Source organism: Microbacterium sp. SLBN-111, assembly GCF_049739645.1.
In the GTDB taxonomy this organism is placed as follows: domain Bacteria; phylum Actinomycetota; class Actinomycetes; order Actinomycetales; family Microbacteriaceae; genus Microbacterium.
This window is the reverse complement of record NZ_JBMGQH010000001.1, coordinates 680,321-737,991: the sequence shown is the minus strand read 5'-3', so window position 1 is coordinate 737,991 and position 57,671 is coordinate 680,321. Positions and strand designations below refer to the sequence as shown.

42 protein-coding genes (1 of these 42 cut by a window edge) are annotated in these 57,671 nt (G+C 69.0%); 23 read left to right on the top strand and 19 right to left on the bottom strand.

Annotated features, from left to right (window positions below):
* The 12 genes from RKD05_RS03505 to RKD05_RS03450 form a co-directional block, all read left to right on the top strand.
* Window positions 1–5,888 carry the 3' portion of an Ig-like domain-containing protein gene (locus tag RKD05_RS03505; RefSeq protein WP_424708039.1) on the top strand. 82 nt of this gene lie to the left of the window's left edge, so 5,888 of the gene's 5,970 nt are visible here — the last part of the coding sequence; the start codon falls outside the window, past its left edge; its stop codon occupies window positions 5,886–5,888.
* Between the two features lie 35 nt (window positions 5,889–5,923).
* Entirely contained in the window at window positions 5,924–6,889 is a 966-nt protein-coding gene (locus RKD05_RS03500) for an AAA family ATPase (RefSeq protein WP_424708038.1), read from the top strand.
* Between the two features lie 44 nt (window positions 6,890–6,933).
* Window positions 6,934–8,310, top strand: coding sequence for a DUF58 domain-containing protein (locus tag RKD05_RS03495; RefSeq protein ID WP_424708036.1), 1,377 nt, complete (start codon window positions 6,934–6,936; stop codon window positions 8,308–8,310).
* The gene (locus RKD05_RS03490; protein ID WP_424708034.1) at window positions 8,307–9,635 is read left to right on the top strand and encodes a DUF3488 domain-containing protein; all 1,329 of its coding nucleotides are present in this window, start codon (window positions 8,307–8,309) and stop codon (window positions 9,633–9,635) included. The genes RKD05_RS03495 and RKD05_RS03490 overlap by 4 nt, the downstream gene beginning before the upstream one ends.
* Window positions 9,532–10,812 (top strand): transglutaminase domain-containing protein, encoded by a 1,281-nt coding sequence (locus RKD05_RS03485; protein WP_424708032.1) that lies wholly within the window; start codon window positions 9,532–9,534, stop codon window positions 10,810–10,812. The genes RKD05_RS03490 and RKD05_RS03485 overlap by 104 nt, the downstream gene beginning before the upstream one ends.
* Window positions 10,809–12,302: a DUF5684 domain-containing protein gene (locus tag RKD05_RS03480; RefSeq protein ID WP_424708031.1), complete on the top strand. Its 1,494-nt coding sequence runs from the start codon at window positions 10,809–10,811 to the stop codon at window positions 12,300–12,302. Before RKD05_RS03485 ends, RKD05_RS03480 begins: the two co-directional genes overlap by 4 nt.
* On the top strand, window positions 12,299–13,090 hold the full coding sequence (locus RKD05_RS03475; protein ID WP_424708030.1) for a hypothetical protein: 792 nt from the start codon (window positions 12,299–12,301) through the stop codon (window positions 13,088–13,090). Before RKD05_RS03480 ends, RKD05_RS03475 begins: the two co-directional genes overlap by 4 nt.
* A gap of 294 nt (window positions 13,091–13,384) precedes the next feature.
* Entirely contained in the window at window positions 13,385–13,753 is a 369-nt protein-coding gene (gene rpsL, locus RKD05_RS03470; RefSeq protein WP_013584051.1) for a 30S ribosomal protein S12, read from the top strand.
* Window positions 13,754–13,758: 5 nt separating this feature from the next.
* Window positions 13,759–14,229, top strand: coding sequence for a 30S ribosomal protein S7 (rpsG, locus tag RKD05_RS03465; RefSeq protein WP_022878284.1), 471 nt, complete (start codon window positions 13,759–13,761; stop codon window positions 14,227–14,229).
* A gap of 87 nt (window positions 14,230–14,316) precedes the next feature.
* A complete protein-coding gene (gene fusA, locus RKD05_RS03460) occupies window positions 14,317–16,431 on the top strand; it encodes an elongation factor G (RefSeq protein ID WP_022878283.1) in 2,115 nt (704 codons plus the stop codon).
* Window positions 16,432–16,590: 159 nt separating this feature from the next.
* Window positions 16,591–17,784 carry an elongation factor Tu gene (tuf, locus tag RKD05_RS03455; RefSeq protein WP_022878282.1) on the top strand — a complete coding sequence of 398 codons (1,194 nt, stop codon included), beginning with the start codon at window positions 16,591–16,593 and terminating at the stop codon, window positions 17,782–17,784.
* Between the two features lie 133 nt (window positions 17,785–17,917).
* The gene (locus RKD05_RS03450) at window positions 17,918–18,769 is read left to right on the top strand and encodes a hypothetical protein (RefSeq protein WP_424708028.1); all 852 of its coding nucleotides are present in this window, start codon (window positions 17,918–17,920) and stop codon (window positions 18,767–18,769) included.
* Between the two features lie 39 nt (window positions 18,770–18,808).
* Here the strand turns inward: RKD05_RS03450 and RKD05_RS03445 are convergent, their stop codons facing one another.
* Genes RKD05_RS03445 through RKD05_RS03425 form a run of 5 tightly spaced genes read right to left on the bottom strand, consistent with a single transcriptional unit; the run spans window position 18,809 to window position 24,356 of the window.
* Window positions 18,809–20,038: a hypothetical protein gene (locus RKD05_RS03445; RefSeq protein WP_424708027.1), complete on the bottom strand. Its 1,230-nt coding sequence runs from the start codon at window positions 20,036–20,038 to the stop codon at window positions 18,809–18,811.
* Window positions 20,019–21,404 carry an O-antigen ligase family protein gene (locus tag RKD05_RS03440; protein WP_424708026.1) on the bottom strand — a complete coding sequence of 462 codons (1,386 nt, stop codon included), beginning with the start codon at window positions 21,402–21,404 and terminating at the stop codon, window positions 20,019–20,021. Before RKD05_RS03440 ends, RKD05_RS03445 begins: the two co-directional genes overlap by 20 nt.
* Window positions 21,401–22,495: a glycosyltransferase family 4 protein gene (locus RKD05_RS03435; RefSeq protein ID WP_424708024.1), complete on the bottom strand. Its 1,095-nt coding sequence runs from the start codon at window positions 22,493–22,495 to the stop codon at window positions 21,401–21,403. Before RKD05_RS03435 ends, RKD05_RS03440 begins: the two co-directional genes overlap by 4 nt.
* Window positions 22,492–23,193: an acyltransferase gene (locus RKD05_RS03430; RefSeq protein ID WP_424708023.1), complete on the bottom strand. Its 702-nt coding sequence runs from the start codon at window positions 23,191–23,193 to the stop codon at window positions 22,492–22,494. Before RKD05_RS03430 ends, RKD05_RS03435 begins: the two co-directional genes overlap by 4 nt.
* A 2-nt stretch (window positions 23,194–23,195) precedes the next feature.
* A complete protein-coding gene (locus RKD05_RS03425) occupies window positions 23,196–24,356 on the bottom strand; it encodes a glycosyltransferase (RefSeq protein WP_424708021.1) in 1,161 nt (386 codons plus the stop codon).
* A gap of 169 nt (window positions 24,357–24,525) precedes the next feature.
* On the opposite strand from RKD05_RS03425, the gene RKD05_RS03420 reads away from it, so the two are divergent.
* A complete protein-coding gene (locus tag RKD05_RS03420; RefSeq protein WP_424708019.1) occupies window positions 24,526–26,289 on the top strand; it encodes a DUF4012 domain-containing protein in 1,764 nt (587 codons plus the stop codon).
* A gap of 12 nt (window positions 26,290–26,301) precedes the next feature.
* Here the strand turns inward: RKD05_RS03420 and RKD05_RS03415 are convergent, their stop codons facing one another.
* Window positions 26,302–26,586: a hypothetical protein gene (locus RKD05_RS03415; RefSeq protein ID WP_424708018.1), complete on the bottom strand. Its 285-nt coding sequence runs from the start codon at window positions 26,584–26,586 to the stop codon at window positions 26,302–26,304.
* Complete coding sequence (locus RKD05_RS03410) at window positions 26,583–27,056, bottom strand: GtrA family protein (protein WP_424708017.1); 474 nt, start codon at window positions 27,054–27,056, stop codon at window positions 26,583–26,585. The genes RKD05_RS03415 and RKD05_RS03410 overlap by 4 nt, the downstream gene beginning before the upstream one ends.
* Before the next feature lie 67 nt (window positions 27,057–27,123).
* Here RKD05_RS03410 and RKD05_RS03405 point away from each other — a divergent pair, with 67 nt between their 5' ends.
* The 3 genes from RKD05_RS03405 to RKD05_RS03395 all read left to right on the top strand — a co-directional run bounded on the left by RKD05_RS03405 (window position 27,124) and on the right by RKD05_RS03395 (window position 31,469).
* Complete coding sequence (locus RKD05_RS03405) at window positions 27,124–27,918, top strand: glycosyltransferase (RefSeq protein ID WP_424708016.1); 795 nt, start codon at window positions 27,124–27,126, stop codon at window positions 27,916–27,918.
* A gap of 493 nt (window positions 27,919–28,411) precedes the next feature.
* A complete protein-coding gene (locus RKD05_RS03400; protein WP_424708014.1) occupies window positions 28,412–29,476 on the top strand; it encodes a hypothetical protein in 1,065 nt (354 codons plus the stop codon).
* A 112-nt stretch (window positions 29,477–29,588) separates the two neighbouring features.
* Complete coding sequence (locus RKD05_RS03395; RefSeq protein WP_424708013.1) at window positions 29,589–31,469, top strand: DUF4012 domain-containing protein; 1,881 nt, start codon at window positions 29,589–29,591, stop codon at window positions 31,467–31,469.
* A 109-nt stretch (window positions 31,470–31,578) separates the two neighbouring features.
* Here RKD05_RS03395 and lepB read toward each other — a convergent pair whose 3' ends face one another.
* Both lepB and RKD05_RS03385 read right to left on the bottom strand, forming a co-directional pair.
* On the bottom strand, window positions 31,579–32,298 hold the full coding sequence (lepB, locus tag RKD05_RS03390; protein WP_424708012.1) for a signal peptidase I: 720 nt from the start codon (window positions 32,296–32,298) through the stop codon (window positions 31,579–31,581).
* The gene (locus RKD05_RS03385; RefSeq protein WP_424708010.1) at window positions 32,295–33,377 is read right to left on the bottom strand and encodes a hypothetical protein; all 1,083 of its coding nucleotides are present in this window, start codon (window positions 33,375–33,377) and stop codon (window positions 32,295–32,297) included. The genes lepB and RKD05_RS03385 overlap by 4 nt, the downstream gene beginning before the upstream one ends.
* 354 nt (window positions 33,378–33,731) lie before the next feature.
* Between RKD05_RS03385 and RKD05_RS03380 the strand changes: the two genes are divergently transcribed.
* Complete coding sequence (locus tag RKD05_RS03380; protein ID WP_424708009.1) at window positions 33,732–35,261, top strand: polysaccharide biosynthesis tyrosine autokinase; 1,530 nt, start codon at window positions 33,732–33,734, stop codon at window positions 35,259–35,261.
* Window positions 35,262–35,269: 8 nt separating this feature from the next.
* Here the strand turns inward: RKD05_RS03380 and RKD05_RS03375 are convergent, their stop codons facing one another.
* Together RKD05_RS03375 and RKD05_RS03370 are read right to left on the bottom strand one after the other, a co-directional pair.
* Window positions 35,270–35,560 carry a PqqD family protein gene (locus RKD05_RS03375; protein WP_424708007.1) on the bottom strand — a complete coding sequence of 97 codons (291 nt, stop codon included), beginning with the start codon at window positions 35,558–35,560 and terminating at the stop codon, window positions 35,270–35,272.
* On the bottom strand, window positions 35,557–36,522 hold the full coding sequence (locus tag RKD05_RS03370; protein WP_424708006.1) for a nucleotidyltransferase family protein: 966 nt from the start codon (window positions 36,520–36,522) through the stop codon (window positions 35,557–35,559). Before RKD05_RS03370 ends, RKD05_RS03375 begins: the two co-directional genes overlap by 4 nt.
* Before the next feature lie 206 nt (window positions 36,523–36,728).
* On the opposite strand from RKD05_RS03370, the gene RKD05_RS03365 reads away from it, so the two are divergent.
* The 6 genes from RKD05_RS03365 (at window position 36,729) to RKD05_RS03340 (ending at window position 47,876) form a co-directional block, all read left to right on the top strand.
* Window positions 36,729–38,099, top strand: coding sequence for a hypothetical protein (locus RKD05_RS03365; RefSeq protein ID WP_424708005.1), 1,371 nt, complete (start codon window positions 36,729–36,731; stop codon window positions 38,097–38,099).
* A gap of 42 nt (window positions 38,100–38,141) precedes the next feature.
* On the top strand, window positions 38,142–39,587 hold the full coding sequence (locus tag RKD05_RS03360) for a lipopolysaccharide biosynthesis protein (protein ID WP_424708004.1): 1,446 nt from the start codon (window positions 38,142–38,144) through the stop codon (window positions 39,585–39,587).
* Window positions 39,584–40,411: a polysaccharide pyruvyl transferase family protein gene (locus RKD05_RS03355; RefSeq protein ID WP_424708003.1), complete on the top strand. Its 828-nt coding sequence runs from the start codon at window positions 39,584–39,586 to the stop codon at window positions 40,409–40,411. Before RKD05_RS03360 ends, RKD05_RS03355 begins: the two co-directional genes overlap by 4 nt.
* Complete coding sequence (locus RKD05_RS03350; RefSeq protein WP_424708002.1) at window positions 40,408–41,412, top strand: glycosyltransferase; 1,005 nt, start codon at window positions 40,408–40,410, stop codon at window positions 41,410–41,412. Before RKD05_RS03355 ends, RKD05_RS03350 begins: the two co-directional genes overlap by 4 nt.
* Before the next feature lie 342 nt (window positions 41,413–41,754).
* Window positions 41,755–42,894 carry an acyltransferase family protein gene (locus tag RKD05_RS03345; protein WP_424708001.1) on the top strand — a complete coding sequence of 380 codons (1,140 nt, stop codon included), beginning with the start codon at window positions 41,755–41,757 and terminating at the stop codon, window positions 42,892–42,894.
* A gap of 392 nt (window positions 42,895–43,286) precedes the next feature.
* A complete protein-coding gene (locus RKD05_RS03340; protein ID WP_424707999.1) occupies window positions 43,287–47,876 on the top strand; it encodes a DUF7594 domain-containing protein in 4,590 nt (1,529 codons plus the stop codon).
* Between the two features lie 150 nt (window positions 47,877–48,026).
* Here RKD05_RS03340 and RKD05_RS03335 read toward each other — a convergent pair whose 3' ends face one another.
* From RKD05_RS03335 to RKD05_RS03300, 8 genes are all read right to left on the bottom strand, one after another.
* Window positions 48,027–49,967: an acyltransferase family protein gene (locus tag RKD05_RS03335; protein ID WP_424707997.1), complete on the bottom strand. Its 1,941-nt coding sequence runs from the start codon at window positions 49,965–49,967 to the stop codon at window positions 48,027–48,029.
* Between the two features lie 175 nt (window positions 49,968–50,142).
* The gene (locus RKD05_RS03330; protein WP_424707996.1) at window positions 50,143–51,216 is read right to left on the bottom strand and encodes a glycosyltransferase family 4 protein; all 1,074 of its coding nucleotides are present in this window, start codon (window positions 51,214–51,216) and stop codon (window positions 50,143–50,145) included.
* Window positions 51,213–52,385, bottom strand: a complete 1,173-nt coding sequence (locus tag RKD05_RS03325; RefSeq protein WP_424707995.1) for a glycosyltransferase family 4 protein — start codon at window positions 52,383–52,385, stop codon at window positions 51,213–51,215. Before RKD05_RS03325 ends, RKD05_RS03330 begins: the two co-directional genes overlap by 4 nt.
* Window positions 52,382–53,539 (bottom strand): glycosyltransferase, encoded by a 1,158-nt coding sequence (locus tag RKD05_RS03320; RefSeq protein WP_424707994.1) that lies wholly within the window; start codon window positions 53,537–53,539, stop codon window positions 52,382–52,384. Before RKD05_RS03320 ends, RKD05_RS03325 begins: the two co-directional genes overlap by 4 nt.
* 2 nt (window positions 53,540–53,541) lie before the next feature.
* Window positions 53,542–54,498, bottom strand: coding sequence for an NAD-dependent epimerase/dehydratase family protein (locus RKD05_RS03315; RefSeq protein WP_424707993.1), 957 nt, complete (start codon window positions 54,496–54,498; stop codon window positions 53,542–53,544).
* Window positions 54,495–55,499 (bottom strand): GDP-mannose 4,6-dehydratase, encoded by a 1,005-nt coding sequence (locus tag RKD05_RS03310; protein WP_424707992.1) that lies wholly within the window; start codon window positions 55,497–55,499, stop codon window positions 54,495–54,497. The genes RKD05_RS03315 and RKD05_RS03310 overlap by 4 nt, the downstream gene beginning before the upstream one ends.
* A 162-nt stretch (window positions 55,500–55,661) precedes the next feature.
* Window positions 55,662–56,249 (bottom strand): low molecular weight phosphatase family protein, encoded by a 588-nt coding sequence (locus RKD05_RS03305; RefSeq protein ID WP_424707991.1) that lies wholly within the window; start codon window positions 56,247–56,249, stop codon window positions 55,662–55,664.
* Complete coding sequence (locus RKD05_RS03300) at window positions 56,246–57,667, bottom strand: polysaccharide biosynthesis tyrosine autokinase (protein WP_424707990.1); 1,422 nt, start codon at window positions 57,665–57,667, stop codon at window positions 56,246–56,248. The genes RKD05_RS03305 and RKD05_RS03300 overlap by 4 nt, the downstream gene beginning before the upstream one ends.
* Between the last annotated feature and the right edge of the window lie 4 nt (window positions 57,668–57,671).

The window sequence follows — 57,671 nt, the reverse complement described above, 5'->3', positions numbered from 1 at the left end:
GTCTCGACGCGCAGGAGACTCCGGAGGTCGACACGTCGGTGTGGGCGCTGCAGACGGGCGAGGGCCAGCGCTACGCGCGTGTCAACACCACCGTCGGCGAACTCGACACCGTGCGCACGGCCGGGAACCCGAGCCAGGTCGCGCAGAGCCCCGACGGGGCGTACCTCTTCACCGACGGCTACAGCAAGCTCACCCGGATCGACGAGGCGCAGCCCGTCGACCTGCAGGAGGATCAGCTGCAGGCCTCGCCCGAGACGCCGCCCGGTACGACCTCCGTCGTCACCGCGGGCGACTACGTCGTGTACCGCACCGACACCGGTGCCCTGTTCGCCGGGCACCTGAGCCGCGCCGGGCAGTCGGTCACCCAACTCGACCCGTTCGACACCGCGGGCGACGAGAACGCCCGGACGTACACCGCGGACGCCGTGGCCGTCGACGACCGGGGGATGATCTTCGCGTACTCGTCGGCGGACGGATCGGTCATCCGGTACGACATCGATGCGGACGAGCTCAAGGGACGCGACGCGCTGCAGGCCGACGTCGCGTCGCCCGTGATCACGGCGGCGGGCGACCAGTGGGCGCTCGTGGACGCCGAGGCCGGACGCGTGTGGGTGCGCGGCAAGGACCCGGTCGACCTCGGCACGACCGAGCAGCTCGTGGTCGGCGACCCCGACGCCCGCGGCCGGGTCGTGTACCTCGCCGACGACCAGTCCCTGTGGAGCGTTCCCGTTGACGGCGGCGAGCCGCGGCGCGAGGTCGGCGCGGGCGGGAACGTGCTGGGACAGCCCGCCAAGCCGCTCGAGCACGACGGCGTCGCGTACGCGGCCTGGCTGCTCCCCGGCGACGCACGCGGCACGCTGTGGCGATCGGATGCCGGCGAGACCGACCTCTCGTACGGCGGGGCGACGATGCCCGACCAGCGGCGGCCGGTGTTCGTCGCGACCGACCATGCCGTCATCCTGAACGAGACCCGCACCGGCTGGGTATGGACCGTGCCGGACGGGGCGCTCGTCGCGTCGAGCCAGAGCTGGACGCTCGACGACCGGACCGAGCAGGCCGCGGTCCAGAGCGACCAGCAGCTCGACGTGGTGCTCGACCCGAAGCCGCCGATCGCGGAGCCCGACGCCTTCGGCGTCCGCGCGGGCCGCCTGGTGACGCTCCCGGTCTTGCTGAACGACCACGACCCCAACAAGGACGTGCTGAGCATCGTCCCCGAGAGCGTGACCGGCCTCGATCCCGGGTTCGGCAGCCTCTCGATCACCGACCACGGGCAGCAGCTCGCGGTCCGCGTCGCACCGGGTGCGACGGGCTCGGCGACCTTCTCGTACGCCGTGACCGACGGCACCACCGCCGACGGCCTCACGTCGTCGCCGACGACCGTGACGCTGACGGTGTCTCCGTCGGGGACCAACGCCGCGCCCGTCTGGTGCGGCGTGGAGAAGTGCCTGCAGCCGTGGCCGACGCCCGAGGTCGCGCGCGGTGGCACCATCACGGTGCCGGTGCTCACCGGATGGGTCGACCCGGACGGCGATCCGCTGCTGCTGCTGTCGGTGGACAATCCGAGCGGCGTGGGGAGCGTGGCATCCACTCCCGCCGGTGAGGTCGTGTACCAGCATTCCGACGACGGTTCCGGCGGCGAGCAGACGATCCAGCTCGACGTGACGGTCGCCGACACCTCGGGAGCAACGGCGACGAAGCCGCTGGTCATCCGCGTCACGCCCGATCCGGCGCTCGCGGTGCAGTCCTTCGCCGTCGTCGACACCGCCGGATCCGCGCTGACCGTCGACGTCGGACCGCACGTGACCGGCACGGCGGGCGACGTCACGATCGGCTCGGTGCGCATCCTCGATGACGCGGCCGCGACCGCCACGGCGGTCGGGGGCACGACGACGTTCGACTTCACGGCCACTCAGCCGGGTGTGTACCGCGTCGACTTCACGGTCACGGGAGCGGGGCGGGATGCCACGGGCACCGCGCGCATCACGCTGCTGCCGGCCGACGCGCCGGCGCAGCTGTCGACCGCGCCCGTGGTCGCCTTCGTCCGGCCGCAGGAAGACGCGACGCTCGACGTCTTCGCCGCGGTGTCCAACCCCACGGGACGCGTGCTGCTGCTGAGCGACGTGGCCGCGAGCGCGGAGGACGGAGCATCGCTCACGGTCGACACCGTCGGGCAGAACGACCTGCGCGTCTCCGGCAGCACCGCGGAGGGCGGCGCGGGCCTGCTCGGCACGGTCACCTACACGGTGAGCGACGGCACCGAGGACGAGGGATCGCGCGTCGCCGGTGAGGCGACGGTGTACCTCCTGCCGCCCGCTCCCGAGATCGCACCCATCGCGGTCGACGACACCGTCACGGTGCGCGCGGGAGCGCAGGCCGACATCCCGGTGCTCGACAACGACGTGTCCCCGGCCGGCGGACTTCCGACGCTCGATCCGGCATCCATCCAGTCCACGCCCGCGAGCGACGGTCTCGCCTTCGCCTCCGGCGGGGTGCTGCGCTACCTCGCCCCGACGACGCCGGGGACGTATGAGGTGCGTTACCGCGTCTACACGACCGGGACGCCGTCGCTGTGGGACGAGGCGACCGTCCGGATCACGGTGCTGGGGCCGGAGGCCAACCGCGCCCCGATCCCGGACACGCTCCAGGGGCGCGTCCTGAGCGGCGGCACGACGACGATCCCGTTCCATGGCTTCGGCGTGGACCCCGACGGCGATGCCGTCGCGCTGGACCGCATCGTGAACCAGCCCGACCGGGGCACGGCCTCGATCTCGGCCGACGGGTCGTCGATCGTGTACTCCTCGGTGCCGGGCGACCGCGGCCAGGTGTCGTTCCGCTACCGCGTCGTGGACCCCTCCGGCGCGACGGGGGAGGGCACGGTGCGCATCGGAGTCCTGGATGCCGAGGCCAACCCGAGCCCCATCACGTTCACCGACTACGTGCAGGTGCAGGCCGGTCCGGACAGCCGCATCCGCGTGAGCCCGCTGGCCAACGACATCGATCCGACTCAGGGTCGCCTGAAGCTCACGGGCGTGCGTCCCGACCTCCCGAAGACGCTCGTCGACGGCAGCGACAACCCCGAGTACGCGCGCCTCGACGCGCTGGTGGAGAGCGTGTCCGACACGGGCGTCGTGATCCGCGCGGGCGAGGCCCCGGCGACCATGTCGTTCCTCTACGACGTCGAGTCGGACTCCGGCAACACCGGCCGCGGGCTCGTCGTCGTCAAGGTCGTGCGCGAGAGCGTGCCCGACTATCCCGTGGTCTCCGACACCGTCCTCACCGTCGAGGACCGGGACCAGTTCGTCTCGGGCGTCGACGTGCTCGAGGGTCGCGCGACGTGGTCGGGCGGCGACGTGGGCGATCTGCGCGTGTCGCTGTGGGGCGAACCCACCGGCGTCCGCGTCGACGGCCGACGCATCTCGGGGGAGCTGCCCGCCACGCGCCGCATCATCCCCTTCGCCGTGACCGGCACCGTCGGCGACCAGGAGGTCACGACGTACGGCTTCCTCCGGGTGCCCGGCGACGACGACCTCACTCTCGCGCTGCGGCCGAACTCGGCGCAGAAGGTCGACGAACTGGCATCCGTCGACTTCGACATGGCCTCCCTCGTCGCCGTGCCGCGCCGGTCGACGCTCGAGGTCGGACCCGACGTCTCGACGACCGGCGTGCGCTCGGAGGGGCGGTGCTCGGTGACCGGCACCGTCGTCCGCTACGACGCGGGCACCGGGTCTCCGTGGACCGACGCCTGTCAGGTGCCCGTCCGGCTCGCCGGCACCGAGGACTGGACGGTGCTGTCGGTGCCCATCGGCATCGTCGCGCGGGAACCCCAGCCCGAGCTGCGCCCCGCGTCGCTCACCGTCGGTCCGGGCGAGACGGCGACCTTCGACCTGCAGAAGATGACGTCGTGGCAGCTCGGCCGCGAGGACTGGGCCGGCATCCGCTACGCGCTGGAGTACTCGGGCTCGGCGTTCTCGTCCGTGACGCTGGACGGATCGACCGTGACCGTGACCGGCGCCGACCGCGCCGTGCCCGGCACCGAGAACGCCGCGATCATCTCGGTGACCAGCCACAAGGCCGTCGCCCCCGCGCGCCTGCTGCTGCGCGTCGGTTCCGCGCCCTCGACGCTGCCCCAGGGCGGCACGACGACGCAGCAGTGCTCGCAGGCGTCCGGGTCGAGCTGCACGATCGGTGCGGTCGGCCTGTCGGGTGAGGTCAACCCGCTGCCGCGGACGCCGCTCGAGGTCGTGAGCGTGCGCCCGACGAGCGCGTGCGCGGGCGTGAGCTTCGACGTCGCGTCGTCCGACAGCGTCCGTGCCTCGTGGACGGCCGACGCACCGGGCGCGACGTGCGCGGCCAACGTCACCCTGCGCGACGCGCAGGGGCGCTCGACCGCCGGGACGCGCGACGCCCGCGTCGTCCTCGACCTGCAGGGCTACCCGCGCGCACCCGCGAGCGTGCGCCAGACCGCCTACGCGGACGGCTCGCTCACGCTGCGCGTCGACCCGGGCGAGGCGCGCCGCGCGTATCCGGCGCTCACCGGGTTCACCGTGCGCTACGGCGGGAACGTCGTGGGCCAGTGCGACGCGGACGGCTCGTGCGCGTCGATCTCGGCCCCGAACGGCGAGCAGCGCGAGTACGTCGTCACGGCGGTGAACGCCGTGGGCGAGTCCCGCGGCTCGGTGCGCACGAACGCGTGGGCCTACGATCCTCCGGCGCGTCCCACCTCGGGCGACTTCACGCCCGTCGTGACCCGCGACGGGGACGGCAACGTCGCCGACCTCGTCATCCACGGGGTGGAGTCCGCCGAGACCGGGCAGCTCGAGATCCGCAGCGCCGCCGGCGAGACGCGGAAGGTCAGCGTCGGCCGCAACGACAAGGACGTGCGGGTCGACGGGTTCCAGGTCGGCAGCAACACCAGTACCCAGATCACGGTCGTCCCCACCTCACGGTTCGACGTCCCCGCGGGGCTCGGCGGCTCGGCGCAGGGCGCGGCGTTGACGTTCTCCGCGCACGGTGTCGGCGCGCCGCTCGAGCCGAACATGACGATCACCTCGCGCTCGACGGGCGACGGGGTGTCCACGGTGACGGTGGAGGGGACGGCGCGACAGAACGGTACCGATTCGCAGCTCCGCTACGGCATCGCCGAGGGCCCGTTCTGCCGGGTCGGCGATGACGGCCCGCGCCGGGACTTCCCGGGCAAGCTCGACGGCGTCGCGTACACCTTCACGTTCTGCGTCGAGTCGAGCTACGACGGAACCTCCTACGGATCGAAAAGCGTGACGCAGGAGTACCGCGTGGCGCAGGACACCGCGGCTCCGCGCGGGTACACGTTCCAGGTCGGCGCGCGGGCCGAGGTCGGCACCGAGGACGGGCGCCCCGTTGCGCGCTGGCGCATTTCGGACATCAACGAGGGCAGCAAGCCGCCGCGCTTCAACACCGTGAAGTACACGAACTTCGATGGGAACACGTCATCGGTGTTCGGGTCCGACCCGAACATCGGCGTGTACTTCCAACACCAGCTGTGGGGCACGACCTCGGAGACGGGCCGCGTCGCGCCCGCGTCGGGCAGCGCGCCGTACCAGGTGCAGGCCAGCACCCGGGTGGCATCCTGCGTCGGCGGAGACAACCTCGACGTGTCGTCGAGCTCGAGCAACGACCAGGCCGCCCTCACCGTCGACTGGGATGCCATCCGCTACTACGACAAGAACGGTGCGCCGCTCCCCACCGCCGACGGCTCGAAGCGGGTGCCCATCGGCGCGACGACCGTGAAGAACGTCCGCGTGACGGTCGACTGGTCGGCTCGCGGCTGGGGCCTCGACTCCGCCGTGCTCCAGACCGAGGGTACGTGCAAGCCCGGCACGCCGGACCCGACATCCACCTCGAAGCCCTGACCCCCCGACTCCCCCCGACAGAGAGACGCACCGCCATGACGATCACCCAGGAACAGGCGACCTGGTACGCCCAGACCTTCGCGCAGATCGCCGACAACGTCGAGCGCGCCGTGCTCGGCAAGCGGCACGTCGTCGAGCTCGTCCTGACCGCGATGCTCAGTGACGGGCACGTGCTCCTCGAGGACGTGCCGGGGACCGGAAAGACGTCGCTCGCCCGGGCGATCGCGCAGTCCGTGCAGGGCACGAACACCCGCATCCAGTTCACGCCCGACCTGCTCCCCGGCGACATCACGGGCATCACCGTGTACGACCAGAAGACCGGGACGTTCGAGTTCCATGCGGGGCCGATCTTCGCCAACATCGTCCTCGCCGACGAGATCAACCGTGCGAGCCCCAAGACGCAGGCGGCACTCCTCGAAGTCATGGAGGAAGGCCGCGTCACGATCGACGGCGTCTCCCGCGAGGTCGGCGTGCCGTTCCTGGTCCTCGCGACGCAGAACCCCGTGGAACAGGCCGGCACCTACCGCCTCCCCGAGGCGCAGCTCGACCGCTTCCTCCTGCGCACCTCGCTCGGCTACCCCGATCACGCCGCCACGGTCCGCATCCTCGACGGCGTTGCCGTGTCCACGGCGGACCTCCGCCCGATCATCACCCCCCAGGCGCTCGTGGGCATGGCCGACCTCGCGGCGACCGTGTACGTCGACGCCCTCGTCCTGGACTACATCGCCCGGATCGTGGATGCCACCCGCTCGGCGGACGAGGTCCGTCTCGGCGTCAGCATCCGCGGCGCGCTCGCGCTCACCCGGGCGACCCGGGCCCGCGCGGCGGCCCAGGGACGGACGTATGCCACCCCCGACGACGTGAAGGCGCTCGCCGTGCCCGTGCTGTCGCACCGACTCATCCTGCATCCCGAGGCCGAGTTCGACGGCGTGACGCAGGAGGCCGTCGTCGGGCAGGTGCTCCTCGACACCGTGCCGCCCACGCAGCGCGAGAGCGCCTGAGCCGTGCCCGTCCCCCCGGTCCTCCCCGCGCGAAGGGTGCCGCCGTGCCCGACGTGAACCTCACCGAGTCGCGGCTCACCCGCACGTCCGCCGGCACGATGGGTACGGGGTCGCGCACGTCGATCACCTCCACGTCGACGCGGCGCACCCGCCGCCTGGTGCGCGCCGCGGTGCGTGCGGCCGAGGTGTGGCGGACGATCGTGGATGCCGCCGAGACGACGGTGCGGTGGGCCGGACGCACGATCCGACCGGCGGGAGCGGTCGTGGCCGTCGCCGCGACGGCGGGGCTGGCGCTGGGGCTCGCCTTCGGGTGGGTCGAGTGGATGGTCGCCGGCGCGGTGGCGCTGCTGCTGCTGGTCATGAGCATCCCGTTCCTCTTCGGTGCCCGCGCGTACGACGTCGACCTGACGCTCGCCCACGAACGCGTGGTCGCCGGCCACGGTGTGACGGGCGAGATCGCGGTCCGCAACGACAGCGGCCGGCCCGCCCTCCCCGGCCGCCTCGATATTCCGGTCGGGCAGGGCCTCGTCGAGTTCGGCGTCCCGCTGCTGCGCCCCGGCCACGGCGTCACCGAGCCGCTCGAGATCCCGCCGCTGCCGCGGGGTGTCGTGCGGATCGGTCCCGTGACGACGGTGCGCAGCGACCCGGTCGGTCTGCTGCGTCGCGAGCACGCGTTCGACGACGTCCACGACCTTTACGTGCACCCGCGCACGGTCGTTCTCCCGTCGACGAGCGCGGGTCTCGTGCGCGACCTCGAGGGCAACGCCACGCGGCGTCTCGTGGACGCGGACATGTCGTTCCACGCGATCCGCGAGTACGTTCCGGGCGACTCGCGTCGACAGGTGCACTGGAAGTCGACCGCGAAGACGGGCCGGCTCATGGTGCGGCAGTACGAGGAGTCCCGGCGTTCGCGCATGGCCGTCGTGCTCGCGGCGGCGACGCAGGAGTACGCGGATGCCGACGAGTACGAGCTCGCCGTCTCGGCCGCCGCGTCGCTAGGGCTCCGCGCCGTCCGTGACGCCCGAGACATCGACGTCGTGACCGGTTCGGAGATCCCGCGCGTCGTCAAGGGCCGCCTCCGCGCGATCCGACATGTCCCCGCAGTGACCCCGCGCGCGATGCTCGACGGCTTCAGCGCGCTCGCGAACCACGAGAACACCATGCCGGTCGAGGACGTCTGCCGGCTGGCATCCGAGGCGAACGAGAGGCTGTCGATCGCGTTCGTCGTCGTCGGCTCCATCGTGTCGATCGGGCGGCTGCGCCAGGCGGCGCTCGCGTTCGACGCGGACACGGCCGTCGCCGCGGTGGTCTGCGACGAGCGCGCCCACCCGCGCATGCAGAGCGTCGCCGGCCTCACGGTCCTCACGATCGGCACGCTCGACGACCTCGCGGGGCTCCTGGTGCGCGGAGCGACGTCATGAGCGCCCCGGTCTCGACCCGTCGGCCCCGCTCGACCGACCCCGCGCTGCGTTCGCGCGCGATCGCGGCCGGGCTGTACACCGCCGTGAGCGTCCTGCTCGCCGCGGTGGCGGCCTGGCCCGTGTACGCGTCGCCGGCGTTCGTGGTGCTCGTGGCCGTCGCGGTGCCGGTCGCGGCGGGCGCGGTGGTTCTGGCGCGGTGGCGCCGGTGGAGCGGATGGATCACGGCCGCCGTCGTGGCCGGAGCCTTCACGGTGCTCGCGGTGCCGCTCGCCGTGCCCTCGCGTGCGGGCGCGCCCCTCGACATCCTGCGCGGCCTCGGGGAGGCGTTCTCCGGCGTCCTCCTCGCGTGGAAGGACCTGGTCACCGTCGACCTCCCTGTCGGCGACTACCGCAACCTGCTCGTCCCGGCCCTCCTCGTCTTCCTGGTCGGGACCGCGGTCACTCTCGCCTCGGCGCTGCGGGCCGACCGGTGGGCTCCCGCCGCGGTCGTCAGCGGTCTGGCGATGAGCGGCTTCGGGCTGTTCTTCGGCCGCACGTCGACGAGCGCTCCCTGGGCGGTGGGTCCGCTGTCGCTCGCAGCCCCCGTCGAGACGGCCATCGGCACTGCGGCGGTGCTCTCCGCCGTGCTGTGGCTGGCGTGGCGAACGAGGGACGAACGCACCCGCGCGCTGCGCCGCGCGAGCGAGAACGGTGCCGTCGCCCTCCCGCGTCGCCGCTCCCGGACCGATCGGCGGCGCGCCGCCCTCGGCGCCGGCATGGTGGTGGTGGCCGTGGTCGCGGCGGTGGCTGTCGTGCCGTGGGCGGCGAAGGATGCCGACCGGCGCGTGCTGCGGTCGGCCGCGGGGCCCGAACGCCAGATCGCCGAGGCCGTGAGCCCGCTGTCCGAGTACCGGGCGATGTTCTCCGACGCGCGCGCGGAGGACGTGCTGTTCCGCGTCGACGCGGGCGCGGCGGCCCCCGAGCGCATCCGGCTCGCGACCCTCGACACGTACGACGGCGAGGTGTTCCGGTCCTCCGGTTCGCGACGGGGCACGTTCGTGCGCGTCCCGTCGACTCTCCCCGCGGTCGAGGGGCGCGAAGTGCAGGCCGACATCCGCATCGGCGATCTCGGCGGCATCTGGATGCCGACCGCCGGGCGCCTCGTCTCGGCGACGTTCGAGGGCAACCGGCAGAACGCTCCTGGCCGACAGCTTCTACTACAGCACCGACGCCGAGGCCGGGGTGCAGATCGCCGGGGGAGGACTCGTCTCCGGCGACGGCTACGAGCTCACGGCGATCGAGTCGAACGACGACGACCCCGCGACCCTGACCGCTCCCGGGGATGACGGGGGCGTCTCCGGCGGGGACAACCTCCGCCGGTGGGTCGATGAGCACGCGACTGGCACCTCGGGTGCGGATCTCGTCGCCCTCATCCGGCTCCTCCGCGAGCGCGGCTACCTCAGCCACGGGCTCGCCCCGGCGGCGGGGGCCGCGGCGCCGGTGTGGACGAAGGACCTCCCGGGCTACCAGCTGCAGCCGAGCGCGTCGGGGCATTCCCTCGCGCGCATCGACACGATGTTCCAGCGCCTGCTCGAGCGCGAGGACGACCCGCGCGCCCAGACGACGAACAACTACGTCGCGGCGGTGGGCGACGACGAGCAGTTCGCGGTCGCCGCCGCCCTCGTCGCCCACCAGCTCGGTTTCCCCGCGCGCGTCGTGGTCGGCACGCGACTGACCTCCAGCGACCCGGGCGTCGCGACGTGTCAGGCGGGGGAGTGCCGCGCGCGCGACCTCAGCGCGTGGACCGAGGTGCAGGGCTCCGACGGCCGGTGGGCGGCGATCGACGTCACCCCGCAGTGGGAGCTCTCGCCGAGCCTCGAGGTCACGCAGCAGCGCGACCCCGAGAACGTCACCGAGGTGCGCCCCGACACCGTGGACGAGGTGGTTCCGCCCGACCCGGTGCAGGAGGACAACGCCCTCAACGACGACGACAAGCGCGACGAAGGTCTGGACCTGGCGTGGCTGTGGCCGATCCTGCGGGTCGCGGGCATCTCGCTGCTGGTCGTGCTGATCCTGTTCGGGCCGTTCCTCGCGATCGTCGTGGCGAAGGCGCTGCGCCGCCGAGGACGCCGACGCGACCCCGACCCGCGCGTGGCGATCGCCGGCGGGTGGGACGAGTACGTCGACGCGGGAGTGGATGCCGGCCGCGAACCGCCTCGATCGTCCACGCGCCGCGAGCTCGCCGAGGTCTACGACACTCCCTCGGGGCTGCAGCTCGCCGACGACGCCGACCGCGCGGTGTTCTCGTCCCGCACGGTCACCGCCGACGAGGCATCCGAGTTCTGGCGCATCGTGGACGAGGAGCGCCGCTCGCTCACCCGTCAGCGCGGCTGGTGGCGGCGCGTGCGCGCCGCCGTATCGTTGAGATCGTTCCTGCGGTTCTTCGCCCCGCGCCCCACGCGCCGACGGCCGCCGCACCGCGACGAGAGGGGAAAGCGCCAGCGTCGGCGCGAGACGACATGAACGATTCCACGGAAATCCTCCTGGGGGCGCTGTCACTCGTCCTCATCGTGATCCTGTACGTCTGGTACGCCCTGGCGCTCGCCGCGGTGTTCGCGAAGGCCGGCGAGGCGAGCTGGAAGGGATGGGTGCCGATTCTCAACGTGGCGACGGTGTTGAAGCTCGGCGGATTCTCGCCGTGGCTCGTGCTCATCGCGCTCGTCCCCGTGTTCGGAGCGATCGCGTACGCCGTGGTCTTCATCGTCGCCATCCACCGGGTGAACCTCGCCTTCGGGCGGGGCGCCGGGATGACCGTGCTCGGCGCATTCCTCCCCATGGTCTGGGCGAGCATCCTCGGTTTCGGCCGCGCGCGCTGGCAGGGTGAGGCGGCGCCCGGCGTGCGCCGTTCCGGTGTCGACGAGAACTCCGCACCCGTCCGCCGCGGTCAGGACTTCGCGGGCCCGTACGTCCCCCTCGTCGGCGGGTGGACCCCCGAGCCGCCCGCGGCCGAGCCCGCCGCCTCCGCGGAGTCCGACGAGCGACCGGATGCCACGCCCCCCGCGCCCGTGTCCGGACCCGTCGTCCTCCCTTTCGCGGCACCGTCGCCCTCGCTGTCGGACGCCGTCCCCGCGCCGTCGGACTGGGCCCCACCGGTCGCGGGTCGGACATCGGGATTCCCCGCTCCCGCGAGCGTCGACGACGATGCCGCGTGGAACCCCGGGTCGTTGTCGCCGGCTTCCCCGGTGCGTCGTCGCTCGGAGTCGCCGCTCGACGGAGAGGGGTCGGCCGCGGAGTCGGCGCCCCTTGCCGCCGCTCCGACGGCGCCCCTCGCCGATGAGCCCGCGGTCAACCCGTGGCGCATGCCCGTTCGCCCCGAGGTGGACGCCGAGGCACCGGAGGCCTCGACCCCGGTTCCCGACGCGCCCCTCACCCGCCCCGCGCCTCCCACGGTTCCCGTCGCGGCCGTGCCCGCCGTCCCCGCGCGAACCGATGATCCGGGGGAGGAGTTCCCCGAGCTTTCGGAAGCGGTCTCCGCCGTCGCCGAGGCGCCGCAGGCGGGCGCCCCGCGCTCCGCGCGCAGCTCGGTGTCGGCGCTCTACACGCAGCCGGAGTTCCCCGCCGATCCCGAGGACGCCGAGCTCGATGCCCTCGACCGCACGGTCGTGACCCGCCGTCGCCGCATCCCTTGGGCGATCGTCCCGCCGAACGGCAACCCGGTCGACCTGACCTCGGACGTCGTCATCCTCGGACGCCGCCCGGCTCCGGACGCCGCGCATCCCGACGCCCAGCTCATCGCGATCGTCGACGAGACCCGGACGGTGTCGAAGACCCACGCGCGTCTGCAGCTCCGCGGCGAGAAGTGGTTCGTGACCGACCTCGATTCGACGAACGGGGTGCTGTTCGCCACCCTCATGGGCACCGAGGTCGAGGCGCCCCCGGGGGAGGAGATCGAGGCGGGCGAGCGCTTCTTCCTCGGCGACGCGGAGGTGCGCCTCACGCGGAGGGAAGCGTGAGCGGCCCTTACGACGTTCCGGACGATCCCGACGATGTCACGCTGTGGGCGGGCCGACTTCGTGCCTGGCCGACCCCGCCGACAGTCGGGACCGGCACCGATGAGGACGAGGTCGACGAGGACACCGCGATCTCCGCGCGTCCCGTCGCCGACGACACCGTTCGGGTGCGCCGTCAGGTACCCCCGGACGACACCGTCCGGGTGGACCGTCCTGCGCCTGCGGACGACACCGTCCGGGTGGACCGTCCCGCGCCGGTGCCCGCGCCCGCGGACGACACCGTGCGGGTGGACCGGCCTGCGCCCGTGCCCGCGCCGGCGGACGACACCGTGCGGGTGGACCGGCCTGCGCCCGTGCCCGCGCCGGCGGACGACACCGTCCGCGTCGACCGCCCCGCGCCTCCGGTCGACGAGACCACGGCGCCCGGACGCCGCCGAGGCGGGGATGCCGCACCGGCCGAGACCTCGACCGCGGACACCGCGGCGGGAACGCGCCGCGCCCGTCGCAGTCCGGAGGTCCCGACCACCGAGCTCCCCTCGGGAGACCCGGCGCCCCGGCCGCGCGACGCCCGCGTGCCGTCGGGCGAACACGAGCTCTACCGTCCCCGGGTCGACGAGGCGGCCCGTGTGACCCGCGCGGCTCCGCCCGCTCGTCCGGACGACGCTCCGGATGCCGCGGAGGTCCGGCCGCGGACTCCCCGCCGGACCCGGACCCGGGCGATCGTGCTCGCGGTGACGGTCGTCGTCCTGGTCGCGGCGGCTGCCGTCGCGCTGTTCCTGCTGATGGGCTGAGGATCGACCGGCGCACGTTTGCCCGCACCCTCCAGGGCGCGTATCATTGAGCGGGTGTGCGTTCACGCGCGCCGTGCGTCATGCCTCCGGGCTGTGGCACGGAACAACGCTCGCACCATCTCAGGGAACGGCCTGCGAACAGGCCACCCCCACGGCATATCCACCACACTCACGCCCGATCATTCTGGCGCGCGGTGGATCACACGTGAGCCCGACACGTCACGAATCGCAAGATCCGCGCCGAGTCGGGGGAGACACGACGCTGTCACCGTGCAGCACAAACAAGGAGAGAACGTGCCAACCATTCAGCAGTTGGTTCGCAAGGGCCGCTCGCCGAAGGTCTCGAAGACCAAGGCTCCCGCGCTGAAGTCGAACCCCCAGCAGGCCGGCGTGTGCACCCGCGTGTACACCACGACCCCCAAGAAGCCGAACTCGGCGATGCGCAAGGTCGCCCGCGTGAAGCTGCGCAACGGTACCGAGGTCACCGCCTACATCCCCGGTGAGGGCCACAACCTGCAGGAGCACTCGCTCGTGCTCGTCCGCGGTGGTCGCGTGAAGGACCTCCCCGGTGTCCGTTACAAGATCGTCCGCGGTGCGCTCGACACCCAGGCTGTCAAGAACCGTAAGCAGGCTCGCAGCCGCTACGGCGCGAAGAAGGGCTGAGAACCATGCCTCGTAAGGGTCCCGCCCCGAAGCGTCCCGTCGTCAACGACCCGGTGTACGGCGCTCCCGTCGTCACCCAGCTCGTCAACAAGATCCTCGTCGACGGCAAGAAGTCGCTGGCCGAGTCGATCGTCTACGACGCCCTCCGCGGCGTCGAGGCGAAAAACAGCCAGGACGCCGTCGCCACCCTCAAGAAGGCGCTCGACAACGTGCGCCCCACCCTCGAGGTCAAGAGCCGCCGCGTCGGTGGCTCGACCTACCAGGTTCCGGTCGAGGTCAAGCCGCACCGCGCGAACACCCTCGCGCTGCGCTGGCTCGTGAGCTACGCGAAGGGTCGTCGTGAGAAGACGATGACCGAGCGTCTGCAGAACGAGATCCTCGACGCCTCGAACGGCCTCGGTGCCGCGGTCAAGCGCCGCGAGGACACCCACAAGATGGCCGAGTCGAACCGCGCCTTCGCGCACTACCGCTGGTAACACCCGCGGAGGGTCCGCGACCGAACCCCGGTCGCGGACCCTCCGATGGGCCCGGCATCAACCTCCCAACAGGTAAGGAAGACACCCGTGGCACAAGACGTGCTCACCGACCTCCACAAGGTCCGCAACATCGGCATCATGGCGCACATCGATGCCGGCAAGACGACGACGACCGAGCGCATCCTGTTCTACACGGGCGTCAACCACAAGATCGGTGAGACGCACGACGGTGCCGCGACCACCGACTGGATGGAGCAGGAGCAGGAGCGTGGCATCACGATCACCTCCGCCGCCGTCACCTGCTTCTGGGACAAGAACCAGATCAACATCATCGACACCCCCGGACACGTCGACTTCACGGTCGAGGTCGAGCGTTCGCTGCGCGTGCTCGACGGTGCCGTCGCCGTCTTCGACGGCAAGGAGGGCGTCGAGCCCCAGTCCGAGACGGTGTGGCGTCAGGCCGACAAGTACGACGTCCCCCGCATCTGCTTCGTCAACAAGATGGACAAGCTGGGCGCCGACTTCTACTTCACGGTCGACACGATCGTGAACCGCCTGAAGGCCAAGCCGCTCGTCATCCAGCTCCCCATCGGTGCCGAGAACGACTTCCTCGGTGTCATCGACCTCGTCGAGATGCGCGCCCTGGTGTGGCCCGGCGACGCCAAGGGTGACGTGACCATGGGCGCCAAGTACGAGATCCAGGAGATCCCGGCCGACCTCGCCGACAAGGCCGCCGAGTACCGCGAGAAGCTGCTCGAGACGGTCGCCGAGTCCGACGAGGCGCTGCTCGAGAAGTACTTCGGTGGCGAGGAGCTCACGGTCGCCGAGATCAAGGGCGCGATCCGCAAGCTCACGATCGCCTCCGAGCTCTACCCCGTGCTCTGCGGCTCCGCGTTCAAGAACCGCGGTGTCCAGCCGATGCTCGACGCGGTCGTCGACTACCTCCCGTCGCCCCTGGACGTGCCGGCCATCGAGGCCCACGACCCCAAGGACGAAGAGATCGTCATCGAGCGCCACGCCGACCGCGAGGAGCCCTTCGCGGCCCTGGCGTTCAAGATCGTGACGCACCCCTTCTTCGGTCGCCTGACCTACATCCGCGTCTACTCGGGTCACCTCGACTCCGGCGCGCAGGTCGTCAACGCGACCAAGGGCAAGAAGGAGCGCATCGGAAAGATCTTCCAGATGCACGCCAACAAGGAGATGCCCGTCGACTCCGTGACCGCCGGTCACATCTACGCGGTCATCGGCCTCAAGGACACCACCACGGGTGACACCCTGAGCGACCCCGCCAACCAGGTCGTCCTCGAGTCGATGACGTTCCCGGAGCCGGTCATCGAGGTCGCCATCGAGCCCAAGACCAAGGCCGACCAGGAGAAGCTGGGTGTCGCCATCCAGAAGCTCGCCGAGGAAGACCCGACGTTCCGCGTCGAGCAGAACGCCGAGACCGGTCAGACCGTCATCAAGGGCATGGGCGAGCTGCACCTCGACATCCTCGTGGACCGCATGAAGCGCGAGTTCAAGGTCGAGGCCAACGTCGGCAAGCCCCAGGTGGCGTACCGCGAGACCATCCGCAAGTCGGTCGAGCGTCACGACTACACCCACAAGAAGCAGACCGGTGGTTCGGGTCAGTTCGCGAAGATCCAGTTCGCGCTCGAGCCCCTCGAGGTCACGGCCGACAAGACCTACGAGTTCGAGAACAAGGTCACCGGTGGTCGTATCCCGCGCGAGTACATCTCGCCGACCGACCAGGGCTTCCAGGACGCCATGAATGTCGGCGTGCTCGCCGGCTACCCCATGGTGGGTGTCAAGGCGATCCTGCTCGACGGTGCCTCGCACGACGTCGACTCGTCCGAGATGGCGTTCAAGATCGCCGGCTCGATGGGCTTCAAGGAGGCCGTCCGCAAGGCGAACCCCACCCTCCTCGAGCCGATCATGGCCGTCGAGGTGCGTACTCCCGAGGAGTACATGGGCGACGTCATCGGCGACCTGAACTCGCGTCGTGGCCAGATCCAGTCGATGGAGGACGCCGCCGGCGTCAAGGTCGTCCGCGCCAACGTCCCGCTGTCCGAGATGTTCGGCTACATCGGTGACCTGCGCTCGAAGACCTCGGGTCGCGCCGTCTACTCGATGGAGTTCGACAGCTACGCCGACGTGCCGAAGGCCGTCGCGGACGAGATCATCCAGAAGAACAAGGGCGAGTAGCACCGCTCTCGTGGATGCCGGGAGCCCACGCCCCGGCCGGGCTCCCGGCATCCGCTCAAACTCAATACCGACTCTCTAGTAACCTGAGAACCATCCCCGTAGAGAACCGGTCGCAATCCAGCGCCCGTCACTCTGCATGAACGTCCTGAGGAGGACCCAGTGGCTAAGGCCAAGTTCGAGCGGACCAAGCCGCACGTGAACATCGGAACGATCGGTCACGTCGACCACGGCAAGACCACGCTCACCGCTGCCATCTCGAAGGTGCTCGCCGACAAGTACCCGTCGGCCACCAACGTCCAGCGTGACTTCGCGTCGATCGACTCGGCGCCGGAAGAGCGCCAGCGCGGTATCACCATCAACATCTCGCACGTCGAGTACGAGACCCCCAAGCGTCACTACGCTCACGTCGACGCGCCCGGTCACGCCGACTACATCAAGAACATGATCACCGGTGCTGCTCAGATGGACGGCGCGATCCTCGTGGTCGCGGCGACCGACGGCCCGATGGCCCAGACGCGTGAGCACGTTCTGCTCGCCAAGCAGGTCGGCGTCCCCTACCTGCTCGTCGCGCTGAACAAGGCCGACATGGTCGACGACGAGGAGATCCTGGAGCTCGTCGAGCTCGAGGTTCGCGAGCTCCTCTCCTCGCAGGACTTCGACGGCGACAACGCCCCCGTCGTCCGCGTCTCGGGCCTCAAGGCTCTCGAGGGCGACGAGCAGTGGGTCGAGTCGATCGTCGAGCTCATGAACGCCGTCGACGAGTCCATCCCCGACCCGGTGCGTGACAAGGACAAGCCGTTCCTCATGCCCATCGAGGACGTCTTCACCATCACCGGTCGTGGAACGGTCGTCACGGGTCGCGCCGAGCGCGGTACCCTCGCGATCAACTCCGAGGTCGAGATCGTCGGCATCCGCCCGACGCAGAAGACCACGGTCACGGGTATCGAGATGTTCCACAAGCAGCTCGACGAGGCCTGGGCCGGCGAGAACTGTGGTCTGCTCCTCCGCGGCACCAAGCGTGACGACGTCGAGCGCGGCCAGGTCGTCGTCAAGCCCGGTTCGGTCACCCCGCACACCAACTTCGAGGGCACGGCGTACATCCTGTCCAAGGAGGAGGGCGGCCGTCACAACCCGTTCTTCACGAACTACCGCCCGCAGTTCTACTTCCGTACCACGGACGTGACCGGCGTCATCACGCTGCCCGAGGGCACCGAGATGGTCATGCCCGGTGACACCACCGAGATGTCGGTCGAGCTCATCCAGCCGATCGCCATGGAAGAGGGCCTCGGCTACGCGATCCGTGAGGGTGGCCGCACCGTCGGTGCCGGTACCGTCACCAAGATCCTCAAGTAAGTCCTCTTCGGACTGACCGGCAAGGGCCGGGCCTTCGGGCCCGGCCCTTCGTCGTTCCCCGCGACGTACGAGCGGCGGGAGCCCCGGGCGCGGCCCTCTCGAGGCGCCCGTCGCCGCCCCGTAAGCTGAACCCATGGACACTGCCCCCGGGGAGCGCAGTCGCCGCTCCCTCCGCGCGGAGCGCGCCGCGTCGAACACGACGTCTCTCGCCTCTGTCGCGGACGCCGATCCGCCAGTACCGGGCGCGGATGCCGACGAGAGCACCGCACCCGAGGACGTGCGGGCCGCTGCCGCTTCGTCCGATGCTCGTGCCCGTCGCGGGCGGTCCGACAGGACCTCTGCCGCGTGGGTGTGGTTGGCGGTGGCGGCCGGTTCGCTCGTCGTGGCGACGCTCGTGGGATTCCTCGCCTCGGTCGCGTTCGGTGGCGCCCTGGGGAAGAGTGTCGGCGGGGCCGTGGCATCCGTTCTCCTGGGTGCGACAGCGGGGGCGCTGATCTCGCGCACACGGATCCCGGGGCTGCTCGCCCTGCGCGCTCTCGATGTCCTGTGGGGCCTCGTGCTGGGCATGTTGTTGCCGTTCGTCGCCGGGGCGTTCGCCGGATCCACCGGCTGGCCGGCCTACGCCGCGCTCTCCCCGCGGTGGCTGGCGCTGGGAGTCATCGCTCCGATCCTGTGCAGCGCGTTCCTGGCGTTGTTCGCCGCGGGTCTGGTGTTCCCCGCGGCCGTGGCGACGTTGTCGCGACGGTATGGACCCGTCGTCGCGAGAATCGGCGCGGGGCTGTCGACCGCGGTCGGTTTCATCGTCGTACCGGTGGTCTTCGCGGGTGACGTCAGCGGTATGCCGCTCGCCCTGCCGGTCGCTCTGGGCCTGGGGCTCGGGCTCCTCACCGCCCTGTCGCAGCGCCTGTGGGGCGCACTTCTCGCGTCGATCGTGTTCGCCGGTGTGTGGGTCGTCCTGTCGGTGGTGGGGACGCTGCTGGCCTGACTCGGCGATCCGATCCGCCCTCGCCCGACGCGCGGGTTGTCACTGCCCGCGCAAGACCGGTACTGCCGCTGTGGCGACCGTCGCGAGAGCCGAGAGCTGCACGATGGCCACTCCGGCGGCCGCGCCGGTCACGCCGCCGAGCGCTGATCCCGTGAGAACCGCGGGCACGACGAGCGCGGCCGCAACGACCACCGCGGCGAGATACGCGCCGTCTCGCCCGGAAGGCAGGACGACGCACACCCCGAGGGCCGTGCCCACGGTCATGGCGGCGAGGGCGACCCCGCCGAACACAGCGGTGAGGGGCGCGATGACGAATCCGGGCCCGAGGACCACGGGCGTGGCCCATGGCACGACGGTCGCGAAGGCCACCCCCAGCAGGAGTGCGAGTCCGGCGTGGATGCCGACGGCTCGGCGCATCCTGCGATGGGCGAGGTCGCCCGTCGCGGAGGACACCCACCCCTGGAACGATCCCGAGACCATGTAGACGCCGATGTAGCCGTACTTCAGTATCCGGTCGAACGGGGCGAATCCGACGGCGGCCGGCGACGCGGCGATGGCGAGGGTCGATTGGGGCGCCGTCTCCGAGAAGGTCAGGAGGGTCGCGGTCAGCGCCGTGCGCCATCCTGCGCGGTAGGCCGCGCCGGCATCCGTGAGCAGAGACCGGGCCGTGAATCGCTCCCGCAGGCCGATGGCCCCGGTGGCGAGGAACGTCGCGACCACCGTTCCGACGAGGAGGATCACGGGGTAGAGCAGCGGCTCCCCCGTCACGAGCGCCGTTACGGCGCCGACCAGGTTGAGGACGATGCGCGGGATGGCGTCGAACACCAGAGCCAGCGTCGGCCGGCCCACCCCGACCGCGTACCAGCTCATCGTCAGTCCCTGGAGGGAGAACGCGAGCGCGGAGAGCACAGCGAGCGAGTGGTCCTGCGCATGGCTGGCCACGGCGGCGACGACGGCGACGACGGGCAGCACCACGAGACTGTTCGCGCCGCGCACGGCGATGCTCGCGCGGAACACCCGCGCGGGGTGAGAGGACCGTGCGGCTTCGACCGGACCTCGAACGGCCCAGCCGAAAGTGATGATGGTGGCGGCGAGGGTTCCGAGCGCCTGCCCGATGGCGATCTCCGCGAAGCCGGCCGGGCCCGCCGCGCGAGTGAGCAGCGGCAGCGCGAGGAGTGGCGACACCGCCGACAGCGCGGAGACTCCTGTGAGCAGGGCGACGTTGCGGGCGCGATGCGGTCGCGGTGCGTCAGGCGTGCTCGCGGTCACGATCGTCTTCGGTGGCGGGGCGAAGGAGCACGGCGAACAGGATCCACGTGACCGCGAACCAGAACATGCTCGTCAGCGTCGCGGACAGCAGATACGCGGTGAGAAGCCCGGCGGCAACCGCCCGCCGCTCGCGCGGGACCTTCAGGAACACCATCACGAAGAGCGCGACGAGCAGCGCGAGCCCGAGAATGCCCGCGTCGTAGAGCACCTGGACGGGCAGCATGATGATGTGTCCGCTGACGCCGGGCGTGCCGGGCTGGTCGTGACGCAGCCCGAAGGTGTTGGTTCCGTTGCCGAGCCAGAGATGGATGCCGTTCATCTCCTGCGCAGCGAGTTCGGCCACCGTGACACGGAATCCGATGGTGCCACCCCGCAGATCGACATCGCCGATCTTGTTCTGCTGCTCGGGGTCGGTCGGGTCCGGGATCCGCGTCGCCTCCGGGGCGGGCGATGCCCCAGTGGTGGCATCCGCGGAAGGCGAGGACTCGACCGGTGCCGACGAGCTGGAGGGGGCCGGGAGGGTGCGGTCTGCGGGCTGCGCGTTGCCCAGAGCGGCGGTGATGCCGTACGTCACGATCAGCGTGGCCGCGAGGACGGCGGCGGGCGCCACTCGTCGGATCCGCGCGCGCCACGACGATCGTTGCGCGCAGAGGGTGAAGACGGCGAAGACACCGAGACCCAGGAGCAGGCTGAACACGGACGTCCGAGTCTGTGAGGCCACGAGTCCGAGAGGGACGGCGATGGCGATGCCGGCGACCTCCCATCGCCCGATGCCGCGGCGCGTGATGGCCAGGAGGGTCCAGAACACCAGGATCGAGGCGTAGATGTTCGCCTCGATGGCGGTGAGCCGCGCGACGTAGACCTCGTACAACCAGTCGAAGTCGGTGCCGAGGGTGAAGGCGCCCCGCGACAGGTTGGCCACGGCGAACGCCGCGAACCCGATGAGCGCCCACGGGGTGACCGACCAGCGCCCCCATCGACCGGCGAACTCCGCGCCGACGTCGAGCGTCATCATCGACACCAGGAGAAGGAGATCGATGAGGAGCCACACCAGGATCGACACGCTCCACGTGAGGCTCGGCGAGAAGAGCAGCGTGGAGACGAGGTTCCATGCGATGAAGGCGGTGAACACCACCGGCACCGGGTGTCGAGCCGCCCGAAGGAACGATCGACGCAACACCGGGTGCACCAGCATCCAGGCGGTGAGCACGAGCGGGAGGACTTGCTCGATACGGACCCGGAAGCCGAGGATCTCCGCGTCGTAGCGGCCCAGGAACGAACTGACCACGACGGCCGCGATGAGAACGAGGGTCACGAGGCGCGTGCGCCGTGTCAACGTCGGCTGGCTGAAGGCCGTCAGGGTCATCGTGGGATCTCCTGGGTCCAGAGTTCTTCCCGGATACGTGCAGCGAAGGTGTCGCGAGCGAAGAGGCGCTCGAATCGCGCACGGGCTGTGAGCGCGGCGGCGCGGATGACCTCGGCGTCGAGGCGATCCAGCGCGTCGGTCCAGGCGGATTCGTCGCCTGCCGTGACGAGCAACGGGCTGTCTCCGACGATCTCCCGGAGCCCGCCCGTATCGCTCGCCAGCACGGCGCGCCCCGCCCCGAGCGCTTCGATGGCGATCGTGGGGAGAGGGTCGGGGAGGATGCTCGGCACCACGACGACGTGAGCGGCGTCGAGGTGCGCCCGCACGTCCGAGGTCGGTCCGACGACGGTGATGCTGTCGCGGCGGGGCGAGCCCGCGACGAGAGCAGGGACGTCGACGGCTTCGCCGCTGGGTGGTCGATCGCCCAGGATCTCCAGGCGCAGGTCGTCCCGGTGCGCGGCGCCCCAGGCGCGCAGCAGGACCCGATGGCCCTTCCACGCGTTCCAGCGGCTGGCGATCACCAGACGGATGCCGTCCGCGAAGGACGGCAGGGCGGCGGGCGGAGCGGCGTCGAACCCGTTGTAGATGACCCTCGTGCGCTGCCTCAAAGAGGCGGGCAGGACGTCTGCGACCGCGGCGCTGACGGCGATGATCCGGTGGGGGAACCGCAGGAACGGCGTGACGGCGCGCGACCGCTCGTCGATGTGCTCGTGCAAGTGCAGGACCACGCGCCCACCGGAGAGTCGTGCGGCGGGGGCGGCGAGAGCGGTCGCCGCCGTGTTCAAGTAGACGAGAGCCGGGCGGGCGGCCAGCAGCCGAACGCCCGTGGTGAGTGCTCGCCACGCGAGCCCGGGGAGCCGGGCGGGCCGGAGATAGGCGCGTCGCATGATGGGGAGCCCGAGGTGTCGGACACGGACACCGATCTCTTTCAGTGCACCCGAGAGTTCGCGTTGCGGGTAATCGACATCCGTGGGCAACCAGACCTCGAGATCGAGTCCGTTCGGGGCCGCGCGCAAGACTTCCAGGAGCACGCGGTCGGCACCGTACATCTCGTCGGACGGGTGGAGGACGATGAATCGGCGCCGGCTCACTCGGGCGCTCGCGACTTCAATTCGCGGGCCGGGATCCCGCCCCAGACGGCACCAGCGGGGACGTCCCTCGTCACGACGGCGCCGGCGGCGACAACGGCACCGTCCCCGATCGTCACGCCCGAGGTGATCGTCACTCCGCTGGCGATCCAGCAGCCCGCGCCGATGGTGATGGGCGACCACTCCACGCCCTGGGACTTCACGTCGACGGTCGGATCGCTCATCACGTGGTCTTCGGCGAAGAGCCGGACCCCGGGGCCGAGCATCGACTTGTCCCCGATCGTCACGCCGCCGGAGCACCCGATGTAGCAGCCCGGCGACAGGCTGCTCCCATTCCCCATGACCAGGCCCACGCCGATCGCGCGCGAGTAGTAGCTGCTGGGGCGGATGAGCGTACCCGAGCCGATCGACACGCCATCGCCGAATCGGATGCCGTCGCGGCTCAGCCCCTGGATCTCGGCGAAGTCCTCGACGACGAGATCCTTTCCGGTGTGGATGAGGTGGGCGTTGCGGATGCGTACTCCGCGCCCGATCAGCGGCATCCCTCGCACGGACCCCAACCGGGGAGCGAGGAGGGCTCCGCGCAGGGCCATCGGCGCGACCTTCGCGGCCAGCTGTGCGCTGACGATCCGCCACCGATCGCTGCCGGCCTCGCGCAGGCGTTCGCGCTGCTCGGCGATGATCTTGTCGACGATGCCCACGGTCAGCGGTCCTGTTCCTGGGGTGCGTGGTCGGGCATCTCGTCATCCGCTCCGTTCACGTACGACCGTAGGAGCCGCTCGTACGCCGCGTTGACGCGCTCCCAGGAGTATGCCTCGCGCGCGCGTCGGACGGCCGCATCGCTCAGCTGCTGCTGCCGCTCGGGGCTCTCCAGGAGGCTCCGGAGCGCGCCCTCGATCTCGATGGGCGTCGGCCCCGTGAACGCCCCGGCCTCGGCGCCCAGCACCTCGCGGCTGTGAACGGTGTCGCGCGCGACGATGGGGGCGCCGGCGGCCATGGCCTGGACGAGAGCCGGGTTGGTGCCGCCGACGCTGTGGCCGTGGAAGTACGCGCCCGCGTGCTGCCAGAGCGAATGCAGACGGTTGTCGTCGTGCACGTGTCCGAACCAGTGGAAGCGGGGGAGACTCTTGCCCAGTTCGGCTGCCCGATCGTCGAGGTCGCCGCCGTAGCCCGAGGATCCGACCACGATCACGTCGTGTGTCGCGGCCAGACGTTCTGCCGCGTCGAAGAACGGGCCCACGGTGTTCTCGGGAACGAAGCGCGCGACCAGGAGGGCGTAGCCGCGATGCGTGAAGCCCGGTTCGACGGGGAGGGGCGGGGGGACGTCTGCGCCGTACGGGATGAAGGTGCCGCCGACCCCGAACTTGCTCTCCCACGCGTCCCCGATCGTGCGGGCATCGACGACACGCTCGGTGGACCACCGCGCCGTGACCCGAGCGCCGGCGCGGAAGACGGCCTTGCCCAGGGCGCTCCACTTCTCACGTTCCCACTCGAGCCCGTCGACGTTCACGACCGTCGGAATGCCGCGCATCCGCAGCAGAGGGAGCCAGAAGCCGTTCGCCACGTTCATGATGAGGGCGACGTCGGGACGCCGACGCATGGCATCCAGAGTGGACGTGAGACCGTAGGACAGGGTGCTCAGCGCCTTGGACTCGATTCCCCGGGTCGTCCGGGCCTCCACGCGGGGATCCCTGTCGACGTCGTCGGGGTCCGTCGCTCCGGGGCGACCGTAGACGGTGACGTTCCAACCGTGGTCGACCAGGTAGGGCGACAGTTTCCGCACGGCGGTCTCGAACCCTCCGTAGTAACTCGGGTAACCGCGCGTGCCGATGATGGCCACGGTAGGCGTGTGGTTCTTTCCCACGCGTCTCCTCGTGTCAGGAATCTCCGTACGAGAGACCAATGCCGCCTAGCCCGATTCGTGCCGAAGCACTCAGCAGACCGTCCCCCTGAGTTCGGTAGCATACCCGTCTGCGCGCAGCTATCGGTTTCGCGCGGACGCCGTTCCCGACTCCCGGCGTGAGGGGAATCCCATGTCGCGATCTTTTTCCGCCCGCCGGACCGCCGTCGTGGTGGCCTGGAGTGCCCTCGGGGTCGTCGGCGCAGCATTCGTCGCGATGGTCGTGGCGATCGGCGTCGGCGGTTTCATCGCACAGAAAGAATTGCGCGCAGCGCAGCCACTGGTCGGGAAACTGCAGAACCAGTTCGGCGACGAGGACCGCACCGAACTCGACGCCAGCGTGCAGCAGTTGCAACAGCACGCCTCGACCGCTCGGGGGGCCGTCGACACGTGGGTGTGGCAGGCGGCAGAGCAGGCTCCCTTCGTGGGGTCGACCCTGCACGCGGTGCGCCAGACGGCCGTCGCCGTCGATGATCTCGCCGAGGGGGTCCTTCCGGTCCTCTCCGACATGGACCCGTCGCTTCTGCGCCCCCGGGGCGGTTCGTTCGACGTCGCGGCGCTCGCCGGTCTCTCCGGGCCCATTTCCACCGCCGCCGCCGCGAGCGGATCCGCGGCGGGTGCGCTCGCGGACGTCGATCTCAGTGCGACCCCGACTGCGCTTCGCGGTCCGTTGACGCAACTCGCGGGAGTGGTCGAGGCCCTTCATCCCGCCCTCGATCGCGCGAACGAGATCCTGCCCGTCCTGCCGTCGATGATGGGGCAGGACGGGCCGAAGTACTACTTGTTGCTCGTCCAGAACAACGCGGAGGCCCGGGGCACGGGCGGCATTCCGGCTTCCATCGTCCGGCTCCGCTTCGAAAACGGAAAGATGGAGATCGTCGACCAGGCGACCAGCCGCGACTTCAAGAACGACCGAGCCGAGCCGATCGTTCCGCTCGACCCGGAGGTCGTGAAACTTTACGACGACAAAGTCGGCCGCTATTCGCAGGACATCACCTCGACCCCCGACTTCGCGCTGTCGGCCCAGCTGGCGAAAGAATTCTGGGCGCAGTCGTACGGGACCCCGGTGGATGGTGTGATCTCGATCGACCCGGTGACGCTTTCCTACATCCTCGAAGCCACCGGTCCGATCACGTTGGCAACCGGTGATTCGCTCACCTCATCGGATGCCGTGCGCGTGCTGCTCAGTGATGTGTACGCCCGCTATCCGCTGAATGCGGATCAGGACGCGTTCTTCGCCTCCGCTGCGGTGAAGGTCTTCGATGCCGTGTCCTCCGGCGACTTCTCGCCGACGGCGTTCGCCGCGGCGCTCGTGCGCGCGGTCGACGAGAACCGCGTTCTCTTCCACTCGTTCGACCCCGAGGTCGAAGCGGGATTCGCCGGGTCGCGCCTGTTGGGCCCTTTGCCGGAAACGGACGCGGGTGGTGATCCCACCCTGGGGGTGTTCGTCAACGACCTGACCGAGGGGAAGCTCAGCTATTACACCTGGATGTCGGCGGAGGTGGAGGTCGACAGGTGCTCGTCCCTGCCCACCTACACGACGGTGGTCACCTTCGTGAACGGTCTCGACCAGGCGACGTCGGACTCCCTGGGACGCTACGTCAACGGGGCGAATCACTACGCCAAGGGCACCATCGGCACGGATCTGCAGTTCTACGGGCCGACCGGCTCGACGTTCGTGGGCGCGGCTCTCGATGGCGTGGACGTGTCGATCACCACCGGGGAGCACCTGGGTCGCCCTGTCGGGCGCATGTGGGTCGTGAATCCGCCGCAGGTGGTGCACACGTTGGCGGTGCGGTTCCAGGGGACCGCGGAGGACGGCCCCGTTCCCTCGATCGTGCACACGCCCTTGGTCAACCCGGTGAACACCACCGTCGTGGAGACGCCCTGCGGCTGAGTCCTCGGTCCGTCAGAGGACGAGGAAGAGGTAGCCGTACCCGGCCAACAGGCCCAGGTTCAACAGGCCGCTGATGACGGGGAGAACGCCCAGCGACCTGCGTCGCGCAAAGACCGCGGCGACGGCGAGGGCGAGACCGAGTGCCGCACCCGCGGCGCTGATCCCGAGAGTGGTGCGGAGCGGGAACGTCTCGACGTACGCCGTCCACAGCCGCGCCACGACCACGGCCTGCACGGCGAGCGAGGCCAGAGCGGCGAGCAGCGACAGGGTCCCGAGGACTCGGGCGACGGTCTTCACCCGCCGAGCCTATCGGAGGCGAATTCGTCGGGGCGGGGCGTCCGCTCTCGCGGGAACACCACGAAGTGATAGAGCGCGAACCGCACGACGGTGATGCCGGCGATCGCGAGGAGGTTGACGACGTTCAAGCCGGTCGGGCCCACGTGACCGAAGAGCGCGGCCCACGCCCACGCCCCCAGCCATACGGCGGCGGCGCCGAGTGCCGTGCAGGCGCCGTTGACGAGGAGGAACCCCGTGACCTCCCGGATTCTCCCCGGCCGCGCACGCGAACGAAACGCCCACTCTCGGTTCCCGAAATAGGCGTTGACCAGGGCGATCAGGGAGGCGGCGATCTTGGCGGCCACCGGCCCGACGCCGGCGAGCAGGAGGAGGTTGAACGCGGCGATCTCGATCGCCGTGCTCACGGCGCCGACGATCAGAAAGCGTGCCGAGAGGGCGCCCGCTCGTCGCAGTTCTCGGCTCAGTTCCATGAGTGACATACGCTACAGGTTCGGGGGAGAAACCGGGTGAGGTCCGTCCGGCGGGAGTGGGGATGCCATGGTGCAGACACGCGGTCAGGTCGCCGTCGTGCTCCCGGCTTTCAACGAGGCCGCCGCCCTCCCCGTGTTCCTGTCGGAGGTGCGATCCTCCTTCGCCGCTCACGCCCTGAAGGTCACGATCATCGTCGTCGACGATGCGTCGACGGACGATACGGCCGCCGCCGCTGCCCCATTCGCCCGGGTCGTTCGATCGCCGCGCAATCGAGGGCACGGTCCGACGGCGCTCGCCGCCTATGCCGCCGGCCTCGCGCACGGTGCGGAGGTGATCGTGCATGTCGACGGCGACGGTCAGTTCTTCGGCGAGGACGTCGTCCGCGTCGCCCTCGCACTCGACGAAGCCGAAGCCGACGTCGTGCACGGCGTGCGGCGGGGCCGGACCGACCCCTGGTTCCGGCGGAGTCTGAGCGCCCTGGTGAGACTCCTCGTGCTGCTGGTGTGCGGACGGTCCGTGCCCGATGTGAACACGCCCTTGCGCGCCTACCACCCTCAGGCTCTCCGAGAGCTCATCGAGGGTGTGCCCGCCGACGCGCTCATCCCGCACGTGCACTTCTCCGTTGCAGAGGCTCGCCGGCACTTCCGGGTGCGCTACGTCCCCGTCGCGAGCATCCCTCGACGCGGAGTCGACGCGCAGGGCACGATGTGGGGGACAGGGCGCGCGCGGCGTTGGATGCCGCCGGCACGGCTCGTGAGGTTCGCCGGAGCCTCGCTCGCCGAATTGTGGAGGGTGGACATCGTTGGTGGGCGTTCTCTGTCCAACCGCTTCCCGCGGCGCGACCACACCGTGGGGGGCTGACGTGCGGGTTGGCTTTCCGTGGGAGCCGGTGGCGTGAGCGGCCCGCGATCCTGGGCCATACCCGCCACCGTGGCATCCGCGCTCGCGGTGAGCCTCGCTGCCTTCGTACCGGTCGCCGTCTCCGGACACCTCGCGCGTGACTCGGGTGTCTTTCTCTATACCGGGATGGTCGTATCGCGCGGCGGAATGCCCTACGTCGACTCCTGGGATCACAAGGGTCCTCTCCTTGCGGTCCTGGAGGCCGCCGCGTGGCGTCTCGGCGGCGGGATACTCGGAGCGCCGCTGCTCGAGGCCCTCGTGCTCTTCGTCGGACTCGCCGTCGCCGGTGTGCTCTGGGCGCGGTGGATCGGCGGGTGGGCTCCCGTCGCCATCGGCCTGGTCGGAGTCGCCTACCTTGCGGTCTTCGAAGGCGGGAACTTCACGGAGACGTGGCTCTTTCCCTTCCAGCTGGTCGCCTACACCCTGGCAGCGGACGTCGCCCTGAGGTACGGCCGTGCGGCCCCGGGGCGGACCATCGCGTTCCTCGGCGGGATCGTGGGCCTGGCGCTCTCCGTGGCGTTGTTCACCCGAACTGAACAACGCCCTCGGTCTTGCGGTCCTCGCGCTGGCGGGCCTCATCCTGCTGCGCAGGCGAGGGATCTTCGCTCTCGCCGTCGCGGGGGTGGTGGGTGTCACGGGTGCCGCCCTGATCCTGTGGCTCCTGTCGGGTCACGCGCTTCGGGCCGGGGTCGAACAGTACGTGGCCTACAACCTCTTCTACGCCGGGGGAGCCGCGCTCGACGAACGCATCGACGGTTTCGCCACGCTCGCACAGCTGCTCCTCTCCAGCTCCGTCGTTCTGGGGGCCGCGGGGATGCTCGGTCTGTGGGCGGGGATCATGACGTTCCGGGGCGTGGTCCCTCGCGCGGAGATGGTCGTCGTCGCTCTGCTCCTGACGGTCGGTGCCGCCGACACCCTCTCCCAGTTGGCATCCGGTCGGCCCTACCCGCATTACCTCGTCGTGACGTTCGCCGGGATCGCGGTGGCCGGGGTGGTCGCCGGCGGTCGGGTCGTCGAGCGTCGTGTCCCGCCGCTCGCCGCGGGTGCTCGGCGGATTCGGGTGGTGGTCGTGGCGGCGACGCTCGTCGTGATCGTCTCCGGATCGGGGGCAGTGGCGGTTCAGGGACTGCGCACGACCGTCGGATCGGGCGTTTTCGTCGCGGGCTCGTATCAAGCGGAGATCGTGCAGCGTGTCCAGGCGGAGACACGACCCGATGATCGTGTCCTGGTGCACGGCGCCGAGACCTGGGTTCTCGCCGCCTCCGGGAGAGTGTCTCCCACCTCGATCACCTACACCCTCCCCGTCGAGCAGGGCTTCGGTGGCCTGTCGGCCCAGTACCTCGCCGAGATCGAGGGCACGCCACCCGCGCTCATCGTCGAATCTCCGACGTCCTGCGGCATCGCGGTCGCGTGCGAACCGGACGACTCGCATTTCGCGGGCTTGGCGCCGTGGGTGGCGGCTTCCTACGATCTCGAGGGAGATATCGCTGGATTCCGGTTCTGGCGGCGGCACGGCTGACTCGCGGGCATGAGGAAGATCGATTGCCCGGTGAAATCGGGCTGAACACGGCCCGACTGTCGAATGTCGCGATGATTATCAGTGCTCAGGATCGGCGAATAGGATGCCTCGGGTGACCACATCCCGAGACGGTGACGCATCCGTGGACGGCCGCCGCTCTCGAAGGCAGAAAGCGGAGTCCGAGCGGCGATCCCCCCGGAGGGCGGCGACGATCGTCGCATGGACCGTGGGAGTTCTCGGTTTCGCCGTCATGGGTGCGGCGGTGCTCTTCCTCGCGTTCGCGCAGCAGGCCGGCGGTGTTCGGGGAGACCTCCTGGCCGCCCAGACGAAACTGTCGTTCGTGCCGCAGATCGTCGCCAACGGCGACATCAACGGCCTCAACCAGGTCTCCGGGGAGATTCTCGATCTCACCGAGAAGGCAGACGCGGGATCGTCCGGGCCACTGTGGGATCTCGCTTCGTCGGTACCGCTGGTGAAGGAGAACACCGCGGCCGTCCAACGACTCACGGGCCTGACGCGGGACCTGACTCAGCGGGCTCTGCCCCCGACCGTGGCGCTGCTCACGGCCTCCGATTTCTCGTCCCTCGCCGTCGAGGGCGGCGGCATCAACCTCGAGCCGTTCCGGCAGGCGCAGAGCGCTCTTCCCGAGATCACCGCGGCGTTCACGGATGCCAAGACCGTGACCGACAGCATCGACAGGACGGGTCTGCTGCCGATCATCACGGACCCCCTCGACAAGGTCGCGCAGATCGTCGATGAGGCGGCTCCGTCGCTGGCTCTGGTTCAGAAGTACCTGCCGTCTCTGCTGAACGCGGCGGGCGCGGATGGATCGCGCACGTACCTCGTGCTCTTCCAGAACAACGCCGAGATCCGGGCGACCGGCGGCAACCCGGCGGCCTCGAGCGTGCTGGTCGTCGACAACGGTCGGATGCAGCTGAAGGAGCAGTCCGATTCGATGGCGTTCTACGCCGATGGTCTCGCGGGCAGGTCGTATGTCGACCTCCCCGAGTCGACGCTGTCGCTCTACCCGGATACGTTCACGCGCTATTCGCAGGACTACACCTTCACGCCGGACTTTCCCACGACGGCGAACCTCTTCCAGGCGCTGTGGAACCGCGCCGACGGCACGCGGTTCGACGGGGTCTTCTCCGTCGACCCGGTCGTTCTGGCGCACATGCTCGAAGTCCTCGGGCCGGTGACGTTGCCCGACGGTGAGCAGATCACGTCCGAGAACGCGGTCAAGCTGGTCCTGAGCGACGCGTATCAGCGCTTCGGCGACCTCGGAGACAACGGACGTTCGTCCGATCAGTTCTTCGCCCAGGTGTCGTCCTCCGTGTTCTCCCGATTGACGAGTGGTCAGTGGAACCCGCTCGCGATGTTCGACCAGTTGACGCGAAGCGCGAAGGAGCAGCGCATCAACATGTGGTTCGCCGATGAGCAGACGCAGTCGCTCATCGACGAAATCGGCCTCGACGGCGGACTGCATGCGGACAACTCGACGGCTACGCAGCTGGGCATCTATCTCAACGACTATTCGGTCGGCAAGCTGGAGTATCACCTCACGACCGCGGTCCGGGCGACGTGCGATGCCGGTGCGCGAACCATCACGATCGCCATGGACATGCACAACGGCATCACCGACGACATCACGAACGCGTACACGCTCGGCGCTCGCAACGGGAATTGGGGACTGCCGCGCACCACGATGATGCTCGACACTCTCTTCTTCGCCCCACCCGGGGCCACCATCACGGCCATCGACCCGTCGGACGGTGACATTCCCCGGCTATCGCGGAGCGGCAGCGAGGACGGCAACGTCGGTGAGAGCCGGATGGTCACGCTCGCCAAGGACGCCAGCCGCACGGTGTCGTACACGGTGCACCTCCCCGACGGTCCGCTGGGTCCGCTGCAGTTGCGTCATACGCCCACCGCTTCGGACACCGCTGTCAGCATCGACGCGTCGTGCGACGCGCTTTTCGCTCCGACGAGCTGAGTCGCTGGCGGCAAGAGCCGCGAGTGCCGTCGGCCGCCTCCGACGTACGTGTGAGGCGCCTTTCTCGGCGGCACGGTGACGGCCGCCGTGGCCGCAGCCTCGGGCGGGTTCAGCCGCCGTCCGTGAAGATGCGCGCGCGGTCGAACGGCCAGACGACCGTGACGACTTTTCCGATGATGTCCGCGCGCGGAACGAAACGCGCACACTCTGCCGTCGTCGGGAGGGTTCCGCGGCAGCCGATCACCGAATCGGCGGAATTCGCGCGATTGTCGCCCAGAACGAGGTATTCCCCGTCGGGTACCGTCACCGGACCGAAGCAGCGGGGGGACTGTGGCGTCGTCGTGCAGTCGCTCACCCCGGGGGTGAACGGCAGGTCGTGCACGACGTAGTCCTCGTCGAGGCTCTGCCCGTCGACCTCGACGTGCCCCTCGGTCGAACAGCACCGGACTGTCGACCCCGGAACACCGATGATCCGCTTGACCAAGGCGTCCTGGTTGCTCGGCCCGAATCCGACGATGTCACCCACCCAGCCGACCGCGGTACGCAGCACGCCGCGCTCGGGACGGGGTCCCCAGCTCTCGGGCCGGGCGAACACCGAGACATCGCCTACGCCGGGATCCGAGACGGCGTAGGCGATGCGGCTCGCGAGCAGGCGGTCACCGGTTTGGAGTGTGGGCGACATGGACTCCGACGGGACCTGGAACGGTTTGATCACGAATGCCTGCACGAGCGCGAGCAGAACCACGGCGAGCACGAGGTGGGTCAGCGGTGAGCGACGGATCCGCCGCCAGCGGGTCGGCCGGGATGCCGGCGGCGCCGTGGCCGTCATGCCCGCTCGACGAGCCCGTGACGGACGAGCTCGTCGATGGTCTGGTCGATCAGGGCCTCGGCATCCCAACCGTCCGGCTCACCGAAGGCCGCGATCGCTGCGGTGGTGATCTCCGGCAGCGTCGCGCCCTCGAGACACATCGTCCATACGAGGCATCCGCGGTGATCGAGGGCCGTGACGACGCCGTCGCGCAGAATGCATGCGCGGCCCTCGACCAGGATGGCGTCCTCCACCGCCGCACAGTGCCATGATCCGTTTGCGACGGCCGCGGGCGGGGTCGACCAGTTCTGGCGGACGGGCGGAGTCGCGGCGAACATGTCGTCCACGAGGGCGGGGAGCTCGGTGGCGTCCCGGTAGATCACACGCGTGACCGCGCCCAGCCGGTCGACGATCCGGGCGACGTATTGCAGTGGCGAGGGGAGTTCGGGCAGGTAGCTGATCTGCGGGGTCATCTCGCAGATGGCGTCGATGAGGTCGACCGCGGTGGCGCGTGGCTCGTCCGCATCGGGATCACGCTCCAAGAGGGTGATGCCCACCAGTCGCAGCGGAGCGGAGGGAAGGGGGAGGAGCCCGAGGTCGCTCGGGGCGATCTGTTCCTTGACGGGCGTGCCGTCCACGATCACCGAGAGCGGCTTGCGGTACGGCCACACCGTCAGTTCCTCGTCCACGGCGACGCTCTCGTCGCTGACATAGCCGAAGCGCGTCCCCAGATGTCTCGCAGCGGTGGTCTTCCCCCGACCGGAGGGGCCCACGAACGCCAGCACGCGACCGTCGGGGGCGGCGATCCCGGCGGCATGCAGCAGCAACCGCGAACCCCGCAGTGCGTCCAAGGCCTCCAAGGTGACGCGAGTGGAGAGGTCGGACAGTGCACGGGGGAGATCGTCACGGGCGGACAGCGAGATCTCGACCGTGCGCGTTTCGGCCCCGGGCGACGAAGAGGCGGCGTCGCGCCACGCGGACCGTGCACGATCCGCGGCGCAGGATTGCGCATCGTCGCGCATGCGGATGGCCACGTGGACACCGAGAGCGTCGACATCGGCGAGCACGGAGGTCGAAGGGGCCTCGGACAGCGATCTCATCTTGCTCCTGCCTGTACGCCCGGCCCGGCCCTCCGGGGAGGACCTGATCGGACAGACGTCTGAGCGATCATCCTAATCACGCGCATTCTCGTCTCCTCGCAGAGGTGCCCGTGCGCACGCCGGGACGATGCGGATCGGGGGGGCCGGGGAGTCCGCCGGAGCGCACGGTTGGCGCGAATTGGAGAGAAACGTGTCGCAAAAATGACCGAATTGTCTTCCGGGCGTCAATAGATCACCCGTGAAGATGGAGGGAAATGACGTCGTCTAGAATCTCAGTGAGCCTTCATCGATTTGTGCCCAGCGGTAATGCAGCGTCGGGAAACCAGGGCTCCCGATCGGGGGGATGAACAACCTGTGGAACTGCGAACATACTGGCGCATCGCCCGGACCGGTTGGTGGATGATCCTTCTCGGGATCATCCTCGGCGTACTCGCGGCGGCCGGATGGGTCAGTCTTCAGAAGCCGGTTTACACGGCCGACGCCGGAGGCTTCGTCTCGGCCTCGACGGGCTCCGGTTCCGACACGGGCTCCGCCCTGATCGCGGACAACCTGGCCAAGTCCAAGGTCAAGTCCTACATCGACGTGGGGACGTGGCGATCGGTGGCGAGTCGAGTGATCGATGATCTCGGACTCAACGTCCAACCCGAGAGCCTCGTGCGCTCCATTTCCATTTCGAACCCTGTCGACACGGTCAACCTGGTCGTGCGCGCGTCTGCGAGCACCCCTGAGGGTGCACGGGACATCGCGCAGGCATGGGTGCGCGCGATGGCGACCGAGGTCGAGAAACTGGAGACTCAGAACGGCGGGAACGCCGTGGTCAAGCTCGTCCCGGGAGACTCCGCACAGCTGCCGCAGTCGCCCAGTTCCCCCAACCTCCGGATGGCGCTGGCGTTGGGCGCGGTGGTCGGTCTCGTGCTGGGCTCCGCCGTGGCCGCGATCCGCTACATGTTCGATCGTCGGATCCGCTCCGCGGAGACCATCGAGAAGGAGACCGGACAGGTCGTCGTCGGCTCGATTCCGATCGAGAAGTCGTTCACGACATCGCATCGACTCATCCCGCTGGACGGTGTTGCGTCAGGGGACCGGGCGAAGTACTTCCGTGTAGCCGAGGCGATGCGCGAGCTGCGGACGAACATCCAGTTCATGGATGTCGACAGGCCGCCGCGCGTCATCGTCGTGACGAGCCCGCTCCCCGGCGACGGCAAGTCCACGACGAGCGCGAACCTCGCGATCACTCTGGCTGCGAACGGTCAGCGTGTGATTCTGATCGACGGAGACCTTCGGCGGCCGATGGTGGCGTCGATCTTCGCGCTCGTCGAGGGGGTGGGCCTGACCGACGTGCTCGCCGGACGCGCCGAGTTCGAGGACGTGGCTCAGCCCGTCGGAACCGCGGGCAAACTCCTCGTTCTGGGCGCGGGAACGCTTCCGCCCAACCCTTCGGAGGTCCTCGGCTCCTCCCGGATGCAGAAGCTCCTGGCCCACCTGGCGGAGAATGCGACCGTCATCATCGATGCCCCGCCACTGCTTCCTGTCACCGATGCCGCCGTGCTGACTCACAGCGCGGACGGTGCCATCATCGTCGGAAGTGTCGGCAAGACGACGCTGGAGACGCTTCAGAAGGCGCTTCAAGCCCTCCAGCGCGCGGGTGGACGCTGTCTCGGAGTGGTGATCAACCGTGTGCCGGTCCGCGGGCGGGGCAAGGGATACTACGACTACAGCTACACCGGCGCTTACGCCTCGGCGCCTCAGCCCGAACCCCAGCCCGGTCCGCGGCGGACGAGCACGAGCCCGGAGCCGACGGCGAACGCGACGGCCACGATCGCGCCTCCGGCAGACGTCCAGGTCGAGGCTGGTCGACGCAGCCGTCGCGAACTGCGCGGCTGAACCGCCCGTCACCTGTCGTCGGCTAGGAGACCGCTGACGCGAAGCTCACCGAGAAATCGACGTACCTCCGCGGTGACATCGATGGCATCGACGCCGTATTCGCTCGCGATTCGTGAGATGAGTATCTGTTCCGTCGGGCCATCCTGAAGCAGCTGCCAGATCGTCGCGGCGGTGCCTTCGAGCGCCCGCACGACGAAGGGCTCAGGGGCCGCGGCATTCGCGACGAAGACCACACCGTCCAGCTCGGTCCAGACGACATTCGACGACAGACCGAGCCGAGGGTCCGCGGGGCCGATCACGAAACCCACCTCCGTCCGACGATTCGTGCGTATTGCACGCCGTAGCGGGGTCCGGAGAGCAGCCGTCGCGCGTAGAACGCCAGGAGACCGAGCGGTCCCGGAGCAACGGCGTGGAAGGCCCGTGCCGACCTGGGAGGCGGGAAGATCTGGCGGAGCAGCAGAGCCATACGGACGCGTCCGCGAGCGTCGAGCAGTTGCTCCACGAAGGCATCATCGTCGGCACGCGAATCCCGCAGACGTCGGTTCCACGCGGTCAAGAGCGGTGGTTCGACGTTCGCGGGGGCGGGTCCCTGTTCCCCGAGCAGCAGGAACTGGCCGCGGAGGGGTTCGAACGCACGGAGCTCGATCCCGCGCTCGAGGACGGTGCTCATCCTTCCGGCGAACTCGGCCTGTGCGCGCTCTCGGAGATCCGTCATCTGCCGCTCGTCTCCGGACCTGATGGCATGGAGGGCCGCGAGCAGCCAATGGTCGATCCGCGCCGGCACCTCGAGACTGAGCGTGCCGTCTCCGACGCGATCCCGTGCGTCCCAGAGAAACTCGAACGTCTCCTGAGCCGGCCCGAGGAATCCGGGGTAGTAGCGATGCAAGTCCAAATGGGTGGGCCAGTGCGGATGCTCGAGCGTCCGCGCGTGGGGGACGCTCGCCGATCCCTCCGGGGGGAGGGGGACGAGGATCTTGCCGTCGCGGTCGCGCCAGCGGTGATGGCGGAGGAGAGCGCACAACTCGTCGAAGCGAGACGGGTCGACCAGCATGTCGACGTCGCCGGTCGAGCGGGCGGTTCGAAGACCTTGGAGGGCGAGTGCCTGGCCCTTGATGCCGAGGATCCGGATGCCGTGCCGGTCGGCGAACGCCTGGACCACGGGCGCGAGCAACGACACCGCGGCGCGTTGCGGAACCTCCACGAACGCATCCGCCGTGGCCTGTCCGTCCGCGGTGCTCGCTCGTCGCGATCGCGCTGTCATTACGCCAGCCTACGGAAACCGCAAGCGAGCATGCGTAAGGGCGTAGTCGAGAAGAGGCGCTGCCGACCCGGTCCCTCCCACCCGCACTCGAGGGGTGAACGACAACTGGTATGGTTTCCGGCAGATGCAAAGCCGCGGGTGATTTGCGAACCGCGTGCAATAGCGCGCATTCCATAGCCCTCGCCCTGATTCCAAAGTGGAGTGACTTGGTCGCCGTCGTCGCGCTGATATTGGCTCTGGTACTGGGGCCTCTGGTCGCGATCGCTCTCGGCCGGAAGTACGGTTACGCGGCAAACGCCGTCGTCGTGATCCTGCTCGGGGCGGCCATCTTCCCGCGAACCGTTCTGACCCTCGTCCGCTCGCCGGAGTCCACGCCGTACGACGTGTCGACCGCGTCGCTCGGTGTTCAGACGCAGGTCATCGCCTTCGTGATCGCCGCGATCATCATCTTGCTGGGCGGCGGCAGGATCAAGGTGCCCATTCCTCTGGTGGTGTTCGTCGTCCTTCTCACGGCGGGGATGTTCATCAGCTGGGGAGGCACCGTCCCGCAATGGTCGGGCTACTTCATGCTCGTGGGCTCGGTGATCGCGTTCGGCGTCGGATGGGCGATCGGACGCGAGGCTTTCACGAAGGAGAAATTCGCTCTCTTCTTCCTCACCCTGATTCTGTTCGTGCTCATCGTGCAATTGGGTGTGTCCGCACTCCAGCTCGCCGGGGTCAGCCTCCCCACGGGTCTGGTCAACTCCGACCGAACACTCGAGCAGACCGTCGGGCGTGTCTCGGGCACGATCGGGCATCCCGCGAACCTCTCCAAGGTGGCGTTCGTCCTGATGCTGCTGTCGTTGCCGTTCACATCGGCGGCCACCAGGCGGGTGTCGCGACTGGCCTTTCTGTGCGTTGCCCTCGCGGCGCTCCTGGGTGGTCTCACGGTCAGCCGGGCGAACCTGATCGCCATGGCCATCCTCCTGGCCGCCTGGGTGCTCACGTTCCCCGGCCGCGCCCGAATCGGCACCCGCATCGGCGGAGCCGTGGTCCTGGCGGGTGCCGCGGTCGTCTTTGCGCCGCTCGTGCTCGAGCGTTTCCAGGACGACGCTGAGGGGGGCCTCCGACCCCTCCTGCTCGCGGCCGCGTGGCGACAGCTCAGCAACGACTTCCTGGTCGGGACGGGTCCGAATTCGTACATCGCGGTCGTGGGGCAGACCGACGCCGCAACCGCCTCCGGCTACCCCGTGCATAACGCGCTCCTCCTCATGACCGCCGAGCTGGGGCTCCTGCTGGCCATTCTCTTCTTCCTTCCGCTGTTCGGGCTGCTCGTGTGGGGCCTGCTCCGGTTCGGCCGCTCGAGCGAGTACCTGTACACCCCGCGCGTCCTCGTCTACTCGATTCCGGGACTCGGCGTCGTGCTCCTCACCGGCTGGGGCATGATCTCGGTCCTGGTCGTCAGCCTGTGGATGTTCACGGTCGGTTTCCTCTCATCGTCGCGGGCAGGTGTGACGCTGGAGAGCATCACCTCGCGCGAGCGCGAGGCCGCAGCACTCGGCGAACCGCTCGCGATAGCGCGGGGAGTCGCGAAATGATCGACACCGAACTGCCTCACCGTCAACACGGCGGCAGCGTCGATGTCTGACGGGGGCCGCGCGGCACGAGGTGCCCGGGTCACACTCGGTGGCCAGGCGGTCAAGTTCGCCCTGCAGTTGACGTCCACGGTCGTTCTCGCGCGACTGCTCTCGCCGCAGGACTTCGGGCTGTTCGCCATGGTGCTCGCGGTCACCGGCCTCGCCGCTCTTCTGGGCGATTTCGGCCTGTCGAACGCCGCAGTCCAGGCCGAGAAGATCTCGGCGGAACAACGATCCAATCTGTTCTGGATCAGCACGAGCGTGGGTGCCGTCCTCTACCTCGGCTTCTTCTTCGCCGCGCCGCTCATCGAAGCGTTCTATCGTGTGGAGGGTCTCGCGACCGTCGTCCGGGTGATGGCGATCGGGTTCGTCCTCTCGGCGCTCACCTCCCAGTTCACCGCGCATCTCACGCGCGCACTGAGCTTCGGCAAGCTCGCCCTCATCGATATCTCGGCGCAGGCGGCAGGACTCGGACTCGCGCTGCTCCTCGCCATCAACGGCGCCGGCTATTGGTCCCTGGTGGGTCAGCAACTCGCCGCTGCAGCGACGCTCTTCGTCTTGACATCGGTCCTCTCCCGGTGGCGCCCCCTGCTGCCCCATCGTGCGCCGATGCGTTCCCTCCTGACATTCGCCGCGAACTCCTTCGGTGTGCAGGCGTTGTCCTACGTCAGTGGCAACGTCGACTCGGTCGCATTGGGTCGTACCTCCGGCCCGGATGCGCTCGGGCTCTACGACCGGGCGTACCAACTCTTCAAGATCCCGGTCCAGCAGATCGCGGCCCCGTTGACGCGGGTGGCTCTGCCGATCCTGTCGCGACAGCAATCCGATCGTGCGGTGATGAGCCGGTACGTGATCAAGGCCCAGCTCGGGATGACCTACGTCCTCGGTGCCGCGTTCTGTCTCGGCGCGGCGCTGGCGTCACCGGTCATTGAGCTCGCGTTGGGTCCGCAGTGGACCTCGGCGGCGGGCATCTTCGCCATCCTGGCCCTGGGCGGGGTGTTCCAGGTGATGGGCTACGTCTACTACTGGTCCTTCCTCGCGTGCGGTCTCACGGGGCTGCAGCTGAGGTTCTCCCTCGTCACTCGTGGCCTCATGATCGCGCTCATCATCGCGGGCGCGTTCTTCGGGCCGCTCGGCGTGGCTGTCGCGGTGGCGAGCAGCCTCGCGCTGAACTGGGTCGTCCTCTCGCTGTTCCCCATGCGGCGAACCGGTCTCGACGTGGGGCGGATCGTGCGCACCGGACTCCGCGGGATCGCAGTCAACGTGCTCATGGCGGCGGTCGTGTGGAGCTTCGACTTCTTCCTGTTCCACGATCTCTTGCACATCGCGCGCATTCTCATCGGAGTGGGCATCGGCGCCCTCTTCTACCTCGTCGTGGCCGCGATCGTGAAGCCGGTCGCGCGGGACGCGAAGGAAATCGTCCACGTGGTTCGAAGGAGCTTTCGATGACCGACCGGGTAGAAGCGTTCTCGTGGAATCCGCGCACCGCACTCCCGGTGCCTCTGCTGCGGAGATTCCGCGTGGGTCCCCGCAAGAACAACTTCGGCGATCTCGTCGGGCCCATCGTCGTCGAGTTGATGCGCTCGCGGCTCGGCCTGTCGGAACAGTCGAGTTCGGGTGAGCCCAGACGGTTGTTCTCCGTCGGATCCGTTCTGCACTTCGCCGCCGATGGGGACGTGGTCTGGGGAAGCGGCGTCAACGGCAAGATCGGTGCAGATCGCCATGGATGGCGGGAGCTCGACGTTCGCGCGGTGCGCGGTCCGCTGACTCGAGAATGGATCGCGGAGCGTACGGGGAAGGACGTTCCCGCCGTGTACGGAGATCCCGCGCTGCTGTTGTTCGAACTCGGCTTCCCCCAGCCGATTCGACGGGTCTCCCGGGCCGTGACGTACATCCCCAACCTCAACGATCTCGGTGCGGGGGCGCCCGTGCCCGTGGTGTCGCCTCGCCGACCGCTGGCGCACGTCCTCGAGCAGATCGCGGCCAGCGAGGTCGTCGTGACCTCCTCGCTGCACGCACTGGTCTTCGCCGAGCTCCTCGGCGTCCCGGTCGCCCTCGTCAAGCCGTCTGCCGAGAGCGCCTTCAAATACGAGGACTACGCGCGTGGCACCGGGCGCGAGGATCTCCCCATGTTCGAGTCCTTCGATGGCGCGCTCACTCACGTGACGACCTCAGCGCATCGAGACGAGGACGCGCTGGCATCCTGGTCGAGCGAGCCGCTTCGGGCGGCGTTTCCAGCCGATATCTTCCGCGCGACCGGGGCGCAGTCGTGATCCGCGTCCTCCACACGGTCTATCCGCCCTCCGACCAGGGCAACCCGTTCGCGTCCTTGCTGATCGACGCGGTCTCGGACGAGACCGACTCGTCATACTTCTCTTGGCGGGCGGCATTCCTCCGGCGATGGGATGTAGTGCACTTCCAGTGGCCCGAGAAGTTCTTCGTCGGTCGGTCCGGGGCGGTCGCTGCTGCGAAGCGGCTCCGGTTCCGGGCCTGGATGCAGGTCCTTCGCTGGCGACGCACGGCCATCGTGTGGACCATCCACAATCTCGCGACCCACGAGGACCCGGGCGCCGAAGCGGCCCGGGAGCTCTCGCGGTTGGAGCGGCGAGTCGACCGGTATGTCGTCTTGAATCCTGCCGTGGAGGTGCCCCTGTCGGCTCCCGCCGACATCATCCCGCACGGTCACTACCGGTCCCTCATTCCCGATGAGGTCCGCACCGAGCCCCGCGGGACTCGTGTTCTGTATTTCGGATTCATCCGTGAGTACAAGAATGTGCCGGCTCTCGTGAGGGCCTTCGTCTCGTCGGGGCTCGACCGGGAGGGCGTGGATCTTCGAGTCGTCGGTCGACCGCACTCCCGTGAACTCGCGGAGGCGGTGGAGACAGCCGCCGAAGACTCGACGGGCGGGGTGAGCATCCGACTGGAGGCGGTTCCCGATCGGGCGCTGTACCAGGAGATCGCCGACTCGTCGGTCGTGATCCTGCCCTATGCGGACCTGTACAACTCAGGCGTGCTCATCATGGCGCTGAGTATGGAGCGTCCGGTCGTCGTTCCGCGGACTCCCGCGACGGAGTACTACCGGGAGCAGTTCGGCGGCGACTGGATATTCCTCTACGAACCGCCCTTGGACGGACCATCGTTGCGCGAGGTCTCCCGGCGGGCCATGGACGTGCCCATTCGCGGTCGGCTGGACCTCGCGCGGCTCGATTGGAGCGCGCTGGCCGCGTCGTATGTCGACACGTACCGTCGCGCGATCGAGGCTCGTCGCGCCTGAGGCGACCGAGCGCGGGTGAACGGCCCGGCGAATGAATGTTTCCGCGAAGAAAAATCTTCGTGATATCGGATCGGCTGACGGACCGATTTTCGCGGCCCCGCGGTCACAATGGCGATCTGACGTTCCTGCGGTTTCCCGCATAGTTCAGCGGAAGGCCGGCGACCGTCATGAGACGTTCTCGTTGCAAGCGGGGGGTGCGAGGGTGAGCGACGAAAATGCGCCACTGATCGACCCCGGTACTATCCGAGGTGGGGCTTTGATCGCAACTCACGCCCACAGAGCCGACGCCAAACCCTGGGGGACTTCATGCGACGCACGGTGTCATCTTCGACGGAGCTGGCGATGACTCCGGTCGAGAGGGAATACGAAGCCTTCCGGGCCGCCCGACGATTCCCCGGTCTCGACGGCCTGCGCGCACTCAGCATTCTGTTGGTTCTGACCTCCCACATGCACGATCCCGTGTGGTCGTTCTTCGCTGGAGGGTTCGGCGTCACCATCTTCTTCGGAATCAGTGGATTCCTCATCACGACGCTGCTTCTGCGCGAGGAAGACCGGCACGGCCGGGTGTCGTTGAAGAACTTCTACATCCGTCGGGTCTTCCGCATCCTCCCGCTGTATTTCCTGGCGCTCGCGCTGACCATCGTCCTCGTTCTGGGGATCGGGCTGGGGGAGGGCGGGTCGAACTTCCTCGAACGCCTTCCCCTGCTCGCCACCTTCAATGGCGAGTTCGCCGGGTCGGGAACGTTCTCGCACTCGTGGTCGCTCGGCATCGAGGAGAAGTTCTACATCATCTGGCCGCTGCTCGCGTTCGGTCTTCTGCCGATCCGCAATCGACTCGGTGCCGTGCTGGCGGTGGCGGTGCCTGCCGCTGCCGTCATGAGTTACGTCCCGTGGACCGGCTATTTCGGGATCTACTTCCCGATCCTCGGAGGCTGCGCCCTCGCGGTCGCCATGCACTCCCGTCGCTCCTTCGCCTTCGCCTTCGCGCTCTCGGGGCGATGGGTGGGAGGCCTCGCCTTCATTGCCATGATCGCCATGCTCGGCCTCAACCGGTATCTCCCGTTCCAGGATCAGTCGAACTACGCCCACGTGGCGTTCGCGGTGTTCGCTCTGCTGGCCATGCCCGGGATTCTCATCGGTGACGGCTTCCAGCGGAAGCTGCTCTCCCTGCGTCCCGTCGTGTATTACGGGAATCTGGCCTACGGCGTGTACCTCTTCCATCCTTTCGTGGGCGATGTCATCGATCGCGCGATTCCCGCCGGACAATCGTCGATCGTTCTGGCGAGTGTGCGTTTCGCTGCGATGATCGTGCTCTCCTTCGCGGTGGCATGGGTGCTTCGCGTGAGCGTCGAGCAGCCGATGATCCGATTCGGTCGTCGCCTGACCTCTCGCACTCCCCGCCCGGGACAGGTCGAGTCGGATCCCGCAAAGCCGGTTTCGCGGCGCGAGGAAAGACTGCGCTCAGCGAGGCAGCCGCGCTAGCGGTTCTGCCCGGACGGAGACGCCTCGCAGGGGAGGCGGCGCACCAGCCCGGCTGGTCCAGCGGTGAACGTGGGTATGGGAAACTGTCGGAACATGCCCTCGCGCCAGCCGTTGATCGAGGCGCGGATGCCTTCGCAATCTGTATCCAGCCCATTCTCGCGCAGTTTTCCCTGCCGATGCGGAAGCATTTGAGAATCTCTCCTTCTCAGCTCTGAGCTGTCCCCCGAATGGGGGACAGCGGTATCGCTTAACGTCCTGTCGTGCGCTTTCGGCGAACGCAAGACGTTGGCATTTTCACGCTCAGGCGCCATACTCAAAGCGTCAGCTGTCATACGCAGCACGTCACTGATTTGAGACGCATCCGCGTCTATTCCCCCTAATCAGGATTTCGCATGAATGCCTTAGCGTCATTTCATCGCCGTCGACTCTTCCTGTCGACGGTGTCTCTCGCGGTCGCAGCGGCCGTCTCCGTCGGCCACATCGTGGCGACTCCGCCCGCACACGCCGCGGTCCTCACGGCCATCGACGTCCGGGCGAGTCACCCTCGGCTCCTGGTCCAGAGCGAGACGGATTTCGTCACGGTTCGCTCGCAGACAACCACGGACGCCGTTTCCGGCCGACTCCAGAAGAACGTCCTCAACTCGGCGGACTACCAGCTGACCCAACCCGTGGTCTCGTACGACTTGCGCGATCCCGCTGCGTCGCTGAAGACGGCCAAGGCCCTCGTGGACAGGGCGTACAGTCTCTCCCTCGCGTGGCGCCTCACCGGGGCTTCCAAATACATGGAGGGGTTGTGGGCGAACCTGGACGCCGCCAGGAACTTCCCTGACTGGGCGCCGGACAACATTCTCCAAGTCGCCGAGATCTCGAATGCTTTCGCCATCGCCTATGACTGGGGGTACAGCTACTGGACCGAGGCTCGTCGGTCGGCGCTGCGCACCGCGATGCTCGACAAGGCCCTTCGACCCACCCTCGCGTACTACCAGTCCCCGGGCGGGACGTCCGGTTCCTGGGTCACCGAGACGAACAATCGCAATGTCGTGGGGAACAGTGGACTCGGCCTCGCCAGTCTGGCCGTCCTGTCCGAGGACACCAGCGGTGACGCCCGCCGGGTGCTCGACTACGCGGTGGAGTCCATCAAGACCGGACTCACGGGTTATCTCCCGGACGGCAGCTACGCCGAGGGCCCGATGTACTGGGAGTATGCGACCGATTACGCGACCACGTTCATCAATGCCCTGAAGACGGCCACGGGCTCCACTCAGGGGCTGGAGACCATCGGCGGATTCGCCAAGAGCGGGACATTCATCAGAGACCTGATGAGCCCCTCGGGAGACTTCTACACCTTCTCGGACAGCGAGACGACCATCTATCCCGCCATGGGCTTCTCCGGGCTCGCCCGATTGACCGGGGACACGTCGCTGGAGGCGCTTTCCGCCTCGATGGACACCAGTCGCCGTGCGGCTCAACGACTGATCTGGCGCGACACCGCGGTCGCCCCGCTCTCGGCGGAGGAGCAGTCCCGGCCACGGGTCGCGGACTACTCCGGCGTCGGCGTCGTGACGCTGCGCGGCGATTCCGTGGACCCGAGCGCGCCCTTCGCAGCCCTCCACTACGGCGGGGATCCGTCCGTGGGACACCGACAGGTGGATGCCGGCGATGTCATGGTCTCCGTAGGGGGCGTGGTCTGGGCCGATGAGCTCGGGCTCGACCGGGCCAGCTACGAAGCGCGGGGAAATGGGGAGGCGGTCTCGGCCCGCTGGACCTACTATCGGAACCGTCTCGAGGGACACAACACCCTGCAACTCGATCGTGACACCACCGCGGACTACCGCGATGCTCCGGGAGGCTCGCTGCTGGGGTCGGGAACCAGCAGTCTCGGCTCCTATGCGGTCGCGGATCTCAGCGCGTCGCAGGGGATGAACGCGGGCACGTGGCGCCGCGGAATCCGAGTCGTCCCGACGGCGATGCAGGTGGTTCTCCAGGACGAGATCTCCATGCCCGGAGGGATCACCACGAGGTGGGGCCTGCACACGTCCGCCGCGGTGGAGATCGCGCAGGACGGTCGATCCGCGATTCTGTACAAGGGCGGCAAGCGTCTGCAGCTCGAGCTCTCCGCCGCCTCCGGATCGCGATTCCGGGCGACGTCGGCCACGCCGTCGCCGGTGTCCCCGTCACCCGCGCAGGACGTCAACCAGGGCGTGACGAAGATCGTCGTCGATGTTTCGGGCGGCTCTGCCCAGACGATCGCCGTGACGATGACGCTACTCCCGCCTGCCGCCGAACCGAGGCCCTTGGCATCCGAGGTCACGGGCCTCGGCGTCTGGGGTGCGTCGGCGGAAACCGCCATCCGGCTGTCCGGTCTGACCGTCGATGGCGAAGCCGTCGTGGGCTTCGACCCGACCCGCCGGTCGTATTCGGTCCACCGTGATCCGGCCGTCCCCGACCCCGTCATCGCGGCCCGAGATGCCTCTGGGGCTGCACTCCCTGTGACGCCCAGCTCTCTGCAGCCGGGTTCCTTCATCATCGGACCCGACGCGTCGACCGGCGTCCTCGTCACCGTTCTGCCGGACCTGACGTCCGTCGCCTCGGCCGTGGCCTCGGCGACTCTCCGGGGGAGCACGGCGGCGGTGTCGGACGGCAACGAGTCGACCGGCTGGGCAGCATCCGGGGTGCAATACATCGAACTGTCGTTCCGAGGCGAGATCGACCTGCACCGACTGGACATCCTCTGGACGGCGAACAGCTCTCGACGTATCGACTATCGAATCCTGGTTCCGGCGGGCGACGGATGGTCCGCGATCGCCTCGGGCAGCTACCGGACGGCGTCCGGATGGTCCTCGCAGCGGTTCGATACGTCCTCACGTACGTCCAAAGTGCGCATCGAGGTCTCCGGCGACCCGAACGGCGATCGCACGTCGACCATCCGTGAGGTCGCGATCTACGGTTTCCGGGACACCCCGGCCCCCGCGAACCTCACGCCTCCGTCCGGAGGGGTTTCGCTCAACGCGTCTCCCGCTTCGGTCGCCGTCGGGGAGTGGACACCGATCGGCGTCACGCTCAGCGGATCGGCCGTCGGCGGACAGGTCGAGATCGTCTCGGCGAACACCGGCGTGGCACAGATCGAGAACAAGGGTGCCGCGGGGATCGCGCCGGGCGCGACGACGCTCGGTGGGTACGCGCGGATCGGATCGTGGGAGTTCGCCTCGCCGTCACGCGCGCTCACCGTCACGGCATCCGAGTCGCTGTCGATCCGACCCAGTGAGGACACGTTCGTCGAAGGCGGAACGAGTGCGACGAGGAATTTCGGAACGGCGGACCGTCTCGACGTGAAGCCGACGATCCCGGCGACGCCGGCCGACGGTACACGCGTGCGTACGGCCCTTCTCCGATTCGATCTGTCGACGATCGATCCCGCACGCATCGCGAGCGCCGTCCTCGTGCTGAACGGCACGATTGCGGACGGCTCCGCCGGCGACGCCGTCCGCGTCGACGCGTATCGGGTGAACGGTGCGTGGACCGGCACGCAGGTCACCTACGCCACTCGACCCGCGTTCGGGGCCCCGGTGGGGAGCACCGTGGTCACGCGGCAGGTCGCTGATTCCCGGCTCGACCTCACCAGCGTCCTCAAAGCGAGCAGCCGGACCGACTTGGCATCCTTCGACCTCGCACTCGGCGGTACGGCCCCCGACAACACCGCGCTCATGGCTCGCTTCGGCAGTTCCGAGTCGGCGACCCCGCCCCGCATCGAGATCGTTCTGGCGCCGGCCGCGGCAGCGATCGGGAGCGCAGCGGCTACCGGCACGATTCGAGGGACGGCGGGCGCCACGTACGACGCAGCCCCGTCGACCGGATGGGCGGGAGGCGCCGGAGCAACGGTCACCTGGACCCTCGCCGCGCCGAGCCTCGTGAAGACGCTGCGCGCCGACTGGAGTCCGGATGCCAGCAGGAAGGTGACGTTCAAGATCCTCACGTCGCTCGACGGCAAGTCATGGAACGACGACGGGACCTTCACGTACGCCGGCGGGGCGGGGCAGGCGGATCACACCCTCAAGTGGTCTCGGACGGCGAAATACGTTCGTGTGCAGCTCGTTTCGACGTCGTCCACCTGGCAGGCCATCCTGCGCGAAGTCCAGATCCTCTCGCCGGGTGCGCCCCCGGCGGCGCTTCCCGATCGCCTGTTCGTCGACGCGAAGGTGACGGTGCCTTCCACGATCCCGATCGGCCAGACGCTCGGAGTGGATGTGTCTGCGACCGATCTCACCGGAGCAGCCGTGTCGACCGTCACGGTGACGCACACCAGCGACACCCCCGCCGTTGTCAGAGTGGAGGCCGACGGGCGGCTGACCGGTGCGTCGCTGGGCACCGCGAAAGTGACCACGACCGTGACTCAGGGACCGCTCTCGCGCTCGTGGGTCAACACGGTCACGGTCTTCCAGCCGGGCCTGTCCGTCATCCGATCCGACGGGGACACCTTCGTGCAGGGAGGGACCACCGCGACGACGACCTTCGGCGACAAGACCCGCCTCGATGTGAAACCGCAGGGCCCGCGATCGGCGTCGGATGGGACGGGGGTGCGTCACGCGTACCTGACGTTCGACCTGAGTGCGATCACACCCGCGTCGGTCCAGTCGGCGACGCTGTCGCTCTCGGGCAGTCTGATCGACGACCCGACGCGTACCGAGACGCGCGTGGACATCTACGAGGTCGCCGGGCCCTGGTCGGAGTCGACCACGACGTATGCGACGCGTCCGCCCTTGGGCGCGCGTATCGCCTCCTTCACCGTCACCCGGGATGTCGCTGTGAGGGAGATCGACCTCACGTCGTACGTGCGCGGCCTCTCCGGCGGCAAGCGCATCTCGATCGCGCTCGGCGGAACCGTCGACACGATGACCGACGTGCTGTTGACACGGTTCGACTCGCGGGAAGCGGGCGTCGCGACGGGGCCGAAGCTGACCATCCAGGAGAACGTGTCGGGCTGACAGCGTCGTCCTCCGCGGGTGGCCCTCCTGCCGGACGGGTCGGGCCACCCTCCCTCCCACGGCATCCTCGGACCCGGAGGGTCTGCGCGCTGCGCGACCCGCCGACGGGCGGGTCGGGGCGGAGGGCCGTGGGGCAGGAGTGCGTACCGATCAGGGACCGGCAGGCGGCGTCATCACGCGCGCGAGCGCCGCTCCCAGGGGGCCGGCCAGTTCGGCGCTGAACGTCGCCGTCAGGTGGTGGGCGTCCCGGTACACGAGCGTGTCGCCGATGACGGGGTTGCACACGTCGGAGCACAGGTAGTCGGTCAGGTCGATCACCGGGCTTCCGTTCGCATCCGCCGCTTCGGCCTCCGCCCGGCGGACATCGGCTCGAACGGCCTCCGTGCGCGGAAGTCCGCACGCCGCGGTGTCGTCCAATCGGGCCGAGAGACAGATGGACGGTGTCTGCCCGAGATCCGGGGTATCGGCGATGACCGCGGTCGGGGCGGAGATGCGGGTCAGGGTGGAGGACAGCGCCGCCGCCCAGGCATCTGCGTAACCGCGATTCGCCGGGAGGTTGAGATTGGCCGTGCCGAAGTTCGCGATCAGCACGAGTGCCGGGCTCTCCCGGTCGATCCTGTCGATCACCGCGTCACGCCAGGTCGAGCACTCCGTGTACGGGACGCCGTCGCGGAAGACGGTGGCGTCGATCGACGGGCACGAACTCTTCGTGTGAACTTCCACCGCGTATCCGTTCTGGTCCGCCCACCCCATCAGAGCGGGGAACCATTGGGCCGCGTGGGAGTCGCCGAAGAGGACGACCCGCGGCGCCGAACGATCGCCGTACACGCAATCAGCGGGGGCGGTGTCCGCGAAGGATCTGTGGCATCCGTCCGCGTAGATCCGGGGTTGGTCCGATGACGCGTCCCGAAGGGCGGGACGCAGGTTCGCGGGCACGAACGAAGTGAAAGCGGGTGGCGTGGTCAGAGCCGACGCCGCGGCCGTCCGCGGGGTGAACAGGTCGCGGCTGTCCGCTGCCACTGATGCGCCCGTCGCGACGAGGATCGCGGCGAGCGAGCCCGCGAGCGCAGCGAGAAGGGTCCGGCGCGGTCGTGCATCCACCAGCACGCGCCAGCTCCGTGCGGGGTTTTCGACGTACCTGTACAGGGCCCAGGCGATCGGCACGCACGCCGCGGCGATGAGCAGCGTGATCCACAGCGGCAACGGGTGCGCGTAACCGACGGCAGCCTGCGGGATCACCAGCGCGGGCCAGTGCACCAGGTACAGCGAGTAGGAGATGGCGCCGACGAACGCCATTCCGCGGAGCGAAAGCAGCGCCGACGGTCCATAGCGGGTGGGCGTCGCTCCAGCCAGGATCACCAGGGCGGTCGTGATGACCGGCAGAGCTGCCCAGTAGCCGGGAAAGGGCGTCGAGGAGGTGAACAGCACGACGGTGGAGAGGAGCCCGAGCAGTCCCGCCCAGCCCAGGATCGCCGCCGAGCGTGGCCCGAGGACCTGGGCGCGATGGTGCAGGGCGAAGGCGACGATCCCACCCGCCCCCAATTCCCACGCTCTCGTCGGCAGCGAGAAGAACGCCCACGGCTGCAGGCGGAACGTGAGAACGACACAAGCCAGGAAGGACAGGGCGACGATCACCGCGAGTGCGACGCCGAGGGCACGGCGAGAACGGAGATGTTTCCACCCCAGGGCGAGCAGGAGGGGCCAGATCAAATAGAACTGCTCTTCGATGCCGAGCGACCAGTAGTGCTGGAACACCGAAGGCGTCGTCTCGGCGAGATAGTTGGTGCCGTTGGCGGCGAAGAGAAGATTCGGAACGTAGAGCGCCGTCGCCACGGCCCCACGCCAGACTTCTTCCATCAGCAGCGGGGGGAACCAGATCAGAGCAGCCAGGACGGAGAGCACGACCACGAGGAGCGAGGCCGGGAGGATTCGGCGCGCGCGCTTCGCGTAGAAGCTCGCGAACGGTACGCGGCCGGTGCGGGCCAGACCACCCAGCAGGTGGGAGGTGATGAGGAAACCGCTGATGACGAAGAAGATATCGACGCCGACGTACCCGCCGGGCAGGAACGGCACACCGGCGTGATAGAGCACGACGGCACCGACCGCGATCGCGCGCGCAGTCCCTGGATGTCCCCGCGGAAAGACGACGTGGATGCCATGGCGGCACGCCCGGTGGTGACTCCCGGTTGCGCGCGCGTACCCGTCTGTCTACCGACGGGGCGATCAGAGGGGCGTGCCATTCGGGGGTCTCCAGTCAGCGGGGGGCTCAGGATGGGGGGCGCGCGTCGAGGCGGCCGAGGAGGACGTGGTTGCTGGCAGCGACGACGTTGTCCACGGCGGAGTCGATGGTGAGGAGGGACGCGTTCTCTCGCAGGTGGGCGCTGACTCGGGCATGGAACTCGTCGTCGGATGTGAGGCGAGCGATCGCTTCGCGCCAGCGGCCGACGTCCGAGGTGTCCAGGACGAGAGCCTGTCGGAGGGAGGGATCGGTGTAGAGCATGTCCGCGCATCCGAAGACGTCGGAGAGCACGACGGGGATGCCGAGCATCGCCGCCTCGACCGCGCTGCGCCCGAACGCCTCACGGCTCGACGTGCCCACGTACGCCCGCGCGCTCTGCCAGATCTCCTCGCGGGCGCGCCACCCGCGCACGTCCACGTTGGACGGCGCGCGCTCGCGAACCCGTTCCTCGAGCGGGCCCGTCCCGTACATCGCACCTCGCGCGTCGACGCCCGTGAGAGCGTCGAGGAAGAGCGATGGATTCTTGTCCTCGGAGAACCGCGCCGCCCACACGATGTCGCGGGCACGCGAGCCCGGCTCGCGCTCGGTCTGCTGGGGAGGTACGAGACCGGGCGGGACGAGGCGGTCGACATCGCCGCCGGTTTCGGCCGCGAGGACTCGAGTGGTGGCCCACACCTCGCGCGCACGGCGCAGCGCCAGCCGTTCGATGGCGCGCCACAGGGTGGTCTTCACCCGCGAACTCTCCCCGGCCGCGGGCCAGGGGAGGCCGCGCAGATACGCGACCCACGGACGACGGGTCAGAGCCAAAGCCATGTCGCTCTGCGGAACCATGGTGACGATCAGATCGGCGTCGGAGAACTCCGGGAGGGTGCGCAGGTGGCGGGAGAGATCGCGGACGCCGCCGATGCCGGACGGCTCGATCTCGAACTCCCGCACACCCGCGGACGTCGACGCGGTGCCTCCGGCGTTGTGGGAGACGCCGATCACCGCGGTCCAATCCAATCCCCGGGCTCGCGCTGCTGTCACGAGCTCGATGGTGGAGTTGTAGACACCGCTGCGTGCGATCAGCGGAGCGGCGACGAAGCAGAGACGGGCGCTCATCGCCGGGCCGCCGTTGCGACGACCTCGTGCACCTGGTCGCTGACCTGGGCGTCGGTGAGAAGGCCGGGGGTCCGGGCGGCCTGGCGGGCGAGTGTCTGCCGGAGGGCGCCGTCGGCGACGATCTCGCGGAGAGCGTCGGCCAGCGAGGACTGATCGCGGGGGGTGAAGACGAGGCCGTTCTCTCCGTGCGTCACCCACTCGACCGGTCCGCCTTCGCCGGATACCACGGTGGGCTTGCCCGCGCTCAGGTACTGCAGCACGTTCTGTCCGAGAGGCTCCGCGCGCATCGACGCCTGGACGCAGACGTCGAGTGCGGAGATGGCGGACGGCACATCGGAGGTGTGACCGGCGAAGTCGACCCGGTCGGCGACGCCGAGCTCGCTCGCGATGCGTCGGAGGTCGGCGGCGAACTCGTCGTGCCCGAAAGCCGGCGCACCGTGGAAGACCAGGACTTCGTCGCCGTCGGGGCACGCCTCGGCGAAGGCACGCAGCAGCATCTCCTGTCCCTTCCACGGATCGATACGGGCGATCATGCCGATCCGCCGCACCGGGCCGGTGGCATCCATCGAGTCGGCGTCGACCGGGGCGAGGCCGGCCGGACTCGGGATGACGCGGACGTTCTGCGTCCGAAGGTCCCCGGACACCGTGTCGAGGGACGCCTGCGAGTTGGCGATGACGCCGGCGGCCCGGGGGAGGACCAGACGGCGCATGAGCATCGTTGCGGCCGAGCCGATCGCATCGGCCGAGATGAGGTCGCGAATGTGGACGACGAATGGCTTCCGAGTGATCAGCGCGGCCAGAGCCACATAGACGCTCGCGCGTGTCGTATTGGCGACGAGCACGTCAGCGTCGCGCACCGCGCGCAGCCGCGCCAGAGCCACGGACGACCGGACGATTCTCACCGCGAGACGCAGGTTGGCGCCGAGACCCGTGCCGCCCTCGCGTCGTGCAGCGTGTCCCGGCCCGCTGCGGATGACGGGGACGCTCGCGGGCAGGCCGCCCGCGAAGACGCCCGCCCCCGGATCGGCGGACGACGACGGAAGCGCTACGGCCGGGACCCAATCCTGGGCCACCGAGAGGAGTCGGATCAACGCGAACTCCGCGCCGCCGGGTTCGTCCGAGTGGTCGGCGAACACGACTCGCAAGGGCGTGGAGGGAGGAGGCGTCACGGTGCCGCACCTGCGCCGCCGCGGCCCGAGTCGGCGTCCAACCGGGCGATCTCCTCGCGGAGCCTCCGCGCGAAGTGCGCTTCGGTGAAGAGGTCGGCGTGACCACGGATCGTCGCCTCGTCCCAATCCACGTCGATCGACTTCGTCACGGCTGCCGCCAAGGCCGCCGGCGTCGGCTCATCGAAGTAAACGCCCGTGCGGTCTTCGAGGATCGTGTCGAGGAATCCTCCCCAGCGGAGGACGATCGACGGCTTGCCGTGGGTGGCCCCCTCGATGGGGGTGAGGCCGAAGTCTTCGTAGCTCGATGACACCACCGCAGTGCAGCGCCCATAGAGCCACTGGATCTGCCCGTCGGTGAGGTTCTTGACCATGACGACGTTCGCGCCGGCGAGGCCGCTCAAACGGCGCTCCTCCGGCCCTGCCCCCACGACGACCAGCGGAAGCCCCAGAGAGTTGAACGCCTCGATGACCACGTCGACGTTCTTGTACGGCAGCAGGCGGGAGATGCACAGATAGAACCCGTGTTCCGGGTCGAGAGGGCCGAGGTCGACGGGTTCCTGCGGAACGGACATGTCGACCGAGTGCGGCGCGGGCAACACCTCGGAGTCGATCCCGTATGTCTCCTTGATCCGACCCTGGACCACGGTCGAGATGGCGAAGTACTTCGTCGCCGTCTTCGAGGCGCGGCGGTCCCATCGCTTCAAGAAGGGGGCGAGGAGGCGCAACGCCACCCCGGTGGGGGTGAGCTTCGAGGTGCCGAGGTAGGCATCCCGCTGATAGAGCCATCGGGCGGGGGAGTAGCAGTAGACGATCTTGGAGCCGGTCGTGGGGAACCCGTGGGCCCAGCCGCTGGAACTGACGATCGTATGCCGCGCGTCGACACGGGTTCGTCCCGCCGCCCACGCCAGGAACGGCAGTGCGAGGCGATGCGATCGGCGCAGGAGAGGGACCTTGTTCAGGGGGGAGGTGATGATCGTGGATGCCGCGAACTCGGGGTACGTCGTGTCCGGCTGGTAGAGCGTCGTGTAGATCGGCGACTCGGGGAACGCCCGCTGCAGAGCCAGGACGACCTTCTCCGCGCCACCGCGCTGAGTGAGATAGTCGTGGGCGATGGCGATTTCGGTGCGGGATCCGGCGGCAGAGGTGTCGGTCATGATCACTTTCCTGCTGAAGGGTCGACGACGCGATGCTCTTGGTGTTCGCGGGGCAGCGCGTCGATGTACTCGCGGACGGACTGGTCCCAGGAGATCGTCGGACGCCACCCGAACTCGGACTGCAGGCGGGTGGAGTCGCCCGCGATGCGCGGCGGGTCGTTCGGGCGGATCCGCGCGGGATCGACCACGGTGCTGATGTCGTCTCTTCCGAGCGCGTCGGTGATGGCGCCGAGGATCTCCTCGCCACTGTGGGGGACGCCGGTGGAGATGTTGTAGACGGAGTGCCTGTGCGAGGGGGCGGTGGCGAGTACGAGATGTGCCCGGGCCACGTCCCGCACGTCTGCGTAGTCGCGCTGGGCGCGGAGGTTGCCCGTGGGAACCGTCTCGCCGGGCGCGGCCTCGCGCACCGCCGCCGTGAGGTCGGGCACGATGAACCCTCGCGACTGGCCCGGGCCGATGTGGTTGAACGGACGCGCCACGATCACGTCGACCCCGCGCGTCGCATAGTAGTGGGCCTGTTGTTCCACGAGGAGCTTGGCCACGACGTACGGGCTCGACGGTGCGGTGGCGCTGGACTCAGTGACCGTTCCGGACTCCGTCGGCGTGTACACGGCACCGGAGCTGACGACGACGACCCTGGTCGGGGCCCCGCTGGCGAGGAGCCGTTCGCCCAGGTGAGTCATGATCCGGCTGTTGATCTCGATGTAGCGCTGCGGGTCCGAGAAGGAAGGACCGACCGCGGCGAGACCGGCCAGGTGGATGATCGCGTCGACGTCCTCGGAGATCGGCCACCCCTCGGACAGATCCGCCGAACTGTAGCGCGTCGCGTGGGCGTTCACCGTCGGCGGTGCCGACGGCTCTCTGCCGATCGCCCAGACATCGTGCCCGGCTTCGGATGCGAGGGCGACGACGTGGGCGCCGACGAAGCCGTTGGCGCCCGTGACGACGATCACGCTCATGCCTTGTTCTGCGAGCGGCCCTGTTCCGCGAGGTCGTGAGCGACCATGAGCTTCACCAGGCCGGGGAAGTCGACTTCGCGGCGCCACCCGAGTTCGTTCTCCGCCTTCGAGGGGTCGCCGAGCAGGATGTCGACCTCTGCGGGCCGGAGGAACGCGGGGTTCTGCACCACGTACGGCCGCCAGTCGTCGATGCCGATCTCGGCGAAGGCCAGGGTGAGGAACTCCTCGATGGAGTGGGTCTCACCCGTGGCGAGGACGAAGTCGTCGGGAGTGGAGTGCTGCAGCATCCGCCACATGCCCTCCACGTAGTCCCCGGCGTAGCCCCAGTCGCGCTTGGGCCACAGGTCACCGAGTTCGATGTGGGGCTGCAGGCCGAGCTTGATGCGGGCCACTGCGTGCGTGATCTTCCGCGTCACGAACTCGACGCCGCGGCGCTCGCCCTCGTGGTTGAACAGGATGCCGCAGGACACGAACATGCCGTAGCTCTCGCGGTAGTTCTTCGCAATCCAGTGCCCGTAGAGCTTTGCGACGCCGTAGGGGCTGCGGGGGTGGAACAGCGAGTTCTCGTTGTATCCGGCACCGGGACGGTTGTAATCCAGGCCGCCGAACATCTCGGACGTCGATGCCTGGTAGACCTTGGTGCGCTCGGCGCGGCCGGTGATGCGGACGGCTTCCAGCACGTTGAGGACGCCCTTGGCGGTCACGTCGGCCGTCAGAGTGGGGTTCTTGAAGGAGTACCCCACGTGGCTGACCGCGGCGAGGTTGTAGACCTCGTCGGGGTCGCTGACCTCGATCGCGCGCACCAGCGAGGTGGGGTCGATCAAGTCACCCTCGATGAGAGTGACGTAGGGGAATTCCGCGACGGTCGCCTCTTTGCGGGGGTTATTCTGTCCACGGATGAGGCCGAATACCTCATAGCCCTTCGAATGAAGGAGTTCGGCGATATGGCCGCCGTCCTGACCCGTGATTCCCGTAACCAACGCGCGACGAGCTTCAGTCATTCTTCTTCTTCTCCAGAGTTTCAGAGCTAGTGGATCGTTTTGCCTTGGCGTTTCGACGGAGATCGGCGAAAGGCCGCAGCTTGGCGTTCGGGGTCACTTACCGCCGAACAGTAACAGCCGGACGCCCTCCGTGAGTCACCAGGAAATGAACTGCACGTTTCGTCAGGACCGGGCAGCAGAGGTCAAGTACTTCGCGATCGTGGTGGCTGCGGGCCGGATCTGGTCGAACGATTCCGCGTACGCCTCATCCGAGCGGCGGTACGGATCGATGACGTCGGATTCGGCGGGGTCTTCGGGCTGGGGCGCGAGCCCGCGCTGTACAGCGGCGAGGAGGACCGCTGCACGCATCCTGTCCTCGGGTGTGCCGCCCGCCTCGGTGAGTGCATCACCGGCGGCACCGACGAACTCCGCCACCCGTGCCAACTCGCGGATCGTGAAGGTGCGCCGAGTCGCCGCGGGCGTCATCTCGACGATGGCCTTGCGATGCTCTCGTGACATGGCCAGAACCAGATCGGCGTCGCGCACGATACTCGGCGTGAGCTGACGGGCCCGGTGCGCGGTTCCGTCGAGTCCGTCGGAGCCGAGGAGACGCAGGCCAGGCTCGGGGATGCCGTGATCCACGAGCGCGCCGGTACCGGCGCTCGAGATCTCGACGAAGCCCAGCTCCCCCAACTCGTGCTCGAGGAGGAGCTCCGCTGTGGGAGAGCGACAGACGTTCCCCGTGCAGACGGTCAGGATCCGAAACGTCACGACTCGGCATCCTTCTTCCGGCTCGAGCGAGTACGGCGAGCGGGTTCGGCTGCGGAGCGAGTCTCCGTGTACGCGTACGAACCGTACGAGTAGCTGTCCGGTCCCTTGGACGGCAGCATCGTCACGATGACGCCGAAGAGGCGGCTGCCGATCGCGCTCAACTTCTCGACGGCCGCGGTCAGCTGCGGCTTACGAGTGAGTCCAGACGCCGCGACCATCAACACTCCGCTGGTGAATCGCGACACGACGGCGGCGTCGGTGACCAGCAGAAGAGGAGGGGCGTCGACGAGGACGTAGTCGAAGGCGTCTTCCAGGGCCTCGAGCGTGCGCTGCATCGCCTGGCTGCCCAGCAGCTCGGAAGGGTTCGGGGGCGTGCGCCCGGATGCCAGGACGAACAGCTTCCCCGTGCCCCACTGCTGGAGCACGTCCACCAGTTCAGCCCGCCCGATCAAGACGTCCGTCAAGCCCACGGCGCCTTCCAAGCCCATGTACTCCGCGACGCGCGGGAGGCGGAGGTCGCCGTCGACGAGTGCAACCCGAGCTCCGGTCTCGGCGAGGGCGATGGCGAGGTTCGCGGTCGTGGTCGACTTCCCCTCGCCGGGGCCGGCGCTGGTGACGACGAAGGACCGCGACGAACCGTCGACGTCGACGAACTGCAGGTTGGTGCGGAGACTGCGGAACGACTCCGCTCGGGGGTTGCGCGGGTCCGCGTGGACGATCAAGGGGCGCTTCTTCGCGTCGGGGTCGAGGGCGATCCCGCCCAACACGGGTGCGTCCGTGGCCACCTCGATGTCGTGCAGCGAGTGGATGCGCGTGTCGAGGACCGAGCGCAGCACGGCGACGAGAAGTGCGAGCGCGAGTCCCGCCACGATTCCGAGGCCGACGTTGAGCGGAATGCGTGGGGATGCCGGTGTCGTGGGAACGAGCGCGGGCTGAATCGTCTCTACGCGCACGAGGCTGGCGGAGTTGTCCGACGGCTTCTCCAGCTTGTTGACGACGACATCCGCGAAATTCGTACCGACCGAGTTGGCGATGGAGGCCGCGAGCTCGGGATCCGAGTTCGAGACGCGGATCGAGATGATCACCGAGTTCTGGGGGGCCGACGCCTCAATGCTCGAGGCGAGCTGCTGTGCCGTCGTATTCAAGTTCAGGTCGTCGATCACACGGTCCAGGACGATCGCACTGTCGACCACGTCCGCGAAGCTCACGACGGCCTGGCGCGCGAAGTTGGTTCCCTGGGCCAACTCGCTGATCCCGGAAGTATCAGACCGCACCGAGACGTACAGCTGAGTGGTGGCCTCGTACGTCGACGTCTGCAGAATCGACCACCCGAACGCCCCCGCACCTCCCAAGACCGTCAAAGAGACGATCAGAATCCAGTTCCGATGGAGAATTCTGAGATAGTCGCGCAGTTCCAAGCCT

What these genes read in the sequence shown, in the direction of transcription:
- RKD05_RS03385 (WP_424708010.1), bottom strand. Translation starts at nt 33,377, where the DNA reads ATGAGATCGCTGTCCGAGGCCCCTTCGACCTCCGTGCTCGCCGATGTC.
- RKD05_RS03345 (WP_424708001.1), top strand. Translation starts at nt 41,755, where the DNA reads ATGACTCCGGTCGAGAGGGAATACGAAGCCTTCCGGGCCGCCCGACGA.
- RKD05_RS03355 (WP_424708003.1), top strand. Translation starts at nt 39,584, where the DNA reads ATGACCGACCGGGTAGAAGCGTTCTCGTGGAATCCGCGCACCGCACTC.
- RKD05_RS03440 (WP_424708026.1), bottom strand. Translation starts at nt 21,404, where the DNA reads ATGACCCTGACGGCCTTCAGCCAGCCGACGTTGACACGGCGCACGCGC.
- RKD05_RS03310 (WP_424707992.1), bottom strand. Translation starts at nt 55,499, where the DNA reads ATGACTGAAGCTCGTCGCGCGTTGGTTACGGGAATCACGGGTCAGGAC.
- RKD05_RS03420 (WP_424708019.1), top strand. Translation starts at nt 24,526, where the DNA reads ATGTCGCGATCTTTTTCCGCCCGCCGGACCGCCGTCGTGGTGGCCTGG.
- RKD05_RS03370 (WP_424708006.1), bottom strand. Translation starts at nt 36,522, where the DNA reads ATGACAGCGCGATCGCGACGAGCGAGCACCGCGGACGGACAGGCCACG.
- RKD05_RS03315 (WP_424707993.1), bottom strand. Translation starts at nt 54,498, where the DNA reads ATGAGCGTGATCGTCGTCACGGGCGCCAACGGCTTCGTCGGCGCCCAC.
- RKD05_RS03405 (WP_424708016.1), top strand. Translation starts at nt 27,124, where the DNA reads ATGGTGCAGACACGCGGTCAGGTCGCCGTCGTGCTCCCGGCTTTCAAC.
- RKD05_RS03480 (WP_424708031.1), top strand. Translation starts at nt 10,809, where the DNA reads ATGAACGATTCCACGGAAATCCTCCTGGGGGCGCTGTCACTCGTCCTC.
- RKD05_RS03330 (WP_424707996.1), bottom strand. Translation starts at nt 51,216, where the DNA reads ATGAGCGCCCGTCTCTGCTTCGTCGCCGCTCCGCTGATCGCACGCAGC.
- RKD05_RS03410 (WP_424708017.1), bottom strand. Translation starts at nt 27,056, where the DNA reads ATGGAACTGAGCCGAGAACTGCGACGAGCGGGCGCCCTCTCGGCACGC.
- RKD05_RS03490 (WP_424708034.1), top strand. Translation starts at nt 8,307, where the DNA reads ATGAGCGCCCCGGTCTCGACCCGTCGGCCCCGCTCGACCGACCCCGCG.
- RKD05_RS03340 (WP_424707999.1), top strand. Translation starts at nt 43,287, where the DNA reads ATGAATGCCTTAGCGTCATTTCATCGCCGTCGACTCTTCCTGTCGACG.
- lepB (WP_424708012.1), bottom strand. Translation starts at nt 32,298, where the DNA reads ATGACGGCCACGGCGCCGCCGGCATCCCGGCCGACCCGCTGGCGGCGG.
- RKD05_RS03320 (WP_424707994.1), bottom strand. Translation starts at nt 53,539, where the DNA reads ATGACCGACACCTCTGCCGCCGGATCCCGCACCGAAATCGCCATCGCC.
- RKD05_RS03500 (WP_424708038.1), top strand. Translation starts at nt 5,924, where the DNA reads ATGACGATCACCCAGGAACAGGCGACCTGGTACGCCCAGACCTTCGCG.
- RKD05_RS03360 (WP_424708004.1), top strand. Translation starts at nt 38,142, where the DNA reads ATGTCTGACGGGGGCCGCGCGGCACGAGGTGCCCGGGTCACACTCGGT.
- RKD05_RS03450 (WP_424708028.1), top strand. Translation starts at nt 17,918, where the DNA reads ATGGACACTGCCCCCGGGGAGCGCAGTCGCCGCTCCCTCCGCGCGGAG.
- rpsG (WP_022878284.1), top strand. Translation starts at nt 13,759, where the DNA reads ATGCCTCGTAAGGGTCCCGCCCCGAAGCGTCCCGTCGTCAACGACCCG.